Source organism: Petrotoga sp. 9T1HF07.CasAA.8.2 (genome assembly GCF_002895585.1).
In the GTDB taxonomy this organism is placed as follows: domain Bacteria; phylum Thermotogota; class Thermotogae; order Petrotogales; family Petrotogaceae; genus Petrotoga; species Petrotoga mobilis.
Window position 1 is genome coordinate 1 of sequence record NZ_AZRI01000004.1, and the last position, 57,671, is coordinate 57,671.

Consider the following 57,671-nt stretch of genomic DNA (forward strand, 5'->3'; position numbering starts at 1 on the left):
TCTGTTAGCGCCCCTTCGCCCCGCTCCCCACCCATAAGGAAGGAAGAAGAAGGGGTTCCCCCTTCATCTATAAGGATAGAGGAGGAAGCGTTTTCTTCATCCATAAGGAAGGAAGAAGAAGTTCCATATTCACCCAAAAGAGGTGAAGAAGAAGTTCCCTCTTCATCCAAAAAGAGGGAGGAGGGAGCCTCCTCTCCATCGATAATTATTTCTACATTATCATAGTCAAAATTTGTTTTTATCGTTAACGGGATATTTGGGGAAATTTTTGTTGGAATTTCGATTTCAAAATTAATGTTTGACTTACCATCATATTGACAGCCAAAGAGTAATGTTATTAACATCGAGAATAATACAATCTCAGAAACTAGCTTCAAGACTATTCCACCTCATAGAAAAGTTCAAGTAAAGGTGAATCGTTGGGTATTAATAATACGCTGTTGTTGAATGAGTCTTTGTAAATGTCTGTTATTTTTTGTAGTTCGAAGAAATCTTGATCCAAGGAATAAGCTTCTGAGTAAATGTTTATTGCGCTTGCCTCACCTGTTCCTCTTATGATATCAGCTTCTCTTTGGGCATCTGATCTGATTCTACTTGCTTCTCTATCTGCTTCGGCTTTCATTCTTTGGGCTTCTTTTTCTCCTTCAGCCCTTAATTGAGCAGCCATAGCATACCTTTCACTTTTCATTCTTTCGTATACAGCTTCGGTGTTCTCCTGAGGTAGGTCGGTTCTTTTGAGTCTTACATCCACAACATTTATTCCAAAATCTTCAAGTGATGCTTCACTGCGATTTTTTATTTCTTCCAGGATAGTTTGTCTTTGGAGTGAAAGGACCTCAGGGAATGTGTAATTTCCTATAACATCTCTTGCATGCGAATAAACGATGTCATCGATTCTTGTCATTGCAACTTCTACGGTCCTGAGTGTTTCAATGAACTTTTGAGGATCTTCTATCCTCCATATTGCATATGTATCGGCTAAAATAGTTCTTCTGTCGGAAGTTATTACCCTTTCTACGGGTATGTCATAGATCATGATCCTTTTCTCGAGTTTAACTACGTTGTCTATAAAGGGAGTTTTTACATAAATTCCTGGTTCCGTTTTTATGCTTATAATATTTCCAAATCTAAGTACTATTGCCTGTTGAGTTTGATCAACGATGTAGAAAGCCGTAAAACTAAATAGAATTACAAAAAAAGCTACGATTATAACTACTGCCCATAACGTCGTATTTTTCATTGCGCATCACCACCGATAATTTCGCTTAGATCCAAAAAGTTCAAGGTGTTTCCTTGTTCAGATACTACTTGTATCTTTGAATTTTTGATCATTTGTTGTACAGAGTCTAATATTAATCTTTTTCTTGTAATATCTTCAGAGTTTTGGTATTCTTCCAGTAAAGCTTTGAATCTTTCTGCTTCTCCTGTTGCCTTCGCAACTTGTTCATAGGCGTAAGCTTGCGCATCGTTTAAGATTCTTTGAGCTTCTCCTTCAGCTCTTGGAATAATGTCGTTGCCGTACCTTTGTGCTTCGTTTATTGCTGTTTGTTGGTCTTGACGTGCGTTGTTCACATCATCGAAAGCAGGGACCACAGGTTCTGGTGGTGTTACTGCTTGGAGATAAACATTTTGTATTATAATACCAGAGTTGTAACTGTCCAGTATGGACTGAACTCTTTCAGCTGTTTCCATGGCAATTTGATCTCTCTCTGTAGTCAAGACGTTTTCTAAATTCGACAGAGCTACACGTTCCCTAAGTACGCTTTCAGAAGTCGATTTAACTAAGTCGTACCCCTGAATTACATTGAAGGCATACGCCACAGGATCGTTTACCCTATACTGAACTACTGCTTCAATACTAATTATATTTTGATCGCCAGTGATCATTTCTGCTTCATCAGTGTATGAGCTGTATGAGGGGGTTCTTCCTGTGCTGGTAGTTCTAAAACCTAGTTCAACCTTATTTATTGTTCTTACATCAACTATAACATGAGATTGAATAGGATAGGGAAGATGAATGTGTAAACCTGGTCCTGCGGTGGATTTGTATTCACCGAACGTTTTGACTAACGCTACTTCAGAAGGTCCTACCTGATAAACACCGGTTAAAAGGTAAATACCAATCGCTATGATAACGGCAATAATGATTATATTGCGCCATCTATGACCTTCATGATTGTTACCTTCGTCGTTAAATTCTTCGTTGGGATTGAAGATCTCATATTCAGCCAAAATTACTCACCTCTTTTAAAAGTATGGGATACTATGTGTTAGCGCCCTACCCCCGCAGCCCACCCTTCTGAGGAAGGACCTGCGGTCCTTAAATCAGCTGGGGGGAGGGCTTCGCCCTGTGACCCATTTGAAACTAAATTTTTTTGTAAATTAATTATTTGCGTAGTTCTTTTGTAAGCTTTGCTTGGTCTTTATTAGCGCCCTACCCCCGCAGCCCACCCATTAAGGAAAGGGATTTTCCCCCTTTCACCCCGCAGTCCGCCCTTCTGAGGAAGGACCTGCGGTCCTTAAACCAGCTGGAGGGGAGGGCTTCGCCCTGTGACCCCCAAACCCTAATTTTGCTTAATAAAAGCTTTTTTGCATAGAACAGCAAAAGGACTTAAAATTAATTATAACATAAAAGTCGCATATGTTTGCAGATTTTTTACTATAATCTATTTAAATTTCAAAAATACATTTGAGGTTATAGAGTGTTATAATAAATATAACACAAGGTCACAGGGCAAAGCCACCAACTTCTTTCCTTATGGGCGGGCTGCGGGGCGAAGGGGCGCTAAATCATTATCACTTTTGGAGGCAAAATATGGCTGATAAAAACAAATATCGAATCCTCGTTACTGGGGGTGCGGGTTTTATAGGTTCAAACTTAGTTGATAGATTGATGAAAGAAGGCAACTCGGTAGTTGTTATCGATAATCTTTCCACAGGAAATGTAGAATTTCTGTCACCTATGGCTCTTTTTTACCAACAAGATATTAGAGATTATAATGTTTTGGAGAAAATATTTGAAACCCATAAGTTCGATTATGTTTTTCATTTAGCGGCACAGATTTCTGTTCCCGATTCTGTTAAAGATCCAAACTGGGACGCCGAAATCAATGTGATGGGTACTTTGAATTTGTTGAAATTAGCTGTTAAGTATGGGATTAAAAAGTTCGTATTTTCTTCTACAGGAGGAGCTATTTACGGTGATAACGCGCCTATTCCCACATCAGAGGATTACTGTCCTCATCCTATTAGCCCATATGCTATTTCAAAGTTTGCTTGCGAAAAATACATCGAGTTTTATTCACGCCAACACGATCTGAATTACACCATATTGAGATATGCCAACGTATATGGTCCTAAACAAACCCCAAAAGGAGAAGCCGGGGTAGTGGCAATCTTTACTCAAAATATGCTTGAGAAAAAAGAAATAGTTATTTACGGTGATGGAGAACAGGTACGAGATTTTGTACATGTTTTTGATGTCGTTGAAGCCAACTTTTTATCAATGAATAAAGGGGATAAAGAGACGATAAATATCTCAACTAACAAGAAAACCACTATAAACGAGCTTTTTGAAGTGATGAAAAGAAAAACGGGATATGAAAATGACCCGGTTTATAAGCCAGAAAGAGACGGTGATGTGAAGATAAGTTTGCTTTCGAATGCGAAGGCAAAAAGTATTTTAGGATGGGAGCCTAAATACGATTTAGAAAAAGGGGTGGAAAACACTATTGAGTGGTACACAACCTCTTTATGAGATAATTAGACCTAAAAAGGTTGACGAGGTGCTGGGTAATGAAAAGTTGAAAGAAATACTTAAAACCTGGATAAAGAATAAAAAGGTTAGATCTTTCATTATATATGGTGAACCTGGTAGCGGTAAGTCTACTATTGTGAGGGCTTTAATAAACGAGATAAAAGATTATTACGATGTTTTTTCTATTTCAGGGGCAATAGAGGGAAAGAAAAAAATAAAGGATATAATAGAGCAAAAAAATAATCTTTTTACAAAACCCAAATTATTATTTGTCGATGAAATACATAGATTGAATAAAGCCGAACAAGATACTTTACTTTTAAGTGTTGAAACAGGAGAGTTAACTCTCATAGGGGCGACAACAGAAAATCCAGCTATTAGTGTCAATCCAGCTTTATTATCGAGGGTATTGGTTTTTAAAACTAAAGAATTAACTGCCGAAGATTATGAAAATTTATTCCAACAAATAGAAGATTATTACAAAGATTTAAAAATTACAAAAGAGGCACGCAAAGCACTGATAGAATATGCTGGAAATGATATCCGAAGGATAATGAATTTAATAGAAACAGCAAATGAAGCTGGGATCAATTCAATTGATTTAGAATTTCTTAAAGATTTCACCGGGTATCGACTAACTTACGATAAAAACGCAAAATACAGCTTAATTTCTGCATATATAAAAAGTATGAGGGGTAGCGATGTGGATGCTGCGTTGTTGTACCTTGCTTATATGCTTGAAAGCGGTGAGGATCCTATGTATATAGCAAGAAGGATGGTTATTTTATCTGCCGAAGATGTTGGTTTGGCTGATCCTAACGCCTTAAATATAGCTGTATCAGCTATGATAGCTACTGAACATGTTGGCTATCCTGAATGTTATCTTCCATTATCTGAAGCTACAATTTATCTGTGTTCATCACCAAAATCTAATTCAGCATACATTGCCTACGCTAAAGCCAAAGAGTTTATAAGTCAAAATAATTTTGAGATTCCACCTAAATTGATAAATCCTTTGAATAAAAGAATGGAAAAACAAGGCTTTGGCCAGGGATACAAGTACCCTCACGATTACGGAGGTTTCGTTAGAGAAAGTTACATGCCAGAAGGTTTTGAAAATACCCAATTTTACACACCCAAGGAAATTGGTATTGAAAAACGTATAAAAGAACGATTAAAAGATCTCTGGAAAGATAAGAAGAATTATTGAACAATGAGTCATGAAACTTTTTGCACAAAAATTTAGATTAGTTAGCATTATTGAAATTTTTTTCATTATTCGGGAATAATTGGCAATAAATCCTGTAGACTATTGTTAATTAGTTTTTTTCTACTTGACAATCAAGGTTAATATTTATTATAATATGAAATAGAATTAAAGAGATATTATTTTTATGAGGTGAAAATATTGAATGATATCATCTTAGACGTTAGAAACATGAGCACACACTTTCCCGTAGCTGAAGGAACGGTTAAAGCTGTCAATCAACTTTCTTTTACTTTGAGTAAAAATGAAACTTTAGGGATCGTTGGTGAAACAGGGTCTGGGAAAAGTGTAGCAATGAAATCTGTAATGGGGATGATAAAAAGTCCAGGTTATATTACCAAAGAGAGTCAGATATTATTTAAAACAAACGAATTCAGTAAAGACGGTAAGAAAGAGTTCGTTGATCTAGCAAAATTAAAACAGAAAGATTTTACAAGGATAAGAGGGAAACATATAGGAATGGTTTTTCAAGATCCAATGTCTTCTTTAAACCCAATGTTTACAATAGCCGATCAGATGATTGAAACCATTGTTTTTCACCAAAACGTATCTATACAAGAAGCAAGGGAAAGGGCTATAAAGCTTTTAGATGATGTAGGGATTGCCAACCCAGCCGAAAGGATCGATGACTATCCTTTCCAATTTTCAGGTGGTCAAAGGCAGAGGGTAGTAATAGCTATAGGGCTTTCTTGTAATCCAGAAATTTTGATTGCAGACGAACCTACCACCGCGTTGGATGTTACTATTCAAGCCCAAATTTTAGAGTTGATGAAAGATTTGCAAAAAGAGTATGATATGGGAATGATATACATAACTCATGACCTCTCTGTAATAGCCGAGGTAGCTGATAAGGTTATCGTAATGTACGGTGGGACACAGATGGAAATGACAGATATTTATACACTTTTTGAAAAACCTAGGCATCCATATACCCATGCTCTGCTTTCCTGTATACCAAGGCACGATATAAAGGTGGATCTATTGAACCCGATAAAAGGGCAACCTCCTGTTATGCTGGATCCTCCACCATTGTGTCCTTTTTTGCCAAGATGCCCCTATGCCACTGAAAAGTGTAGGAAAGAATGGCCCGAGTTAACAGAAGTTGAAGAAAATCATTACATAAGATGTTTTAATCCTATATCTGATACTACTCCTGTTCATTATGACGATGTGATAGATAAGAAGGAGGCTCTTTGATGCTTTTAAAAATCCGTAATCTGAAAAAATATTTTCCGATTAAACAGGGGTTTTTGATAGATAGAACGGTCGGGTACATAAAAGCAGTGGATGGGGTCAATTTGAACTTAGATATAAATGAAACTTATGGATTGGTTGGAGAGTCTGGTTGTGGAAAGACCACGATCGGTAAAACGATTTTGAGATTGGAAGATCCTACTTCGGGTAAGATTTTTTTAAACGGAGAAGAAACTTCTCATTATTTTATGAGTAAAAGAGCTGGAGCAAAGTATTTGGAAAGGGAATACATCGAGTACGCTCATGAATTAGAAAAAGAGTTGGGGAGCAAAGAGAAAGTACTTGAAACCCTCGAAGAAGAAGAGAGAAAGTATATCCAATATTACTACGATAATGGAAAAGAAAAATTTTTGGATTATATGTTTAAAGATTTAGATAGAAAAAGAGCGGATTTTAGAAGAAATGTTCAAATAGTGTTTCAGGATCCTACATCTTCTTTGAATCCAAGAATGACTGTAGGTCAAACGTTGATTGAACCACTTTTGTTTCACAAGATGGCAAAAAATAAAATAGAAGCAAAAAATATCGCACTTGATATGTTGAAAAAAGTCGGTTTGAAACCTTACCACGCCGACAGATATCCTCATCAATTTTCTGGTGGGCAAAGACAGAGGATTGCCGTAGCACGTGCGATTATTTTAGATCCAAAGTTGATCATCTTAGATGAACCTACTTCTGCGTTAGATGTTTCAGTACAGGCACAGATAATTAATCTTTTAAAGACTTTACAGAGTGAGTTCAACGTTGGATATCTCTTTATTTCTCATGATTTAGGGGTTGTTAGATTCATTTCAAACCATGTGGGCGTTATGTACCTTGGAAGATTAGTTGAGTTTGGAGACGGTTCAGAAATATTTGATAGAACTTTACATCCGTATTCACAAGCTTTACTAAATGCCGCACCTCTTCCAGATCCAAGAAAACGAAGAGATAGAAAAAAGTTTTTAGTTAAAGGTCAAGTACCAAGTCCAGTTAATAGACCCAAAGGATGTTTTTTCAACCCAAGATGTCCCTACGCTATGGACATATGTAAAAAAGATTACCCTGAATACTATAAAATAAACGAAAACCATTATGTTGCTTGTTTCTTATACAAAGAGGATAGAGATAGAGGTTTATCACAAGAAAAAGAGGGTAAGTTGGTAAAATAACTTAAAGGAGGGATTCACATGAGAAAGTTGTTGGTACTATTAGTAGTGGCTTTAAGCGCTTTGACGATTTTTGCGCAAGAAGCTTACAACCCCGAGTGGCTTATCGCCGATGTAGAAGGTGGTCAAAAGGGTGGAACCTTATACCTTGCAACAACTTCTGGCCCAAAAACTCTAAATACTTACTGGGCTCAGGAAACATCATCTTCTATCATCATCAATCAAGGTGGTGTATCGTTACTCAGCAGCGATTTTTATGGGCAGCCAACACAACCATCTCTTGCAAAGGATTGGGGTGTTGAGCGTACAGCAGATGGAGGCACACTTTACTGGTTTGAAATGAGAGAAGGGGTTAAATGGTCAGATGGTCACCCATTAACCGTCGACGATGTAGTATTCACATGGGAGAAGATAATAGTCCCAGATTTAACAGCAGATGGTAACGATGTTTATATGGACGCTGAAGGTAATCTTCCAGAATTGACTGTTGAAGGTAATAGAATCATGTTCAAATATCCTACAGTCTTCAGATTTGGGCTTGAAACCGTCGGTGGATTCGCCATAATGCCGAAACACGTATTGGAGGATAAAGTAACGGATGCAGAAACCTTCCAGTCCACTTGGACGGTAGAACAAGTTGATCAAATAGTAGTTGGTGGACCTTTTAAAGTTACAGAGTACACCGAAGGAGTCAGGGTAGTTTTGGAAAGAAACCCATACTACTTTGAAAAGTCAAAAGACGGGGTACAACTTCCTTACTTAGATAGAATTGTCTTCGAAATAGTGACAGATACTAATGTTGAAAGATTAAGATTCGAGGCAGGAGAAATAGATATGCACGGTCCTCAAGCTAAGGATTTCCCAGCTTTGAGAGCTCAAGCCGAGGAAAAAGGTTGGAATGTAATAGTAGGTCCAGCTACTGCCGGGTCAAACTTTATAGCTTTCAATTTCAACGCAGCCGATCCTGTTCATAGGGCATGGTTCAGAAACGATAATTTCAGAAAAGCTGTAGCGTATGCCTTTGATAAACAAACTCTTATAGAAACACTTTACAACGGATTAGGGGTACCTTGCTATGGTCCAAGAACTAATTCTTCAGCTTTCTACAATCCTGAAATCGAAGAATTGGGATTCAGATATTCACTTGTTACAGCCCAGAGACTTTTAAGAGAAGCAGGTTTTAGTTGGAATGATAGGGGCGAGTTAGTCGATTGGGATGGAAACGTTGTTGAGTTTGAATTGAACACCAATGGTGAAAACGTGATGAGAAACGAAATTGCTGTTATTTTAGTTGATTCCTTAGGTAAACTTGGAATCAAAGTTAATTACAGGCCAATGCAATTCAACGCAGTGGTTCAAAAAATGTACTCAGCTAACTGGGATGCAATTATCATTGGATTAGTTGGAGGAGACGATCCTGGATGGGGTACAAACGTTTGGTTGTTAGATGGTGGGTTACATTTCTGGAACTGGTCTCCTGAAGTTATGGAATGGGTTGATCCAGATGAATATTGGGCACACCCTGCTGAGCAAAGAATTGATGAGATTATGAGAGTTCAACGTTCGATTTTGGATAAAGATGAGCTCCAAGAGCTTTGGGACGAATGGCAAATGTTGGTTGCGGAAAATCAGATCTTAGTTTACACAATTTCACAGAATTACTTGAACATACATAAAAATACGTTGCATTTGTATCCTGTAGAAAAATATGGAACGATCAACCCTTACGGTTATTCCTACTCACCAGGTCTGTGGAAAATTGAGTACGCCTGGAAAGAACAGTAATTTTTAGGTTTATTAAAAAAGGGCGGAAGGGAAACCTTCTGCCTTTTTAAAATCATAGTAGGGAGGCTTCGTGATCTTGCTCAAATATATAATTAGAAGGCTTATTCTTGCTATACCTGTGTTGTTAGGAGTATCGGTTATCTCGTTTTTTGTAATGCAGTTGGCACCTGGTGATTTTTTGGATACATATAGAGTAAATCCCAATATCAGTCGCGAACAGATTCAAGAATTAGAGAGATTGTATGGATTGGATAAAAATCCTGTAACCCAGTATTTCTTGTGGTTAGGAAACATTATGAAGGGAGATTGGGGTTACTCTTTTGTTTATAAAATAGATGTTTGGCAAGTGATGCTGAGAAGACTTGAAGCCACACTTTTGTTGGGAGTGACAACTTTTATCTTTACCTGGGGAATTGGTATACCTTTAGGAATAACTGCAGCGCTTCACCAATACAAATTTACAGACCAAGCCCTTTCTACTCTTGGGTTGATAGGTCTTTCTATTCCAAACTTCTTTTTCGCGTTATTATGGTTAATGTGGTCTGCAAATACTGGAATATTTCCAATCGGGGGGATGTTATCACGAGAATTTGCTAATTTCCCCTGGTACAAACAGATAGGTGATTTCTTCTGGCATGTTGCTGGCCCTGTAGTTACATTGGGAACGGCATCTCTTGCTGGAACTATGCGCGTTATGAGAGGGCAGATCTTAGATGAGATGAACCAAGATTATGCAGAGTTTGCAAGAGCAAAGGGGATGCCTTCAGACGTTGTCATATACAAGCATACGTTGAGAAACGCTATCAATCCTGTAATTACCTCATTGGGATTCAGTTTATCTTCGATATTGGGTGGTGCGTTGATAACGGAATATGTGTTTTCATGGCCAGGTTTAGGAACTTTGATGAGAGATGCGATCTTCCAGCAAGATATTTACTTGGTAATGGCAAATTTGTTTTTGCAAGGTATTCTATTAATTACTGGTAATTTGATCGCTGATATCTTACTTGCTGCATCTGATCCTCGTGTCAGATTAAGAATGAGTGCTTAAATTGGAGGGATTTTTAAGTGAGAAAAAAGCAGAAGGATAATTTGAAGAACACACCCCAAAACACACAAAACGATGAAGAACTTTTTGAGCGAGAATTCATGTCAACGCCTGCACTTATTTGGAGGGCATTAAGAAGGCACAAATTGGGAATGATATCACTTGTGGTGTTGATCATTTTATATTTACTTGCTATATTTGCAGATTTTGTCTCTCCAATGAATCCATTTAATAACCATATTCAGTATAGATTTGCCCCTCCTTCTACGATTTATAGAAAGGATTTATTCACAGGTGAAAGAGTCGGACCTCACACTTACCTGTATATGAGTGAGAGAGATCCAATAACATACCAAAGTAATTACGTGGAAGCAACCCATTTGGATGTAATTAAGGCGAGGGATCCCGAAACGGGTGAGTTAATTACCTTTGAATTGGGTGAATACAATCCAACCTACAATGCAACAGTTTCAGATATTACTTATACATTTAAGAATACTATCATGGCGAAAACTGCAGATGGAGAATATATTGAATTATCAACCAATCGTAAATATGATCAGACTTTGATTCCTTTATCTTATTTTACAAAAGAAGAGAACTTAAATGGTCCAGTTTCATTTGAAGATGGCCTTTATGACGTTAATTTTTCAAAACTTCTGAGTGGAGAGACGATTGTTGTTAACGAAGATAACAGAAGTATGGCAATTAATACTTACAAAAGTGATTATAGATACGCTCCTAAAATAAGAAATCAAGAAATTATCAGTGTAGATACTTTTGCAACTTTGGAAGAGATATATGTCTATTTTGATTTTTTACCTGTTGTATTGACCCCTTCAGATTTGCAAGCGGTTAATTTAAAAAATTATCCTATTGAATTTTTTATTCATTCTTGGGATTACAAGCTTTTAGGGCTTTTCCCAACCAATTTACATTTATTTGGAGTTGAAAAACCAAAATTACCTTCGTTATCAGATTATTTTTCAAACGATGGGATACTGTATGTATGGGGATCAGACCAATATGGAAGGGATATTTTCAGTAGGATATTCTTTGCTTCCCGTATCTCTCTTTCTATAGGGTTGATTGGAATATTATTAACATTTACAATCGGTATTTTTTTAGGCGGTTTGGCAGGATACTTTGGAGGATGGGTGGACGAAGTGACTATGAGGTTCACTGAAATATTGATGTCAATCCCTAGCCTTTATTTGATATTAACTTTAAGTGCTGTATTGCCTACAGGTATCTCACCAGAGATTCGGTATCTTCTGATAGTTGTAATCTTGTCTTTTATTGGCTGGCCTGGTATGACAAGGGTTATAAGAGGAATGACTATGGGTTTGAAACAAACAGAGTTTGTTCAAGCGGCTATAGCTTTAGGATATCCTCCAAGAAAAGTGATATGGAACCATTTGTTACCAAATACCTATACCTACGTAATCGTTTCTGCGACGTTATCTATACCGGGATATATTTTAGGTGAGGCTAGTCTCAGTTTCTTAGGTGTGGGAGTAACCGAACCTGGAGCCTCGTGGGGATTGATGCTTTCCCAGGCTCAAGATATACAAGTTTTAACCAGTTACCCTTGGGTACTTTTACCAGGATTGTTTATCATTATAACGGTTCTAGCCTTCAATTTGTTTGGAGATGCTATAAGGGATGCATTGGATCCACGAGCCTTGGGCTTGTAATTCTATAATTAATATAAACCCCACGTATTTTGTGGGGCTTTTTATTATGGTATTTGGTTTATATTTTTGTAAAAGCCAAGAAATTTAGTGAAAATTTGAAAAAGTTAGCATTAATGAAATTTTTTTCATTATTCGGGAATAATCGGCAATAAATACCTTAGATTATTGTTAATTAGTTTTTTCTAACTTGACAAACTCTGTAAACTTGACTATAATTATATATGCTAAAGAAAATATTGTTAAGTAGTAATAATATTATTTTAAGTTTTTGTTTTGTGGTGGGTTAAGTTGGTTTCAATTAAGATTTTACAAATCTTAAAGGAGGGATATTATGAAGAAAGTAGCGACTTTTTTGTTGGTTACGTTTGTTTTGATTTCTGCTTTTGCATTAGCAGAACAGGGACCTATGCCGGATAAGGTTTATTTCGGTGTGAGAATGCAACAAGATGTCGCAATTCAAGATGTCGCAGCTGGTAACGTAGATGTGTTTTTTACGGGTGTTGGGGCTCCAACGATTAATTCTTTGCCCCAATCGGTACTTCAAAACTTAGATATTTACAACATTCCATCGGGTTCTTGGTCTTTATTATTTAACCCCATACCAAACGAACCTCCGTATACGGTAAATGTTGACGGTGTTGAGTATTTTAACCCGTTGGCGATTCAAGAAGTAAGGTATGCTATGAATTACCTAATTAACAGACAGTATTTAGTCGACGAGATTCTTCAAGGTGCAGGTGGAGTAATGTATACGATGGCAACCCCTGGACAACCTGGGACCCAACCTTACATTGATATTACTGCAAATATGGGTTTTACTCCAGAAGGTAACCAAGATCTAGCTTTTGAAATGATAGAAAACGCTATGAATGAGGCTGCCAATCTGCCTGAAAATAGAGGAAGATTGGTAAAACAAGGTCAATGGTGGACATTCGATGGACAACCAGTAACCTTGAAGTTCATAATTCGCGTAGATGACCCTAACGGAAGGTTACCAGCAGGCAGATACATAGCTGATCAAATCGAAAGAGCTGGTATAATGGTTGAAAGAGTAGAAATAGACAGATATGCAGCAGTTGATCTTGCTTATTACTCAAACCCTGCAGATCTTCAATGGCATATATACACAGAAGGTTGGGGCGCAGGTGCTACGAGAAAGTACTGGCACCACATTGTCTCCCAAATGTATGCACCTTGGTATGCTAATATGCCAGGAGGTCAAGAGCCAACATTTTGGAACTATGAACAAGATGAGATTGATGAGCTAACTCAAAAGGTTTATGCCGGTAATTTTGCAACAGAAGAAGAGTATTGGGATATGATTCTAAGAGCAACTGAATTGGGTATAAGAGATTCCGTTAGAATATACCTGACCTACCAAGAAGACTTCTATGTCGCTAACAAAGATCGATTCAACAGACGAATGGTATATGGGCTAGGAGATGGATTAAATCAATGGTCCATTATCACTGGAGATACGGTTGATCGAACCTTGAACGTTGTTCAATTCTCTGCTCAAGGATCTTTGTTCATGGGTGCTTGGGATCCTGTAGGAACGGATGGATTCAACGATAGCTATTCCATAAACATTGCATCGAATATGTACGACTACGGTATGTTTGAAAGTCCGGCTTCAGCAGATCATACACCTGCAAAAGTTGTTCCAAGGATGGAAACGTTGGACACCAAATTTGTAGTTGACGAAAACGGTGAGATGGTTGGTTTAATAGAGGTCCCCGCAGATGCTATTAGAGTTGATCCTGATAGTAAAAAATGGGTCCCTGTAGGACCAGGCGTTACATCTGTTAGTGTTGCTACTTACGATATAATATACGGTGTTTGGCATCATGGAATTTCTGAAAGTTTAGTAGATTATATGTATCAGCCTCTATATGTATGGGACCTTTCAGTTGATTCCGGACCCACTGACTCAAGGTACGATGCGACTTATTCTGCTTCAGCAATGCCCGGACTAGAAGTTGAGGTTGCAAGAAAAATAAATTCAGACGGTTCGATAACCGTATGGTTTGATTACAACTTCCCGATTGATGATATGTACTTAGCTACTTGGGGAGCACCTGGATGGTCAGTTTCTCAATCAGGACAACCAATAGGTGTTTCTTGGGAAATAGTTGAAGCTTTAACGAGGTTGGTTGAAAATGGAGGAGCTTCAGGAAGAGAGTACACATTCTCAGCAACAGCTGCTGGTGGAAACATTTACGAAGTGGATGTACTTGAGCCTGTATCGGTTAACGATATTAAAGTAGAACTTCAAAAGATGATAAATGAAAGATACGTGCCTATTTACATTGAAGACATGGTTACACCTGACGAGGCTGTCGAAAGGTACCGAGCGGCACTTGATTTTGTTAATGAATACAACCATGCTTATATAGGGAATGGTCCTTTCATGATGACCAGATATGATCCCAGTGCACGTTTTGTTGAATTAACGGCTGTTAGGGATGAGAGGTACCCATTCGAACGTGGATATTGGAACGAGTACTTTGAAACGGTTAGGTTGAACGTTGATAGTATAGAACTTGCTTTTGCTGCTATAAGAGGGTTAGACTTACCTGTTACGGTTAATGTATCAGAGGTTCTTTACCCATACGATACATATTCTCCGGCTCCTGAAGGGGATGTAGAGGTTTCTTTGATCACACCAGAAGGGCCAGTGAGTTTCAAGGCGCAAGTAGAAACAGCTGGAACATTTGTTGCAACTATACCTGGAGACGTGCTTAATACATTAGACCCCGGTACTTATGCAGTTGTAGTTACTGCAAGATCGGAAGGAGCTATTCCATCTACTTATTCAACAACTATCGTTGTGTATTAATGTTCTAAAAAGCCTTTTTAGGGTTTAAGGGCTCCCTCACGGGAGCCTATTTTTCAGAAAGTTGAATTATATACAGAGGTGATTAACTGTATGTATTGGAGATATGCAGTAAGAAGAATATTGATGGGTGTTTTAATCTACGTTGTCATCATTTTTATATATTCGGCTTTATTTAACACGGTAATGGATCAGACGTTAAATAGTCAAATAGTCGAACAAGTAAACGGTGAAATGATGAAGATGTCACAGGTAGGAACAGATCCTCAATATTTGTTAGAATACAGGCAGAGAAGGATCAGCGAACTTCGTCAGTTATACCACTTAGATGATCCGGTGCTTTCCAGAATTTTTTGGAGGGCTATCGATACGTTGACTTTCAATTATGGGAATTCAACTGTAATGAGGTCTTTTGAGGGTGAAACAGACGTACTTAAAATAGTTTTAGAAAGAATTCCCAATACCTTGATGTTGTTTACCACTGCGATAATTATCGATATTTTGATTGGTGTATGGTTGGGGATAAAAAAAGCCCAGAAAGCTGGAAGAACAATGGATAAGACTACTTCTATAATAACTATGGGGGTATACGGTCTGCCATCTTGGTGGTTTGGGATGGTCATGATAATGTTGTTTGCATTTGCAATACCTATTTTCCCATCTGGAGGTATGAACAGTGTCCCACCTCCAACAACCTTTTTTGGAAGGCTGTTTGATACGTTGTATCATATGGCTTTGCCTGTAATTACTTTGGTGTTCATAGGTTTTTGGGGAAGGGCTTATTTAACTAGAAATATAGTTTTAGGAAATTTGCAAGAGGATTTCATAATGTCTGCAAGGGCAAGGGGTATTCCGGAAAGAACAGTTTTATACGGTCATGCCTTAAGAACCTCTGCACCCCCTATTTTAACCATGTCCCTTTTATCCTTGTTAGCTTCTTTTTCTGGAGCACTGGTGTTTGAAGGTATATTCAGTTGGCCTGGAATGGGGAACCTTTATTGGTCAGCGGTTCAGATGAATGATATCCCCGTTCTTTTAGGTAACCTTTCAATAACAACGCTCATATATATTTCTGGTATCGTCGTTTTGGATTTGATATACGGTTTCTTAGACCCTAGAATAAAAGTTGGTGGGAAAGCGTGAATAAAATAAAGACAAACAATAAAACAAAACGCTATACTAAACAGTTAAAAGATTTTTGGAATGAGTTCAAGCAAGTTAAATTTGGTATAGCTGGAATAATTCTTTTACTTCTTTTTATATTTTTAGTCATTTTTGAACCGTTTTTAACCCCTTTCCCCGAAGCTTCTACAAGGTGGAGAGATATAACATATTGGGAAGATAATCCTAGAAGCGTTCCTCCCGTTTGGATAAATTGGTTTTCTCAAAAGGATTATACTCCAACTGAATATATTGAAGATTTAGAATATACAGAACAAAATATTTCTGGTCCAATAAGTATTTTAAATACAGTTATAGAGTATGATTACGATTATGATATTCCTCCTGTTGATCTAATCTATAGAGGGACTTTTAAAGGTAACTTTAGTTTGAATATGGTGCTTGAACGGCCAGATGGTAATACAATCAATTTAGTGAATAAAAGTTTTACTTCGAACACTGAAAGAGATTTTAGAGTATCACTTGTTAATGAATCAAGTAACAACGTTAGAAGCTTTGCAAGGAGATATGTGCAAAACCTCCCCCCGAGAGTTGACGTAAATACTGTGCTTTTTTCACAAGCAGATGGTGAACTTTTTTCAAATCCAACTCCGTTAAAGGGAACTTACAAGCTAAATATTAATCTAATGAAAATGACAGAAGAAACTGTTATTGAAGACACAAGGTTAGTTGTTTCAGGAAGCGTTTCTGGTTTGCTTGGTACAGATAACGCTAAAAGGGATGTTTGGAGTGGTTTGTTGGCAGGCATTAAATGGGCATTGTTCATAGGGCTTATGACATCTGCTATTTCAGTGTCAGTAGGAGTTATTTACGGAGTTGTTTCTGCGTATTATGGTGGTATAGTTGATTCTATAATGCAAAGAATTTGGGAAATTTTCATCAACATACCTCTCCTTCCTGTTTTAATTGTTTTATCAGCAATATTTAGCCCTTCTATTTGGAGCCTGATTCTTATGATGAGTTTGTTTTTTTGGGTAGGTCCTGTTAAAACAGTGAGGAGCATGGCTTTACAAATAAAAGAAGAAACATATGTTGAAGCGGCAAAAGCTTTAGGTGCTTCACACAGAAGAATTATTTTCAAACATATGGTTCCAATCTTGATTCCATACTCCTTTGCGAGTATGGCTTTGAATGTTCCTAGTGCCATTCTTTACGAGGCAACTGTTAGTTTGCTTGGTTTGGGGGATGCGACCATAGTAACATGGGGACAAATTCTCCACGATGCTATGAACGGTGGTGCCGTAACGAATGGTCTTTGGTGGTGGGTTGTGTCTCCTGGAATTGCTATTGCTTTAGTAGGTATGACTTTTGCCTTTTTAGGCTTTGCAATGGACACCATCTTAAATCCAAAATTGAGAACGAGGTAGATATGAATGAATGATATTTTAAATGTTAAAAATTTAAAAGTGTACTATTATACAAGAAAAGGTGTTGTAAAAGGTTTAGACGATGTAAGCTTTTCTCTGAGAGAAGGTGAAACATTAGGTCTTGTTGGAGAGTCAGGATGTGGTAAAACGACTTTGGGCATGGGTCTTTTGAGAATGCCAAACCCTCCAGGCAAGATTGTAAGTGGTGAGATTAATATAGATGGAGAAAATATAGTTCCTTTAAAAGAATCAGTTTTGCGTAAAAGAGTTAGGTGGGAGAAGATTTCCATGGTGTTTCAAGGGGCCATGAATAGTTTGACCCCTGTTTATACCATTAAAAAACAGATGCTGGAAACCCTTCAAACTCACAGGGAGATGGAAGAAGAAAAGGCTCTGGCTATAATTAAAAAATATTTAAACCAGGTGGGTTTATCAGAGGATATTTTGAAGAGATATCCTCATGAATTATCTGGAGGTATGAAACAACGTGTTGTAATCGCAACGGCGTTGTTTTTAGAGCCTAAAGTCGTTATTGCCGATGAGCCTACTACGGCGTTAGATGTTATCGTTCAAGCTCAAATAATAAATCTTCTGAAAAGGCTAAAAAAGGATCTTAATTTGTCTTTTATCTTTATAACCCATGATTTAGCTACTGAAGCGGAAGTAGCGGACAGGATAATGGTGATGTATGCAGGTAAGATAGCTGAAATAGGAGAAAATCATCATATTTATGGTCCCCAGGGACCAGCACATCCGTATACAAAAGGTTTGCTGGGAGCTACACCTCGTTTACATAAAAAAGTTGAAGAATTAGCCTTTATACCTGGTGTACCACCTGATTTGCTCAATCCACCCAGTGGATGTCGATTCCATGAGCGTTGTCCGGTTGCTTTCGATAGATGTGCAGTAGAAGAACCACCTTTAAAAGAAATTGAACCCGGACATTTTGCAGCTTGTTGGAGGTGTTTCGATGAATGATGAAATCATATTGAGCATTAAAAATTTAAAAAAGTGGTTTCCCTTGCGAAGAACCGTTTCAGAAGTGTTTCAAGGGAAACGAAGATGGGTTAGAGCGGTGGATAATGTAAGTTTTGATATAAGAAAGGGAGAGATATTTGGCTTAATTGGAGAATCTGGTTGTGGAAAATCAACGACGGGTAGATTATTGATGAAATTAGAAGAACCCACAGAGGGCCAAATAATATTTAAGGGTGAAGATGTTACTTTTTTGTCTTCCACTGAGGAAATTAAGAAGTATAAAGAAGATGTACAAATGATTTTTCAGGATCCTTACTCTTCGATGAATCCAAGGTTTAGAGTTAGAGATGTTTTGGCAGAACCTTTGATCATTCATAACAAAACCAAAGATCCTAATGAAATTGAAGAGATAGCAAAGAATGTTCTAAATGAAGTTAAATTGACGCCTCCTGAAGAGTTTATGGATAGATATCCTCACATGCTCAGCGGAGGGCAAAGGCAAAGAGTTGCAACGGCAAGGACCTTAGTTCTTTCTCCGGATTTCATAATAGCGGATGAACCCGTTTCTATGATCGATTTATCAACTAGGGCAGAAATTCTCCACATGATGAAAGATGTTCAGCAAGATTTAGGGCTTACGTATCTATACATAACTCATGACTTATCAACCGCGAGATATTTTTGCGACAGGATTGCTGTTATGTATCTTGGAAGAATAGTTGAGTTAGGCGATGCTGACGAAATAATTGAAAGACCTCTACATCCATACACCAAAGCTTTGATAGAAGCAGTACCAGAACCTTTACCTGGAAAAGAAAACGTAATAAAAGAATTACCAATAAAAGGAGAGATCCCATCTGCAGCAAATATACCAAAAGGATGTAGATTCCATCCAAGGTGTATTTATGCACAGCCCGAATGTTTTGAGAATGTGGATGATCCAGAGTTGGTAGAAGATTCAAACGGTCACTACGTTGCTTGTTATAGGTACAAAGAGATAGATCAGGAAGTAGAAAAGGTTTGAAAAATCCCCACAAATGTGGGGTTTTTTAATTTTGATGAAAATAGATATTAAGGTGGTTACGTCGATGTATTGGAGATATGCTTTTAAAAGGGTGTTAATGGGTGTTATGATTTATTTTGTTATTATTTTTGTGTATGCTGTACTTTTCAACGTCATGTTTAAACTTCACTATAGCTACCTTTTGGAAGGACCAATATTACCCGAGATTTTCTCTGATTGGTTCGATACGATCACTTTTAATTATGGTCAATCTATGTATATAAGATCTTTTAAAGGAGAAACTGACGTCATTAAAATTATCTTAGAAAGAGTACCTAATACCATGCTTCTTTTTACTATGGCTATTATCATAGATATTTTCTTGGGGGTATACCTGGGCATAAAAAAGGCTCAAAAAGCAGGAGGATTCATGGACAAAACAACTTCGATACTTACAATGATTTTTTACGGCCTTCCAACATGGTGGGTTGGACTGGTAATGATCATGTTTTTTTCTTTCAAAATGCCTTTATTTCCTTCTGGTGGTATATTTAGCATCCCGCCTCCTGTGGGGTTTATAAAAAGATTTGCCGATATTGTGTATCATTTAATTCTACCTTTAACTACGCTTGTTTTTTTTCGTTTTTGGGGTAGAGCATATTTATCAAGAAATATCGTGTTAACAAATCTCCAGAATGATTTCATAATTTCCGCAAGGGCTAGGGGTATTCCTGAAAGAAAAGTTTTGTTTGGGCATGCTTTAAGAGCTTCTGCTCCTCCAATCTTAACAATGTCGGTTTTATCTGTGCTCGATTCTTTTTCTGGGGCATTGATCATCGAAGGTATTTTTAATTGGCCTGGAATGGGGAACCTTTTTTGGGCTGCTATTCAACAAGATGATATTCCAGTTCTTTTGGGTAATTTGTCTTTTACAACTCTTTTATACATCTGCGGTATTGTAATTTTAGATTTAATTTACGGGGTGCTTGACCCTAGAATAAAAGTTGGCGGGAAAGAGTGAATAAAATCCCGCATATAATTCTGAAGTGGAAATTATTGGCAATTTTTAATTGAAAAAACGCCCATTTAGGGCGTATTTTCGGAAATTATTTTATTACTTTCATCCATTCCACACCCCAACTTAGTTGGGGTGGAGAGGGTTTAGCTTTTGACAGAAGCTATATTTTTTTGTGATGTTTTTGGTTCTTTAATTGGTTTTTTTAAATCGATTCCCAAAAATTGACTCATATAGAGATTGTAGTAAAAGCCTTCATTTTTCATGAGTTCTTCGTGATTTCCAGTTTCGACAATGGAACCATGATCCATTACTAAGATCGTGTCGGCATTCCTGATTGTAGATAATCTATGAGCAATTACAAAGCTTGTTCGCCCTTCCATCAATTTTTCCATAGCTTGTTGTATTAATGTTTCTGTACGCGTGTCCACAGAGCTTGTTGCCTCATCCAAGATCAAAATTTTGGGGTCTGCAAGGAAAGCCCTTGCGATGGTTATCAATTGTCTTTGACCTTGTGATAGGTTCGAAGCTTCTTCATCTATTATTGTGTCGTAACCATGGGGTAATGTTCTCACGAAATGATCTACATACGCCGCTTTAGCAGCTTGTATGATCTCTTCATCAGAGGCATCTTCTTTACCGTATGCGATGTTTTCTTTTATCGTGCCTCCAAAAAGCCAGGTATCTTGAAGGACCATACCAAAGTTTTTTCTGAGATCTGATCTTCTCATTTGCCTAATGTCAACACCGTCTAAGGTGATTCTTCCATCTGTAACATCGTAGAATCTCATTAGAAGGTTTACAAGTGTTGTTTTTCCTGCACCTGTTGGTCCAACTATCGCTACATTTTCCCCAGGATGAACAACTAAGTTTAAGCCTTCTATCAAAGGTTTGTTAGGGTCATAACTGAAAGATACATTTTCAAACGCTATTCTTCCTTCTACTTCAGGTAATTCTACAGGATCGACTGGATCAGGAACTTCGTCCTCTTCATCTAAGAATTCAAATACTCTTTCGGCAGAAGCGATAGTTGATTGTAAAATATTTATAATATTAGCAGTTTGAACTATCGGTTGGGTAAACATTCTTGAATACTGGATGAACGCCTGTACATCTCCAAGTGTCATCAGACCGTTTGCTACTCTGAGTCCTCCGATAACACTGACAGCAACGTAGTTAAGATTGTTTAGAAAGGCTATTGCTGGTCTTATTATGCCTGATATGAATTGAGATTTGAAACTTGCTTGGTATAACCTGGTGTTTTCTTTGTCGAATGTTTCTTTAGCTTCTTTTTGTTTGTTGAAAACTTTTACAATGTTATGACCTGAATATGTTTCTTCTACATGACCGTTGAGTTTTCCCGTGCTGTCCCACTGCGTTTCAAATTGTTTCTGAGATTTTTTTACGATGAACATTGTTACAATTAGAGATAAAGGAATCAGCGTCAAGGCTATTAAGGTGAGCAAAGGACTTATCGTTAGCATCATAACGATGACACCGATTATAGTCACAGTAGCTGTTATGATCTGTATTAACGTTTGTTGAAGCGTTCTTCCTATGTTATCAATATCGTTGGTCACTCTACTGAGAATATCACCGTGGGAATGACTGTCAAAATATTTAAGTGGAAGTTTTGCTAGTTTGTTGTCAACTTCTTTTCTGAGCCGATAGATGGATTTTTGAGAGACACCAGCCATCATATATTGCTGTAGCCAATTAAAAAGGGCTGATAATCCATAAATTACCAAGAGGGTTAATAAGATTTGTACGAGTTTGTTATAATCCACTCCCTGGCCTGGAATTATGTTCATTGGCCCAATCATTTCAGCAATTTGATCATTGCCTGAGAGTTTAAGCATTTGTATAGCTTCTTCTTTTGTCATATTTTCAGGCATATTTTTACTTATTATACCTTCGAATAACACATTGGTGGCGTTCCCTATTATCTTAGGGGCTGTTATCATAAAGATTGTAGCAAGAACGGCAAAAGAAACAACGAACAAAATAGGTACTAATTGAGGTTTTAAATATCCAAGTAATCTTTTTAAGGAACCCCAAAAATTTTTTGGTTTTTCCCCAGGAGTTGCTCCTCCTGGCCTTCCCATTCCCATCCCCATAGGTCGATTGGTTGAACTTTTAGAAGTTTTTGTGTTATTGGGACTCATGCGGTTTCCTCCTCTGGTAACTGGGATTTTACAAGCTCTCTATAGACTTCACATGATTGCATAAGTTCTGAATGTTTTCCTTGTCCTTCTATCGTTCCATCGTCGTTTAGAACGATTATTAAGTCTGCATTAAGTATGGTACTTACCCTTTGAGCTACTATTATAACTGTGGAGTTTTTAGTCTCTTCCTTTAGGGCTTCTCGAAGGTTGGCATCGGTTCGATTATCCAAAGCTGAGAAACTATCGTCGAATATATAGATCTTTGGTTTTTTGACAATTGCCCGTGCAATCGATAAACGTTGCCTTTGACCACCGGAGAAGTTCGTTCCTCCTTGATCAACTGGAGCTTGTAGTTTGTCAGGTAATTCTTCTACAAAATCTTTCGCTTGGGCTATTTCTAAAGCATGCCACATTTCTTCTTCCGTTGCATCTTTCTTACCATATGCTAGATTGGAAGCTATCGTTCCACTGAATAGATAAGCTTTTTGAGGTACAAAACCTAGGGAGTCTCTAAGATTTTCCATCGACAGTTCTCTAATATCTACACCGTCGATTTCTATCTTCCCATCGGTAACTTCGTAAAAGCGTGGGATCAAGTTTATAAGAGTGCTTTTACCGCTTCCGGTACTACCTACAATTGCCGTAGTTTTGCCTGGTTTAGCCTCAAAAGAAATGTTTCTTAATACGGGTTTCTCAGCACCTTCGTATTTGAATGTCACATTTTTAAAAGATACAGTACCTTCTTTACTTTTTAAAAGAACAGGATTGTCTGGTTCATTAATTGTAGGTTCAGTTTCTAATACCTCTTTGATACGATCGGCAGATGCTTCTGCACGAGGCCACATGACAAACATCATCATCGCCATCATTATTGATATGAGTATTTCCATTATATAGGTTAAGAAGGCTGTCAAGTTGCCTATTGGCATTGCCCCACTGTCTATTCGCATTGAACCGAACCAGAGAATGCTAACGGTTGAAAGGTTCATGATGAGCATTAGAAGAGGCATACCTAATGCTAATAATCTATTTACTTTTATGGAGGTTTGCGTTAAGTCGTCATTAACTTTATCGAATCTTTTTTCTTCACTTTTTTCTTTCACGAAAGCTCTGATGACGCGTACGCCCATTAATTTTTCTCGCAGAACACGGTTGACGTTATCGAGCTTTACTTGCATGCTTCTAAAAAGTGGGATTGCCTTACGCATTAAGAAGAATACAACCATTCCCATCACTGGAATTATCACTAAAAGGGAAGTAGAAAGGACAACGTCTTGGCGAATAGCCATAATAGCGCCACCTATTGAAATTATAGGTGCAAGGATCATCACATTCAACATTATTAATACCAACATCTGAATTTGGTATACATCATTCGTGTTTCTTGTTATCAACGAGGCGGTTCCAAACTTGTCTATATCGTTTTGAGAGAAACTCATTACCTTATAATAAAGATCTCTGCGTAAGTCCTGGGCAAATTTTGCAGAGATTCTTGAGGCAAAAAATGTCGCCCCTACAGCAGCACCAACGAGTAATAGGGAAAATAACAACATCTTTCCTCCGGCTTGCATGATGTAATTGAGGTCTCCTTTGGCAACACCGTTGTTGATAATGTCTGCATTTAAGTTTGGTAGGTATAAGTTTGAGACAGCTTGGACGGTGAGTAAAACCAATGTCAAAATTACTTCTTTATAATACTGTTTTAAATATTTGCTTAGTATGGTTCTCATCCTTGATCTTCTCCTTTTTGTAAATGTTTTGATAGGTTGTTGGATATTTTTTTTAGTAACTCGTTAAATGTGTTGAGTTCTTCATCTGATAACCCTTCAAAGCTGTATCTCACCATCTTTGAAAAGGATGTTTTTAAATTTTTTATTTCTTCTTCTCCGGCTTCAGTTAAGTAGATTTGAAGAGTACGCATGTCATTTGGATCGGATTGGCGGAGTATGAGCCCCATTTTTTCCAACCTTTTGAGAATCAACGAAACGGTTGGAGGAGCAACATTCATGAGCTTTGCAAGATGTATTTGACTTATTCCAGGATTTTTCGAAATATGCCATAAGCAAACTCCTTGCCCTGGATAGACATCTTTTTCTGCCATGATCTTAAAATTTAACTGTCTTTGTAGGTTCATCACTTGAAAGAATTGTTGGACAACGTTGATCGTTGATGGATTGAGTTCATCAAAAGGGAAATCTTCTGTGCAAAGTGTTTGGTCTTTCATTTCTTTTCTCCTCTTCTTTTCTCTTATAGTTAGATTGCAGCTTTTAGAAATTCTAAAACTTGGTGTTAGCGCCGGACGTTAAGGGGTAAACCCCTTAAGATCCCCAAATTCGCGTAACATCATTTGCATACGTCATTTGCGAAGCAAATGAGGGTATGGAAATTATTCTAAAACAATTACAAAAAGACGTTTTGCACGAAGCAGCAAAAAACTTTTTGCATAAGGCTGCAAAAATACATCGTTTGCACAATCCAGCAAACGCTTCCCACCCGTGAGGAAAAGAGTTTTTATTAGCGCCCTTTCACCCCGCTCCCCACCCATTTAAGGAAAAGATCTGTAGTTTCAAAGACTGCGTCTATCTTCTATTAGTATGCTAATAATTAACTCACTAACTATTAGCATACTAATAATTAGTATACTATCTTTTTTTGAAATATCAAGGTTTTATTTGAAATTTTGATTAATAGTTTATATCTTTTGAATACATCTCTTAATCTTTTGAGTGAGTTACCTGGCGAAAGGGCGCTAAAAACATTATGAGAAGTGTTGACGAGAAGATAAATTTATAATACTAAACAAATGTATCATAAGATCAATTAATCCTTAAATAATTCAGATACCATTTTATCAGGAGTTAGAAGAAACAAGTCGTCAGTTTGAAATTTGAGTAACTCTGGTGTAAAACCAGATTTGGAAAAGAGGATGTATTTTGTTTTCTTGTTTCCAAAGTTTACATAGTTACTTCTCAGTTTCAGTGTCTCCAAATCTTTTATTCCCATCTTTTTATTAGTCCACTTGCATTCACCAAAGAGGATGTTGTCGTCGTTATATGCTACTATGTCTATATCATACGACAAGTGTTTTGAATAAGGAACCTTTCCCCAGCTTTTTCCTATATTATTAATGAGAAAACCGGGATAATTGGGTTTTTCTTTTAAAAATTGTATGCAGATATTTTCAAACTGATGGCCAATATGAGTGGGCAATTGTTGGTATATTTTTTCTAATGCGCTTTTAGGATTGAATTCTATTTCTGAAAGGTATCTACCCAAGAGGTTAAAGTAAAAGTCAAAAAATTCATCGTTTATAGAATACCTTGCGTTTCTTCTTTTTCTGTCTAATATGCTGTTTTCTTTTTTTAAAATCTCATAATTATTCACTAGTTCGTTTAAATATTTTGAAAGGGAAGTAGAAGGGATTTTTGAAATGTCTTCTATCTCCTTGAGAGTTTTATTGCCTCCCCCGATTGCTTCCAATATTGAAAAATAGGATCTATGTTCAGAACCAAATTCTAAAATTAAAATGTTTTTAGACTCTTCTTTGAAAGGTGAAAAATCGGCGATGAATAACTCGTATATCTTATTTTTTAAATTTTCTTTGTCTTTAAAGCCCCACAAATATTTGGGAACACCACCTACAAGGCTATAGATTTCTAAAGCTTCTTCAGTATCGTAACCAAAGTCGAATAACATCTCTAGTCCGCTTTTTAAGTTGAACTTTTTGAGATTAATAAAGTTATTTACTCTTCCAAATAATGGCATTTTTTCTTCCATAAATATTTTTTTGATGAGTCCTGTGTATGAACCCAAAACCGTAAGCTTTGTGTTGTATTTTGTTTCATCCCAAGCATGTTGCAAAGAATAAAGTATATCGCTATTTACCAAAAAGAAATTTTGGAATTCATCAAAAATTATGTGATCAAATCTTTCAAAAAGATCTGTAAAAAGGTCGTACCAATTTGTGTAAATTGCCTTAGAAAAAAGACTACTCAGTTCTTTTAACAGTGCCTCTTCTCTTTTTACTTCAACAAAAAAATATAAAAAATTCTCACGATTTTCATAGGCTTTTTTAATGAGAGAAGTCTTGCCTATTCTTCTTCTTCCGTATAAAACAGTGAATCTTTTTTCTTCAGAGTTAAGGATTTTGTTAAGAGCTTCTAATTCTTTGTCTCTATCATAAAAATTCATTTATAGCGCCCCTTTGCCCCGCTCCCCACCCGTGAGGAAAAGGGTCTTTGTTAGTGGCCTTTGGCCAGCTTTCAATTCATCTGATTTTTTTATCATAAAAGTTCAGGATATACCACCTTTATATACTGATCAGTAATATACTGGTGAGTATATTACTGATCAGTATATTACTCGTCAGTATATTATATCACAATATAATGATCTATATTCAAATCTATTATATCGAATGCTTTTTTTATTTTGTTGGACCAGTTTAGGTTTATGGGGTGTTCTATTCTTGTGGAGATGACTGTTTCCAAGTTGAGGGTATTGGCTAAGTCATAGTGTTTTTTTAAGTTGGTTAATCCACCAACTTTGGTGATGTCTAAGACGACCCCTGAAGCAATATTTGATACTCTGATTATATCTTCTGGCTGTTCGATGGATTCATCCCAAAATATTGGGTAGTTTATTTGTAGGTTGCTTAAAGTATTTTCTTTATACTTTGGTGTTGGCTGCTCTAAAGCCATTATTTCCGAGCTTTTTAGAAGTTTTAGAATGAGTCTGATTTCATGTTGGGAAAATAAACCTCTCAGGTCGATCCATAGTTTTTTATTTTTGAAGAGTTTCAATATTTTTTCAAACTCTGAGAGCAACGGTTTTTCTAAGAACTCTATCTTTACAATTTCTTCATCTTTTTGAATTTCAGGAAGTAAATCAAAGATATTGGTGTCTTTTTTCCAAAAAATCCTAAAGAGAGATTCTTGTGAGATACCTTTTTTAGTGGGGAAGAGTAAGTTTATAGGGTCGTAATTGTATTTGTTTGTTAGGTAGTCAAAAATGGCTAAAAAAACAGCGGTTTTTGAAGAGTTGTCTCTTTTTATCTTTTCATTGAATTTTTCTTCGATATTGGGGATATTTTCAATATCATCTTCCATTTCAAATAGGTCTCTAATCAATTCCAATATCGCCATAGTAGTTTTAAATGTTTCGCCAAAATAGTAATTGGGGGTGGCTGCCCCAACCCCCTGAATTCCTTGTTTGTCTATGAATTTAAATATCGCATGCTCTTGCCATTCCATATTTAAATTTTTTAAGATTGTTCTTTCTTGCCAGTAATATACGTCTCTTTTTCTTTCTTTCATGAATTTTCAGCCTTCTTAGTATATATTTTCCATGAGTAAAAACCAAAATAAGGAAACTAATATTGCATAGGTTGGCGATAAGATTAGCTCTTTTATATTCTTTTCTTTTACAAAGATAAGTTTGTATGCCAACCCAGCACCTAGTGCTATAATAGACCAAAGATAGTTTTGAGCCATTATAAAAATGAATATCGCTAACCTTTCCGATGCACCGATTGTGTCTTTTCTTTCTTTTTCGAATAAGTTGAAAGTTCTGAATAAGAAGCTTCCAAAACTTGTTGCTACGATCATTCCTACAATATAGAATTGAAAAATATTGGATAAGAAGGAATCTTGAAAAAAGTTTCTGAATAGGTATGACCAAAGAAAAAAAGCCCCTAAAAATATGATTTCGAAGTAAATGTTGGTGTTTTTGTTTTGTATTCTTAATAAGTCTATACCTATGTGAAGAAGGACAGAAAGTGAAACTATTAAAAGCATCCATCCTGTTAACATATCAAAATTGAAAGCCAAAAAGACCAATAAGACCCAGATTAGATGTTTATAATAACTGGATTTGTCCAAGAATTTATCAGAATAAACGTTGGTAAAGGCAAAATCAGATACAAAATGACTTAGAAAGAGTGTCATTGAAAACATAGTATACCTCCATTAGTATTCCCAATAATTTTTTTCGACGACTTTTAATCGTGAGAAGTCTCCTTTTTTTCTTCCTACTTTCGCACAAGGCCTACCATCGACTTCTACTATATCGGCTGTGAAGTCAACTTTTTGTTTCAGTAACGATGATCCAACACCGTAGAGATCTACGGGAACTTCAAGGGTTTCAAATAAATCAATTTTTTCTTGGTTGAATCCCCCTGAGACCATTATTTTTAAATTGTTCATTCCTAGTTCATCGAATTTTCTCCTCGCCCGCCAGACCATCTCCGGGTTAACTCCTAAAGATGATTTGTCTTTTGGAATAACGGATTTGTCCCTTAAGGATCCGGATGTGTCGAATCTAACTGCCCAAATTTTGTCTTTTCCTTCACCAATTATCTTAGACAAGTCTCCCCTGTCAATATTGGGTTTTTCACCGTATATGTGTTCGTAAAAGTCTTTTGCTACTTTGATGGTGGTTCCGATAACGTCGTTGTCCCAGTCTACTAACACCATTCTATTTACGTGACCATCTATGTATTTGTTGAAAGCTATAGCTGCGTCTGAGGTGTTACCATTGTAAGCGGCAATTAAGGCATGAGGTATTGTTCCTAGAGATTCAACCCCCCAATAATCAGCGTTTGCATCGGTAGATACCCCAAAGGCTCCAGCTTTCAAAGCTGCATAACCGTCGGTTGTTTGAACCCAAAAATGGTCGAATCTTGCACTGAAAAATAAAATCGGTTTTCCTTTGGCAGCATTGACAACTTTCTTTACAGCGGTAGCCGTACTAGAAGCCCTTGCCATTACCCCTAAAAGAAGCGTTTCCAAATACCCAAAATAAACAGGATTACCCTCGATTACGAAAACAGGTTCCATACTCTTCGCTTCGTCTCCATCGTTTAAAGCTAATACTTCTATTTCGTCCCATTTATCTACCCATAAACTGTTTAATAACATTCTTAGGTCCCATTTTTTATTTGTGCAATTTAGAAGTTCTTCTTTGTCCATTCGTGTAGAGGCGTCTTGTATTGCTCTTTCTATGGTTAAAATTTCATCAAAGATCTCTTTTGCCTTTTCTTCATCTTTGTAGTAACCTGTTCCGTAAGTTAAAAGAGCTAGCGCTTCGTCTAGTCCAACTACTACACAGTCTGCCCTTGGGAAGAATTGATAGGTTACATTTACTTTTCTTTTGTCTTTTTTTAGGACTTCTACATACCTTGTGAAATATTTGTCGGTGTAATAGCCCATTCTTATTTTGTCGATGGGTACTTTAAAGAGTTTTGGATGTAATCTTTTATTAGTATCGTTTAAATCCATTTTTTCCACCTTCTGATAAATTTTTTAGCCGTTTTTATATATTCTAAAACTTTGTGTTAGCGCCCCTTCGCCCCGCAGCCCGCCCATAAGGAAAAGGAGCTTTACCCTTCACCCATTTCTCATCTTTCTAAATCAAGTAGATATTTTTTCCACTTGATAGTTGGACTGAATTTTCCTATACTGCCATCACTTTTTATTACCCTGTGGCACGGGATAATTATGGGTAAAGGGTTTTTCTTCATCAAATTTCCTACAGTTCTGTACGCTTTTGGATTTCCGGCCTTTGATGCCAATTCTTTGTAGGTAATTACACTTCCCTTTTTTGTGTTATACAGAGTTTCATAAACCCTTTTTGCAAAAGCTGTTTCACCTGGGAAGTCAAATATTTCTTTTGGGATTTTTTGGAGATCTCCATATAGATATGCATATATTATATCAAAATGTTTCTTTGTTTTCGAGTTGTAATAATTCTCATTTTTATTAGCGCCCCTTCGCCCCGCAGCCCACCCGTCTAAGGAAGGAAAATCTTTATTCTTTTGTCTTGCAGCCGACCCGTTTAAGGAAGGAAAATCTTTATTCTTTTGTCTGGCGGACCACCCGTCTAAGGAAGGAAAATCTTTATTCTTTTGTCTTGCAGCCCACCCTTCTTTTTGAAAGGTTAGCCTTATCTTAGTTATTTTGTCATTTTTGACATAGATTATCACACTACCGATAGGAGTTCCTATTACGGCTTTCATCTTTCCAACTCCTTGAAATCAACGGGAACTATGTACGTAGTTCCTTCCCTCATGGTTATTCCGTAAAAAAGCTCGGCAATTTCCATCACTATTTTATTGTGGGTTATTATCAAAAATTGAGACTTTTTAGAGTTCTCTAATATTAAGTCTGATATTTTGGCAGCGTTTAGGTCATCCAAAGGGGCATCGATTTCATCTAGTATATAAAAAGGACTCGGGTTTAGATTCATGAGTGAGAAGAGAAAAGCTATAGCTATGAGAGCTTTTTCTCCTCCTGAAAAGAGAGAGAGCTTTTGAAAGTTCATCCCAGATTTTTTTACAGATATTTGGATCCCTTTTTCAAACTCTTTGCCCTCACCAATTAACCTGAGTTCACCGTATCCATTTGGAAAAAGTTTTGAGATGAAGAATGAGAATTCTTTGTTCAGATTGTTAAAAAATGTGTTGAATTGTCGTTGAGCTTCTTCGTCTAGATTTTTTATACTTTGTTTAAGAGAATTTATGGATTTCATTATGTCTTCTTTGTTTTTTAGATTTTCTTGGTATTCTTTTTCTACTTCTTCGTATTCGTCTAAAACAGTTAAATCAACCGAACCTAGCTTTTTTAATGAACTTTCCAATTCTTTTTGTTTGTTCCCAAGTGCCTGGATGTCTTTTTCGGGTAATTCTTTTAGCTCGAACTCTTCTTCGTTAATTTCTAAGTTTTGGGCTTTTTCGTTTAGGAATTGTATGTTGTGGTTGGCTTCTTTTATTTCAAATTCAATCTCTTGATTTTTTTGTTTTATTGTATTTATTTCAGTTTTTAACTTGTCTATACGATTTTCATAATTTTCCAAGTCTTTGGCCTTGTCGTATTTGCCTGTCCTACTTTGTTTCATCAGTTCAAATAATTTTGAAATTTCGTTGTTGAGAGAGTCTTTTTCTTTATTGAGTTCGTTTATGGCTTGGTTTATTTTATCGTTCTTTTCTTTTAAGCTATCAAAGGATTCTTTTGTTTTTTGCTGTTTAATTTTTATTTCTTTTAATTCATTTTCAATTGCTGACTTTTGATTTTTGTAGTATTCATACTTTTCTTTTATGCTTTTTAACTCCATTTCTTGGCCTATAAGCTCTTTTTCTATTTGATTGAGTTGGGCTTTTTTGTCTTTGATGGTTTCTTCGATTTGTTGCATTTTCTTAGTCGTTTGAGTAGTATTTTGATGGTTATTTTCGATTTCCATTTTTAATGATTGTATCTCTTGATCAAGGGTTTTGGTTTTTTCTTCATAGTTTGCTAATCTTTCGTTGTAGAAAGTTATACTTTCTTGCAGATTTTTAATTTCTTCCTTTATTTTTTTGTAGTCAAGGTCATGTGCGTTTTTTGTTACTGTTGCTTGCCTTAACTCGTCTTTTGTTGATTCTAATTCTTCTTTTTGAAGATTAAGTTTTTCTTTTACTTTGTTGTATAGGGTTTGTTTGTTTGCAAGGTCGTTTCTGATTTTGTTAAGATCTTCTTCTATTTCAGAGATCTCTCTTTTTCTTTTAAGAACCGTAGAAGAATGATCGTATTTAGATTTTCCTCCGGTTATGGCACCAGAAGAGTAGACTAACTCGCCGCTGAGAGTGACAATATTTCCAGGATACTTCATTTTCGATATTTTTATAGCTGTTTCGATATTATCGACTAACAGTGAGTTAGAGAAAACGTACTCCATAACCTTTCGATATTCTTGAGTGTAGTTTACTAAATTGATTACAAAGTCTATGGTGCCGGGTTCTTTTAAGAAGTTTTTTGGTAATCGTACTTCAGTCCTTAATAGATCAAGTGGAAGAAGGGTGATTTTTCCATTATTGCCTTTTTTCACAAGATCCAAATACTCTTTTGCCTTTGACGAATTTTTTATTACTATGTTTTGTATTCTTGAACTGGCTATTGTCGAGACCGCTTCTTCATATTTTTCTTCTGTGTTAATTAAATTGGCAACGACATCCACTACGTTATCGTCATCTTTAAAGACTTTGAAAAATTCTTTTATCGTTGTTGAGAATCCTTCGTATTCGTTGATCTGCCTGGTTAAAGATTGATATGTGTAAAACAGATTCTTTTCATTTTGTTGAAGAGAGTCAATTTCTGATAAAAGGGTATTGTAAGAGTTTTCCGTGTGTTTTAACTCGTCGAATTTCTTTTTTAATCTTTGTTCTAATTGAATTTCAGTGCCTTTTGTATGAGAGAGTAGTTCTTCTATTTCTTTCATTTTTTGTAAATTGTTTTCTAATTTTGTTTTCAAGGTATTTATTTGATCTTTTAGTAAGTTAATTCTTTCTTGGTTACTGCTGTATGTTGTTTGGAGGTTTTTTAGTTCTGTTTCTTTCCTTTCTTTTTCTTGAGATGCCTTTGATAATTCGGATTCTAAGGTTTTGAGCGATTCTTCTTGTTTTTCTATTTCCTGTATAATACTATTCTTTTTTTCGTTTATAAGGTTTGTTTTGTTTTGGGTTTTTTCTTCTATTTCTCTAAAATCTCTTTCGTTTTTAGAGAGTTCTTTTAACTGTTGTTCAAGCTTGTTCATTTTTTCTTCTAAAGAGTTTAATTCCCACTCTTTGCTTATTATTGAAGAGTTGTTCTCATTCAGTTCTTCTGTTAAATGGTTTTTTTCATTTTCTATCGTTTGAACCCTTTGCCTGTAGTTTTCTACCATGTCTCCGTTGATGGATAGTTGTTTGTCAGTATCTTCTATTTCGCTTTTTAAATTTCTATAGCTTCTTTCTACTTCAAAAAGCTCTGATAGCAGAGATTTCATTCTTTGAGAATTTTCTTGTATCTCCTTTTGATATGTTTCTATCTTTTTTAGGAAAGATATTTTAGAAGCACCAAAGTACATCTTTCCTATTCTTTTGATTTCATTACGATATTCAAGGTATTTTTTTGCCCTACCAGCCCTAATGGATAAAGATTTTAATCTTTTATCTACAACGAATAGTAAATCGTTGATTCTGTCTAAATTTTCAGTTGTCTTATTCAATAGATTGATCGATATTTCTTTTTTTTCTAAGTACGTGGCTATGTTTGAAGCATCCAACACGATATCTCTAATATTTTCAGGCGAGGAGTTAACTATTTCACCAATTTGGCCTTGTCCAATAATCGAGTAAAAGCTTTTCCCGGTTCCTTTGTTGAATACATTTTGCACTTCTTTAAGTGTGGCGACTTTGTTGTTTACATAGTACTTGTTGGATTCGTCTTTCTCCAATATTTTTGAGATTTTAATTTTTTCATTGTTGTCGTTTTGTACTACTAGCGAAACTTTTGCATAGTTGGAAGAGTCACTTCCATTGCTTCCTATGTGCAATACATCGTTTTTTTCTGATATTCTCATCTGTTTTTGAGATTGCTCTCCTAATAACCATCTAATCGCGTCTACAATGTTTGATTTCCCCGATCCGTTTGGACCGATTATCGCGATAATATTTTTATCCAAATTAAAATATGTTCTTCTGCCAAAACTTTTAAAACCCTCTATCTCTAGGGATAAGAGTTTCAAGTTTGACTCCCTCCAGCATTTTCAAGGCTTTTAATCTTTTCTTCAACTGTTTTAGTAACCTCTTCAACATCCTTGCCTTGTTTTAATGCTCTGTACATGATCCCGATTATCCTCATATCCAGGTACGCGTACCATTTTGGAGATCCTTTAGTAGAACTTTGGTTTCTTAAGAGGTAACTTGGATGAAAAGTTGGGAAGATTTTAATGTCTCCATACCAGTTGAAGAAACGTCCACGCGATTGAGTTATCTTAGATTCACCCGTAAAATAATACAGCGGTGTATTGCCAAGGGTTACGATTATTTTTGGTTTGATAACAATTATTTGCCCATCAAGATAGGATTGACAACTTTTAACCTCTTCTTGTGTGGGAACCCTATTTTGAGGAGGACGACATTTAACTATGTTTGTGATGAAAACATCGTTTCTTTCCAATTTTGCATACTCTTTGAGCATCTTTTCTAAAAGTTGCCCCGCTCTTCCAACGAAAGGTTCTCCCAAAGCATCTTCGTCTGCACCAGGACCTTCACCTACAAACATTATTGGTGAATCAACGTTTCCGGAACCGGGCACAGTATTAGTTCTTGTAAGATTCAAGGGACACTTTTCACATACCTCTATCCTTTTGGCGATCATTTCCATATTCTTTTGTTTTTCCTCGTTGCCGTATAGGAACATTAATATTCCTCCTCACATTAATCCAAATTCAAACCCATCATCACCATATGAGATATTTTTATCGGGTATATAATTGATAAAAAAAGATATTCTGAACGAGGCTAAATCAAACTGGGGTAGTAAGGAAAATTTAGTCTGTACGTTCAACGTCCAGCACACAATTTTTTTCTGTATTTCAAACTCTGTGAAATCCCAGCTTTGATCCTCTATGTCATAATCAAAGGTAATTTTTGCAAATTCACTTTTATCCCTGTTGTTTATGTCGAAGCCTGTTTCAAGAGACTCTGAAATGCGGTAGGTTGTTTCGATTCCAAAAGAGTAATTTGAACTTTTTTCCAAGAAATTTAGGTCTAAGTCGTAGACAGTGTACTCTTCCTTCATGTCAAAATCCCCGTAAATTTTGTTACCTTCATAATAAAAAAGAAAATACGTTAAAACCTCTGGGATCTTTTTGGTGAATGTTTGTTCATGAATATAATACCTATAATCCAATTGTAGCCGATTTCTATTGTACCTCAAAATTTCTCTGTTTTCAATATAATCTACCTTAATCTCTTCTTGATGGCCATAATCAAACTCACTTCTATGGGTTAAAGGGCCAATGACGTTGGTTAGTTTGATGTTTGTTGTATCCGGCTGGATCGTATTGGGATCAGTAGTATCAAACTTGGTCTGTGTTTGTAAGGTATTTTTAGTGTTTAATAGATTTATGTTGGTTTGAGTTTGAAGTTCCATTTCTTGCAAATCTGGGGAATTTTCAGCGTTTCTTAGATCAAAACTTCTGTTTAACTTTGCAGAGTTCGTAAAATTTTTTTCAAAAAGAGAGAAAGAATACCCTACGTAATCGTTGTAATTCAATTCGTCTGTGGCAGAGGGAGTGAGGGAGTTTTCTAAGACCTTTACGTATTCTAATGAGTTACCAAATTCGAAAACACCTAAATCAATTTCTAAGCCCGGTTCTAAAGAGTAATCAAAGAGCGTTTTCCCAGAAGAGTATTCTTCACCGGGTATAAAATCGTTGTTATAGTTGAAGTGAATTGAATCCTCCATGTTGAATTTTAAATCAAAATTATTTCTATCAATCTCATAAAGGGTATCTTTGTAAGAGAAAGTATTTTTAGTTTCTAATCGATTTTTGGTGGTTTCTGTTGCGACGGTGGTGTAAGCGTAATCAAAATCGCCGTACATTCTGGCGAATGTTTCATAGAAGTTGTACTTTCCTTCAATATCTATTTCACTTTCTTTCGTATCCCATATCTGATCCATAGAAAGGTTGGATATGTCCCCATATGAATGAGAGTTGAGCTTGAGCTTTGATAAAGAGATCAAAGATCTCCCATATTTCTTTTGAAAGGCTTGAGATTCAACGTTTAAAAATAGAATATCATCAAATCCCTTAGAATCCCAATAAATGTGTGAATGTATGTTTTTAAGGTCTCCCAAATTCGTTTCCAATTTTGGGATATTTAACGACAGGGATTTTTCTTTTGTTGCTGGTTGAACTTTTAACTCCAATTTTGCAATTTCACTGACTTCGTTATCTTCGAAAAATTGGTAAGAAACTCCTAAGTTGTTATCGTTGGTATCTGGAGAATTCAGACCTGTAGATAGATACAAGCTTCCATATAGAAAAGGGACACCGTATTTTAGTGTCACTTCTTGATCTGTTTCTTGTGTGATTAGATCGTTGGCCGTGTTGTAAGATAAGTGGACTTTCGATCCGTTTTCAAACTTATAATTAATTTCTGTTAGTAGGGAAAATTCGTTGTTATCGTATCCAAACGTGAGAGACATGGGTTCTTCTTCATCTTCTGATAAACTTTGAAAATAGAAAGGTAGGTATAGAACGGGGACCCCGAAAAAACTAAGTACCACATCTCTGGCTATTAAAAAATATCCTGGAAATATGTCGACTTTCCTGGCTGAGAAGTAATAAGTTATACAGTCCTCGCATGTTGTTAATTTCGTCTGGTTTGTTTCTATTATATTTTCTTGCATCGGCTTTTCCATGCTTTCAGACCATATGCGGACTTCTATTTCTTTCTCTGCCTTATACTTTTGTATGGTATATGAATTTACAAAGACTGCGGAATCTTCCTCGAAGTTTACGGTTATCTCTGAGGCTTGTATAGAGATATCTTCATATAGATAAGTTATATCTCCAAAGAAAGTCGCTGCTTTAATCGTTCCATCTTCGTTTAATTCACCTTGAGCTGAATCGGCTTTTATCGTGGAACCTTCATACTCTACATAGACGTTACCTTCTAAAAATAACAGATCATCTTTCAAATAAAAATCTTCACTCGTTATATTTACAGGTGCAGAAAAAAAGGAAGAACCAACAAGAATAAACAATATTACAGAGAAAATTCTTTTCAAAGGCTCGAGAAGTTTGTAAGATACTCTTGTATCCAGCATTAAGAATAGAAAAGTACCAATAATACCAAATATTATGTTGGGGATCCAAACGGATATCGTTGGATTTATTATATGCTCTTTTCCCAAAGCAGACAACCAAGCGCCAGAACCTTGATAAATTATTACCAGCACAAAAGTCGTAATTACACTCCAAGATTTACTTGTTAAATTTAAAAACAAGGACAAGGCAATTCCTAAAATACAAATTACTAAGGGAGCCAACGAGTTAGCAAATTTTGACTGGTAAGAAACTATTAGACCGGAGACATCCAAACCAAGTTTGGAAAAAGTAGTTATTTTTTCTTTTAGTTCCTTTGAGGTCATTTCATTAGCACTTTTAGAGAAGTTCAGAAATTCTTCGACATCTTCTTGAATATCGAGTTGCAATTGATCAAAAGTTATGTCTAAGTCGAGAAATCCATCTTCGTTGGTTCTGAACATCCTTCCGTTTTTCATGTACCAACCGTCAGGACCTTTTTGAGCTTGTTGAGCGTTAAAAACAGCGGTGTAATCATTTTTAACCTCGTATAAGAGCACGTCGTATAAAATTCCACTTTCTCTATCTATCTGTTTTACAAAGAGGTATCTTCCATCACCAACATCCACAAATTGGTTTTCTTCGATCTGTGCTTGAGGCCTTTGATAGACGTACAATGCCATAGCTTCTTTTGCCTTGTAGTTTGATACGGGTACGATGGTGTTGAAGAGTGCAAATGTGAAAAAAGATAACAAGAGAGAAATCGTCATGAAAGGTATGATTAATTTTTTCATCGGTATTCCCAACGTTTGTAGAGCAATTATTTCGTTTGCAGAGGAGAGTTTTGAAATAACCCAAAATATACCAAAAAGCACTCCCACAGGAATGCCCATGGAGATAAAATATGGTAGGTGATACCAAATCAATATCAGTAGTTTTGAAAATCCCACATTGTTTCTAACGATTATTTCAGATAGTTGGTAAAGTAACTCCAAGCTCACAAAGACTATAAAAGCAATTAAGCCCATAAAAAATGGCGGTATGAATTCTTTTGAAACGTATTTGAAGAGCTTCTTCATGGGTTTTCTTCTCCCAAGAAATAGAAGAGTTCTAAATCGTTATTTCTACATTTGTACAGTTCTCCTGTCAACGCCCAAATGATATTTTCAGAGATGTTTGTGATAAAATCTGAAAAGTTTGCTAAATTGTTTAAGACTTCTATATGAAGAGAAGCGGATTTAATAGATTCTTTGGACTTGTACAAGTACGATTTGTAGGCTTCGATCAGTCCTTTCACTTCTTCGTTGAGAATACAACTTTTCTTGGCTTTTTCAAAAAAACTTTCTTTTACCTGATCTGTCATCAATTTGGCGGCTTTGATATTGATCAAATCTGATAGTGAGGATAAAACAAGTGAAAGGTTCTCTTTGGTTAATTCCAAACTGTCTTCAAAATTTGTAGCGTTTACAGTAGAAGGGGTTTTGAGTATTTCAATTATCAATTTGGCATTTTTTTCGCATATGTCTCCCATGTTTTCAAATATTTGGACTAATTTTGAGCTCATGAAACAAGCTTTTAAGTAAATGCCTGTGTAATTACCAGAGGACAATAAGATAACGCTTTCATAATTTAGGCTTGCTTCGATGAAATCTAATCTGTCGTCTTGATTTATTATTTCTTTTGCTAATTTATCGTTTCTTTCGAGATAAGCATCCCCAAATTTATAGTACATTTCTTGAACTATTCTACCCATTCTCAAGACATTATTCAAATATCGTGTCAATCGATTTAAACTGATGCTGTTGATTTGGCTGACATTCTCTTTTTTGAACAAATTATATGCCTCCTAAAATTATTCAAACCTTCTGCCAAACCCCAATTTTTTATCCAACGCATTGAGATAATTGTTGCCATTTCTTTGGGCAAGTTTTATCGTCATCTCACTGGAAGTCACAAATATTGACATCCCTGGTTCCATCCTATGAATGATATCTCCATCCCCGGTTACATATACAAAGCCTTTGCTCATGTTTTTCAAAATGATCTCTATCTTTTGCGTTGGAGGAGCTATGAAGGGCCTAATGTTGAGGGCATGGGCGGCTAATGGGATGAGCTGAACAACATTCAATTCGGGGTGGATTATGGGACCTCCAGCAGATAAGGCATACGCAGTGGATCCTGTCGGCGTTGATACAATTAATCCGTCTCCAGCGAATGAGAATAAAGTGTGTTCCTCAATTTTTACATCAACGTTCATAGTACCTAATGGTTGGCTTTTCAATAAGACGATATCGTTTAAAACAACGACTTTTTTGGTGCCTACATGACATTCTAAAAGGTGTCTAAACGAAAAAGAAATGTTATCTTTTTGTATATCCTCGATCAGCTCTTTTATCTCAGAACTGGAATAAGAACTCAAGAACCCTAAATTCCCAGTATTAACAGCTATTACCGGTTTTGAATATATTGCGGCAATTTCAGCTATTTTCAATACCGTCCCATCGCCCCCAAAAATCACGAAAAAATCGGCTGCTTGGGCTTGTTTTTCCTCCACAGTAGAACCCGCCGCAGCGTAACCAAGAACCTCTATATTGCTTTCATTAAAAGGTTTTAATATGTTTTCTTCAAGGTCATCGTTAGAAAGCTTAAGTGGATTGTAAAAGATAAAGATCTTCATAAAAACTACACTCCAATCCTATAACCTAACTCCAATAGAGATTGTACCAAAAATCTATCTAAAAACATCAATATCAAAAAGGCAATCATTGGAGATAGATCTATGTTGCCTATAACTGTGGGTATAAATCTTCTTATTGGATTCAAAATTATATTGGCAACTGAATCAATAAAACCTCGAAGTCTGTTGTATTGGAAGGGCATGATGAAACTTAATAAAGCGGATACAATTATACAAAATTCAAAAAATACTATTGCTATTCTTAATATACTTGCTAATGCTATTAAAAGATTTGCTATTACAAACATTTTTTCCTCCTTGTGTTATCGTTAAAAACTCTAAAACTTTGTGTCAGCGCCCCTTCGCCCCGCTCCCCACCCTTCTAAGGAAGGTATATGAGTTTTGCTTATTAACCTTATACCCTATTCTGGAAGATAACGGTTTCCAAAGATTCTTGTTCCTATTCTTAAAAGAGTGGCACCTTCTTCTATGGCTATTTTGTAATCGTTAGTCATTCCCATAGATAGTTCCTTTATCGAAGGGTATTTTTTATTTAGGTTGTCTCTGAGTTCTCGTAAGCTTCGAAAGACGTTTCTTATAACGTCAACTTTCTCAGTGTAAGGAGCCATTGTCATTAAACCGATTATTTTTATATTTTTAAAAGATGTTGCATCTTGCAAAAATGCCTCTACTTCGTTTGGAATGAGTCCGGCTTTGGAGTTTTCACCAGATATGTTTATTTCTAGAAGAACTTTTTGTGTTTTATTTATTTCTTCGGCTTTTTTTTGAATTTCCTCTATTTCTTTCATTCTCCAAACTGAATGTATATATTCTGCGATAGGAACGATGTATTTTATTTTGTTGGTTTGTATCCTGCCTATGAAATGCCATACAATGTCAAGGTTTTTGAGATCTTCATATTTTTCTCTTAATTCCTGAGCCTTATTTTCTCCAAAATCTTTATGACCTTCTTCGTATAATGTTTTTATGTTATCACTTGGAAAATTCTTTGAAACAGCAACTAATTTTATAGAGTTCAGATCTCTACCTGATTTTTCTGTAACTTGTTGGATCTCATTTAACAAGGTGTGATAATTTTCTATTAGAAAATTATTCATTAAGCTCCCCCCATAAACTGATATTGTGATTGGAAGTTTTATAGGTGTAATTTAGTTTTTGGTAGGCTTTTTCAGTTGCCACCCTACCTCGAGGGGTCCTGATAATGAAACCTGCTTGTAGTAGAAATGGTTCATAGACCTCGCTGATTGAATCGGGTTCTATCCCAATCGATGAAGCTAAGGCATTTATACCCACCGGCCCACCTTCATAGTTTTCTATTATTGTTTTAAGAATTTTTCGATCCATTTTATCTAAGCCATCTTCATCCATTTCTAATAATTTCATTGTGTTGTCCACATCTTCAGCTTCTATGATGTTTTTTCCAGAAACTTGGACAAAATCCCTAACTCTTCTCAAGAGTCTGTTGGCGATCCTGGGGGTTCCCCGAGATCTTTGAGCTAGAATGAGAGATGCATCTTCTTTTATTTTTATATTGAGTATGTCTGCACTCCTTTTTATGATTAAGTTGAGGTCTTTTGGAGAGTAGAAATCGACTTCCAAAATTATGCCAAACCTACTTCTCAGTGGTGGGGCTATAAGGCCTAATCGGGTAGTGGCACCTACCAACGTGAAAGGTTGTAAGTCAATCCTTATAGAACGAGCAGAAGGTCCTTTCCCAATAACAATGTCAAGTTGAAAATCCTCCATAGCTGAGTATAAGATTTCTTCCACGGTTCTATTCAGCCTGTGGATCTCGTCTATGAATAGTACGTCGCCATTTTCTAAGTTGGTTAAGATGGCGGCGAGGTCTCCTGCTTTTTCGATTACAGGACCGCTTGTAATTTGCAAATTAGCCCCTAGCTCATTTGAAATTACATAAGCTAGGGTTGTTTTACCTAAACCAGGAGGACCTGCTAAAACTACATGATCCATCGCTTCTTTTCTTATTTTAGCAGCTTCTATCGCGACCTTTAACTTTTTTTTTATGTTGTCCTGGCCTATAAATTCATTCAAGTAATTTGGTCTTAATTTCTTTGATCCTGTATCCTCTCCAATAAAAGAGGGATCCAGTAACCTCTTTGGGTTTGTATTTTCTTTTTCGATCATTTTAAAAACTCCTTAGGATCTTATGGGTAAACTCTGTAAAGTGTTCTTGCAAAAGGGATAGCTTCCCTAATGTGTTCTAAACCGCATATCCAAGCAACCGTTCTTTCAACGCCTAAACCGAAACCACTGTGTGGAACGCTACCAAACTTTCTTAAATCTATGTACCATTGGTATTGATCTAAAGGAAGATTGAATTCTTTTAATCTGTCTATTAGGACTGATTCTTCCCATATTCTTTCGGAAGCCCCTATTATTTCTCCATAACCTTCGGGGGCAAGTAAGTCGTCACAGAGTACAACATCAGGGTTGTTTTCATCAGGTTGCATATAGAAAGCCTTAACTTTCCTAGGATACTTTTCCACAAAGAGTGGTTTTTCAAATTGAGAAGCCAGTACACTTTCTTCATCTGCGCCGAAATCTTCTCCCCATTCTACTTCAAACCCTTTTTTCTTAAGAAAATCAATTGCTTGCGTGTAAGTCATTCTTTCAAAGGGGGGCTGAATTTTTTGTAGTTTATTTGTATCCCTACCAATTTCTTTTAGATCATCAGAAGCATTTTCTAATACCCTTTTGATTATGAAAGAAACCAAGCTTTCTTGTAATTTGATGTTGTCTTCATGTTTATAAAAAGCTACTTCGGCTTCATTCATCCAAAATTCGATTAGATGTCTTCTTGTTTTTGATTTTTCGGATCTGAATGTAGGGCCTAGATTGTACACCTTTCCAAAGGACATCGCCGCAGCTTCTAAGTAAAGTTGACCTGTTTGTGCTAGATATACCTCTCCATAATCGAAATAGTCTAATTTGAATGTGTTACCAGCAGATTCCCCTATAGAACCAGTAAATATAGGGGTGTCTATCAAGGTAAAATTATTTTGATTATAAAAATCTCTAATTGCCTTTAAAATTTCGTTTCTAATATTTAAGATATGAAACTGTCTTCTTGATCTGATCCATAAATGCCTATTTTCCATTAAAAAGTCTATGCCATGCTCTTTTTTAGAAATGGGATAGTCTTCAATGGGTTCTTGTATTTTTTTGAAAGAAGTTATATGTAATTCAACGTTTTCAGGAGATCTTTCGTCTTTTTTTATGGTTCCTTGTAAGATTATGCTGCTTTCCATTTTTATTTTTCTTATGTTTTCAAAGGTTTCATCATCAAAATCCTTTTTTTCAGCTATTCCTTGAATGAAACCAGTTCCATCCCTTAACTGTAAGAAAGCAATTTTACCGCTGCTTCTTTTGTTCCATACCCATCCCCGAAATTCTACTGTTTCATTGATGTGTTTTTTGAAGTCTTTTATATATACCCAATTTGGAATCATGCCTCCACCTCCAAGCGTTAAGGGGCTTTGCCCCTTAAGATCCCCAGAATCAAAATCATATTTTTGTTTTAAAATATTTTTTTGCACAAAGTAGCAAAAGGGCTTTGCCCCTTAATCTTCTGTTTTAGCGCCCTTTCACCCCGCTCCCCACCCATAAGGATGAAAAGGGTAAACTCCACTACCCCCCATTAGGATGAATGTGGCTTCGCCCCGATCAACCTTCTTTGAGTGTTTCATACTCTTTGGCAACTTGCATAAAAAAGGTATCCAGTTCTTCGTTAACAATGAGAGCTACTTTTTGTGGCGGGAGATACATTTCTGATATTTCTCCTTTGTTCACAACTATTATCTTGCCTTTAGTTAAGGATGGCAACATTGCTGCTGGTATAACCGCAAGAGAAGATCCTAAAACCAAGACAAGTTCCGAATTTTTCATCAAAACTTCCGATTCAGTTAAGTATTTTACAGGTTCTCCAAAAAATACTATGTCTGGTTTTATTATTCCACCACAGTTATCACACCTTGGTACTGTTTCGTTGTTGACCTTTTCTAATATTTCTTCTTGAGAATACTCTCTATTACATTTTGTGCAGTAATTTTTCCAGCATCCTCCATGGATTTCATAGACTTTTTTTGAACCGGCTTTTTGGTGTAAAGAGTCTATGTTTTGAGTTACTATCCCTTTTAATTTTCCTTCCTTTTCAAGTTGAACTAAAAATTTGTGAGTAAAGGTTGGTTCTGCTTTCGTTATGTACTCCAAAAATTTTTTGTGAAACTTATAGAACAAAGAAGGATCCAGATAGAAATAATCTAAATCGAAAATTCTCTCAGGATTTTCTATATTTGCCTTCGTGTAGATCCCGTTAGGGCCTCTGAAATCGGGGATACCTGCGTTAGTAGACATCCCCGCACCACTTAAGACCGCAATGGAATTTGAATTATAAATTAATTCGGCAAATTTTTTTGCAACTTCAGACATCTTTTTCTCCTTTTAAAAACTTCAAAAGTTCTTGGGCGGCTATTAATGGACCTTGGTCTTCATAGCCTTCTACACCAAGTTGTGTCCGAAGTGTCCCGACTTTGACGTTACTTTTCATTAGAGTTTCCATGTATTTTCTAGCAATTTTTTCGTGTTTTTCTCTTCTTTGGATTGCACCAAAGGGATTGGCAAAGTAACTATAGGTTAGACCTTTCTCTGAAGTAGTACCTTTTGCCATTCTTGCACCTTTGGAGAATATATCTAAAGCCTTATCTACGTCATTAAAAAATTCGATTGGTGGTTTGTTGTCGTCTATTTTTTCATAGTTGTTGGCGTAAAAGAAATAATCAATTTTAGTAGGTCTTATGATATCTTCGTAATTGGAGTATGGTACTATAACTCTGGCGTTGGTTATGTTTGGATTCAAAAAGATACTTCTATCCATAGCGGAGTAGGCATAACCTGGTTGTAAGTCATCTAGTCTAACAAAAGCACCAGTTTCTGTCCCATACGCAACCACGGTTCCATCTTCTAAAATATCTAATGATCCCATATCATCTATCAATATATTTACTTCGGATACTTGTTTTCTTATTCTATTTAAGGCATCCAATGTTTCAGATTTTCCCGCTCCACTATCTCCCATTATCATTACGTTGAAACTTTTTCCATCCCTTAACTTTATTTCAGCTAAAGCCCCGTGAATTGGTAGTCTATCTTCGTCTATTACTATTAAGTTGTGAATCGTCAATACCATTTTCTTCATATAACCAAAGTAGTCTATAGAAGGATCATCTCCGACAAGCCCTACGTAAGTTCCATCATCTTCTTTATAGATAATACCATTGTAATCGTCTTCATCCTCAAAAAAACTTTTATTCATACCGAAAATGTATATGCCATCAGGTCTTCTGTTTTCTAAACTTTCAAAATCTGCAAACTCGTACAAATTTGCCAAACCTGCTGCCATCGCAAAGTATTCCTTGTAAACAACAACGAATATCAATTTGTCGTTAACGTATATAGGGAACACCAGCCAATCCTGTGGATTTTCAATATTAATTTTGTTTAATATAGGGCGATCGACAACTTTGAATACCCCTCTTCTTTTATTTGAGTATGTATAAAAGATAACAGGTGGTTCCAATACTACGCTCCAAACATATTCCATGTTGTATAAAAAATCAGCGTCGGCTATTTGAGCTTCTGGTTTTGTTCTAGGTCGATCAACTATAAATCCAGCTTGAGCTCCACTGGGAAGTTGCCTGAGCACTTTTACCCTTCTGGCTGATATATTAACAAGGATTTGTCTATATACTCCCAAGACTAAGCTTTTTAAATCAGAGTTGTTTTTAACTAAGGATATTTGTTTGTGAATTCTCGTTCTTGAGTTGTGACTAAATGGATCCGCTTTTTTCATGAATCTGTGTTTTGAACGCCATAGATTGAAAGTATCTTCAACAAAGAGAGCCAACGTTTCTCTGTATGAAGATAATTTTGGGAAACTAAAGTAAGAGGATTCATCCAAATGGTCTAAGCTGTTTAAAGATAATGCTAAGAGTAGTTGTCGGATTTGTTCTAAATCGTACCTTTCATGAACTTTTTGTTTGGTTTCATCTACTAGAAATAATTGAAAAAAAGGATACAACGTATTGCGTGTCTCTTCGGCATCCTCGATTAATTCTGAAATTATTTCTAGTAGATAACTTGAGTTTAGTATTTGAGATATGTTACTATAAGATACCTCCCCGGGAATCAATACAGTTCTTTCATAACTCATTTTTTAACCCTCCCTTTTAACGGTCTTTAGAAATTAATCAACTTCGCCTAATATTTCGCCGATGGTTTTCAAAACCTCTTTTAACCCTTCTTTTGTTTTTGAGGAAAAAGGCATATATATATATTCACCATAAGTTGAAAAACTTCTTTTGATATCTTCAAAAAGTTTAGCTTTTTCAGATTTCGTTAATTTATCAGATTTTGTTAAGATAAACAAAAAAGGTGTTCCTAGATCTTTGAGCCATTCTACCATAGCATAATCCAATTTTTGAGGCATATGTCTATGATCGATAAGCAAAGAAACGGCACTCAAAGAAAATCTGGTTTTAAAGTACTCGTTCATCAGTACGTTCCATCTTTCTTTTTCCTGTTTTGAAACACTTGCAAAACCGTATCCCGGTAAATCAACAAAGTAATATTTATCATTCACCAAGTAATAATTGATGGATCTGGTTTTTCCTGGAGTAGAACTTACTTTTGCTATTTTAATGCCTAAAATGGCATTCAAAAAGCTTGACTTTCCAACATTGGACCTCCCTGCAAAGGCGATTTCTTTTTTATCTGGTGGTGGGAGATCTTCAATTTTGTAGACGGTTTTTATTAATTGAGCTTTGTATACTTTCAAAATGTCGATGGTCCTCCTCTACAGTTCTTTGATTTCAACTTTTGCTTCATTAGGATCTATTATACCATAAGTTGCCTTCCCAGTTAGCCATCCAGAAAATTCTCCTGGGTTTAGTACAACGGTTTTACCGGTTTTCCTATTTACTATTTCATGGGTATGACCAAAAAATACATAATCATAAATCCCTGAATTTTCAGCGGCTTCTAAGGAATATGGTTCATGCATCAGAAATATTTTTTTACCATCTTTTTCTATGGTAATGGGTCCGTTTTTTATCTTTTTATTTGATCTTTCATAAAGTAGTAACTTTTCTCCGTCGTTGTTACCGAAGACACCATAAAAATCGATATCGTCATAGATTAGATATGGTAAAGTAAAAGGTGCTACAAAGTCTCCACAATGGAAAATGGTATCGACATTGTACCTTTGGATTATATCTGGGATCTTTTTAAGTTTATCCATGTTGTCGTGAGAATCTGATAATACTAACCACATTAGATCGCCTCCTGCTTACCATTTTTTGTCGATCCATCTGATATAAACGACCATGCCACTTTCAACGGATATTTCTATTTTGTTTTCTTTAGCTTCGTTGCTGATTCCTAGGGATTTGAAATCAAAGATATCTTTTTTATTTAATGGATATTTGAACCCTTTAAGAGTAAGCCCCCTAACGGGTTCTCCTATTCTTAAAATGGACCAACTTTCACCGATCCGGGCTTCTTCTTCCACTTTTTTATTTACTATACCAATTTTTACGTCTTCTTCTAGGATAACGGGATTTAGATCTATGTATTCGGCTAGGAGAAATACACTTGCCATTTCTTGATCGATGCGATTACCCAAAACCCCTGATAATATAACGTTTTTATAGTGATTTTCTTTCAGAAATATTAAAGCCAATTCCGTGTCGATTTCATCTTTTTCTTTTGGATATTTCAATATTTCTGTGTTGTTATCTTCAGCCCACTGAAGGTCTTCAATAGAAGCAGAATCAAAATCTCCTATTAAATAGTTAGGTGGTAAGTTTAACTTTTTGAAGATTTTGATTCCAGCATCACAGGCGATTGTCAAGGATGCCTTTTGTATCATTTTCTCGTAAAATTCCAAAGAGCTTCTTTGTTCTGCTCCAGATATTATATAGATTATAATTTGATCGCCTCCTAATTGGATTATAGGTTCATGAGTTTAATAAATGGATTGTCTTATATAGATTGTCAGCAATTATTTTTGGTGTTAAACAGTAGTTTGTGTACTCTAAAGATAAATCTCTTGCAGTTTTATATACTACATAGCTTCCAATTAGGCAAGCTTGCATCGTTGTTAAACCTTGAGCAATATACGATCCGATAACTCCTGATAGTAAATCTCCCGATCCTCCCTTGGCTAGACTTGAATTCCCTGTTATGTTGAAATATGTTTTTTCGCCGTTTGTTATCAAGGTAGTTGATGATTTGAATACGATGGTGCAGTTCAACTCTTTTGCGTACTCTTCCAAGCCGAAGACGTCGTTTTTTAAGTTTTTATAAACCTTTGATAGTTCTCCTACATGAGGGGTTATAACAAAATTTCTGTTTAATTTTACATCTTTATCTTTTAAAATGGATAGAGCATCTGCATCTAAAACGAATAATTTGTTATCTTTGTAGGTTTCAACTAATTTTTTAACAAAGCCTTTTGCATTTTCAGTTATACCGGGACCTAAAACTATAACGTTGGATTTTTCGATTTCTTCCTTTAAATTTTCAACGTCTTTTTCTTCAAAGTGTTCTTTTTTTAAAGACTTATAGATTATGGATGGTTCAAGAGTTAAAACGTTTGATGAATCACCTGGTGTAATCAGTTTAACCATACCAGCTCCAGTTCTTTGAGCTCCAATAGCTGAAAGGATAGGGGCACCAGGGTATTTTTCACTGCCTGCGAGTATTAGAACCGTTCCAAATTTGTATTTGTAAGAGTCTTCAGGCCTGTTTGGAAGTAAGTTCTTAACGGTATCTTCTAGTATGAGTTCTCGATTGATTGAGTTTACCAGCGAGTTGTCGAAAGATAGAGGAGCAACTTTTATTTCTCCACAATATTCTCTTGCAGGATAGAGTAGATGGCCAATTTTTAAAAAGCCGAATGTAACCGTTTGATCGGCTTTAACTGCCGTTCCTAGAACTTCACCTGTGTCAGATGATATTCCCGATGGAACGTCAACTGATAATACTTTTGATCCTGAAGAGTTTATTTGTGTTATCGCTTCAGCAACCTCCCCCTTGACTTCTCCTGTCAAGCCTATACCTATTAACCCGTCTATTATGAGATCGTATTGCGAATAATTAATTTTGTCAACGTTGAAGCGATAAATATTAATTTCGTATTTTTTGGCGATCTCAAGTTGCTTTTTAAAGCCAGGACTCCCTTGAGTTGGATCGCCTACTATAAGTATTTCAACGTTGTAGCCTCTATTTTTTAGGATCCTACCCGCTGCAATACCATCACCTGCGTTGTTACCCTTTCCTACTACACATAGAATGGAATTTGGTTCAAAGGTTTCCGCTATGTCAGCTACAGAAAAAGCCGCTTGCTCCATCAGCGTTTCTGGGGCTATTCCTTTCTCTATAGTCAATTTGTCTATTAATTTTGCCTGGGAAGAAGTGAGTATTTTCAATTTTTTCACCTCTAAACTTTTTATTTGTTTTCCATGTTCAAGATCAAATCATTTTTTGAACACATTTCTTCGGTTTTTGGTCCGTAAGAAATGTAGTCAATATCAACACCGATTTGTTCTTCAATATACGATAAATATTTTAAGAAATTAATATCGTTGGTATCTTTCCAACCGTTCAATTCAGTGTAAATAGGTTTGGCAACAAAAAAGTCGTACGAGGAGGATGGAGTATCTTTTGTTTTTCCGTTGACCTCATAATGTGTACAAACTTTTATCTTATCTAACCCGTTTAAAACGTCCGCCTTGGTGATTACAAGCCCTGTTAAACCAGATCTTATTTTTGCGTATCTCAAAGCAGGGAGATCTAACCAACCAACCCTTCTTGGCCTTCCTGTTGTCGCACCGTATTCTTTTCCCAATTCCCTAATTTTGTGAGCTTCTTCTCCAAAGATTTCTGTTGGGAAAGGTCCCGATCCTACCCGTGTTGTGTAGGCTTTGAGTACCCCATACACCTCATCTAATTCAAACGTTGAAAATCCAACTGAAGAAACTCCATGAGCCATACACGAAGATGAGGTGACAAAAGGATAGGTGCCAAAATCTAAATCTAACAAAACGCCTTGAGCTCCTTCAAACAGTACCGATGTACTTCTGAAAACATTCCCCATCTCTACCGCACTAGCGTAATTTATCTTCAATTTTTCCAATTCATTTTTGGTTTTCATCAAGTATTCAAACACATCATCTTTTGAAGTTTTTAATTTGTTCCCATACAGACTATTTTTTAGGTAATATATGTCTTCTAAACGTTCTTTAAGCATTTTTTCATCAAACAGGTAGTAGAGTTTTATACCTTCCCTTGATACCTTATCGGTATAGGCAGGTCCGATTCCTCTTTTTGTTGTTCCAATTGGCTTTTTTCTCATACTTTCTATAATTTCGTCTTCTTCTTTATGCCACGGGAGGACCAAAAAGGCTTCTAAATCAATGTAAAATTTAGAGGACATTCCAGGAAAATCAGCTTCTAGTATATTTAGTTCCTCTACAAGTTTTTCTAAATCTAAAACCATTCCTGCACCTAAAAAACCTTTAGATTGAGAATTGGGCATAATAGAAGGAAGCATATGATTCACATATTTTTTGTCTTTGTAATAGATAGTGTGACCTGCGTTCGCCCCTCCAGAAAAACGTACGATCCATTCAAACTTTTCTGAAAAATAGTTGACAACCTTACCTTTACCTTCATCGCCCCATTGGGCACCTACAATCGACATTTTTTTCATGATTTTTGTACGATGATACCGTACCTTCCTCCCTTCCTGTGATAAAAAATATTGTAATTTTTTTAATAATGATAGGTTTCATTGTGCAATATCTTGTTAACTCTAAACAATTGCTCTAAAAGAATCAAAACCGCAAATTCGTGGGTAAAAGTCATTTTAGATAACGATAAAATATAATCAGCTTTATTGGAAATTTTATCAGAATGTCCTAAAGGACCACCAACAATGAAGTTTATATGTTTCCCTTGCGAAGAGGTTTTTGTGCGGTCATAAAATTCAGAAAATTTTACAGAATCCATTTGTTCTCCTCTCTCATCCAATAAAACGTTGAAAGAATCCGGGAAATATTTTTCAAACTTTTTGAAATCTTTATCTTTGTAAATTGAAGGTGGTGTCTTGTTTAAATCTCCGGACAAAGGAAGTTGTATTAGTTCAATTCGTTCAAATTTCTTTATCCACTTTAAATATTGCTTGACTCCATCTATTATATAGGGACTTTTTAAAGGTCCTACGACTATGATTCTAGTCATTTTTCCTCGTTTGAAATATGTTTTGTTTTGGTGATCTGTGATTCGGTTAGCAATTTTTCTTCTATTGTAAATAATTCTCCATCCAAGTTACCGATTAAGTTTTTAAACGAATGTAAAAACAATTTTCCCGTTAAAGGAGATGGGAGAGTTACTTTTTCTATTTCGCTGCCAAAATGTTCTATTATCGTTTTAACTTTGCTGTAGAGCAAATAGAGTGATACATCCCCTTCTTTTGCATTTAGAGTGAGACTGAATTTACCGTTTTGTTTTCTTTCTAAAAATACACTGGCGGGTAAATTCAAACTTATTTCTTGTTTTATTTGTTCTGCTAGCCATCTGTCTGAGGTGTTAATATGGAATTCCAAAGATATTAGAAAATCTCTAACCCCCATAATAGTTGCTCCTGCAGTGGGATGAGGATGATTTGGACCAAAGTCTGGTTCCCATTCAGGGAAAGACATTTTTTTTGCTAAGAATTCAAATTCACCTTTTCTTAAGGTGTTAATATTTCTACGATAATCGTTTCTGGCTGATTTTTCGTATAGATATATAGGCAATTCAAAACTTTCAGAGATTTTTTTTGCTAATCTTTTTACAAGATTATCCGCCTCATCAAAGGTTGTAGATATTAGCGGTACAATCGGGATGACATCTACGGCACCTATTCTTGGATGATACCCACTATGATTTCTGAGATCTATATTTGCCACGCATATTTTCACCATTTCGAATAAGAAAGTCTCTATTTCGTTTAATTCACCTACAACACTGATGAAGCTTCTATTGAAGTACTCATCACTTTTACAAGAAATAAACCAAATCTTATCAAAATTCTCAGAAAGGTCTTTGATTCGGTTGATTAATTCTTTGTTTTTCCCTTCACTGATGTTTGGTAGAGTTTCTACGATTTTCATTTTTGAATCACCTCGTGATGTTTTTTTCTATCATTAAACCTTTTGTTGCAACCCCTAGTATTATAGAAAAAGTAACAAAAGAAGAGCCACCATTTGATAATAAAGGCAGAGGGATGCCTGTAACTGGCAACATGCCAAGATTCATTCCAATATTTTGAAAAATATGGAAAAAGATCAAAAATGCAGATCCAACATAAAAATACTTCCAAAATAGGTCATCGCTTTTTTTGTATCCTTCGTATAGTCTCCAAAGTATTGCCGAATAAAGTATTAGAATAAAACTTACCCCCAAAAATCCAAACTCTTCTCCAATAACGGAAAGTATAAAATCTGTATGACTTTCAGGTACGAATCCACTCAAATTCATGTATCCATTCATGTATCCTTCCCCTAGCAAACCTCCAGAACCTATAGCTTTTATCGCTTGAGCGGTGTTATAATAATAACTTAGAGAGTAGGTTTGAGGAAAGAGAAACCCTATTATCCTACCTTTTTGGTATTCTTGGAGGTTATAAAAAATTATAGGACTGCCAATCAAAGCTAATCCTAAGGAATACTGCCATAATTTTTCGAACCTTCCTGAAACAAAAACTAGTACAAACCAGGTGAATAGTACTATAATAGAAGTGCTAAAATCCGGTTCTTGGTATATCAACCCTGCAGATAAAAAAATCATTATTGATGCAAAATAAAACTTTTTATTATCATTTTGAGAAAGAACATAACTAAGATATAATAACAATGCCAGCTTAAATATTTCAGATGGTTGGAAACCCACAGGTCCCAGCCTTATCCATCTTTTAGCCCCACTAATTGGTGTGGTGAATAGTACTAAAACCAAGGCAAGAATTACTAAATAAAATAGAATAGGGGTATATTTCTTAATAAACCTTTCTGGAATAAAAATGCTAATGGCAAAAAAAGCGATCCCTAGAATGATCCACATTAATTGTTGATTTTCTATGCCTTCTAAAGGACTGTTGATTACAGCACTCTTAACAGATAAAAATCCAAAAATTGCCAATGAAACGTAAGCGATAACGAGGATAAATTCTATTTTTTTAATACGTTCTTTTCTTTCACCTATTAAATTTGTAATAAAAAAAGAATTCACTGAAAGTATCTCCCTTTACAAATTTTGATAAGAGTTTGCCTTTGATCAACCATATATTATATCATATTGATATATTAAAGTTTTTAAGAGGAGGAAAAGTCTGCTAAAATGATAGGTGATAATTTGATTCTTCTAGATAAAATTGATTCAACGAACAACTATATCAAAAAACACTGGCGTGAACTACCATCAGAAACTGTTGTTTGGGCTTTAGAACAAACAGAAGGTTACGGGAGGAATAACAAAAGGTGGTATTCTCCTTTGGGAGGTTTATGGTTTTCTGTGTTATTCAAGCCCCGTAAAAGGCCTTTGATTCCTTATTTTTACTTGAGAATGTATTCTTTGGTGATTTATAATGTCTTGAAAAAAAAATATAAGTTGGATCCCATCATTAAATGGCCTAACGATATTTTGCTTAATTCTAAAAAGGTGTGCGGAATTTTGGGAGAGAGCGTTTATGAGGATGGTACACCAAGTTGCGTTATAGTGGGAGTAGGAATAAACGTTAACAATGAATTACCTGAAAAAGTTTCCAACAACTCAATTGCTTTAAAAGATGTTATTGGGAAAGAAATTCCTTTGAGGAAACTTTTAAATGAACTAAACCATGTTGCTTATCATAGGTATTATCTAAAATATTTCAAACCTAAAGCAATTTCATCCATTACAAAAATGTGGTTGAATCATTTGAATGTGAAAGTAGGGGATAAGGTCCAAGTATCAGTTGAAAATAATGGAAATATTTACGGCACAGTAAACGAAATTCAGTCAGATTATTTGGAAATAATAGACAATAACGGTGAGATAAGAAAAATAAACTCTGGCGAATTAATTGTGTTATAATCTTTAAGTAAGGGAGCAAATGGTCTTTACTTATGATACAATATATTTGTTGGACTTAGATCCACAAAATAACTCATAATAACTTATAATATTTCTTAGAATGAATTTTTTGGGGGAAGTTTTGGTTTTTAAAAGAATAAGATATAAAGAGAGTAATTTTTTATTTCTATGGGGAGGTATATAATGTCATTAAAAGTCCTTATTTCAGAGGAGGAAATTCAAAAAAAGGTCGAAGATTTGGCTAAGCAAATAGATGATTATTATAAAAATATAACGGATGAAATTGTCGCGGTATGTGTCTTAAAAGGATCCGTCAATTTCTTTAGTGATTTGGTAAAAAAGATACATTTGAACGTTAATTATAATTTTATACAGGTATCTAGTTATTCTGGGGATATAACCACGGGAAAAGTAAAGGTAAAAAGTTGGCTTGATGAGCCCCTTGAAAATAAACATGTTTTAATAGTCGAAGACATCGTGGATACTGGGAATACATTAAAATATATAGTAAAATATTTAGAGATGCAAAATCCTTCCTCTTTAGAAATTACATCTATTGTTTTAAAAACAATTCACGAGCATGGAATTCAAGTAAGATTTCCTGGTTTTGAAATTGGAGATAAATTTATAGTAGGGTACGGATTGGATTACAATGAAAAATATAGAAATTTACCTTACATTGGATATATAGAATAAGGAGGCTAATATTACATGGATATTGAACAGTACGTATCAAAAGTGAGAGAAGCAGCTAAGTATATTCAAGAAAAAACCACGAAAAAGCCCAGAATTGCGATCGTTTTAGGGTCTGGATTAGGGAAAATTTCACAAAATTTAGAAGATGCCCTAGCAATCCCTTATTCTGATATTCCTAACTTCCCCCGCTCTACCGCTCCAGGCCATAAAGGCGAATTAATGATAGGGAGTTTAAAGGGTAAAGATACGTTACTTATGAATGGAAGATTTCATTACTACGAAGGGTACACTATGAAAGAGGTTACCTTTCCAATACGTGTAATGCAAGAATTAGGTATTGAAACTCTTGTATTGACTAACGCAGCAGGAACATTAAATCCTGATTTTGAAGTGGGTGTACCGTGTATAATCACGGATCACATCAACTTTTTTGGTGACAACCCCTTGATTGGACCAAATTTCGATGATTGGGGTCCTAGATTTCCAGATATGACGGAAGTTTACTCGAAATCTTTGGTGCAAGAAGCCTTTAAATCTGCTAAAAAACTTAATATTAGAGTATATTCTGGTGTATATTTAGGTTTAAGCGGTCCTACATTTGAAACACCTGCTGAAATGGCTATGATGAGAAATTTTGGCGCCGATTTGGTCGGGATGTCGACTGTACCAGAGGCTATAGTTGCAAAACATGCTGGTATGGAGATTTTGGGTATCACCGCTATAACTGATAAAGCTGTTCCTGAGCAATTGAAAGAAGTTAGTGCAGAAGAAGTTTTGAAGATTGCAGAAAAAACAGGCGAAAATATAGCTGAGATCATCATGGACCTAGTAGATATCTTTTAGAAGGTGATCTTTTGAAGTCTTTTGTTTTGTTGGCAATTTTTATATTTTTGCCAATTTTGTTCTTTTCTTATTATGAAGTTTACGATTACTTTTTTATGAAACCGAATACCTATTTTGAATACAATTCTAATTCCAACGGAGAATTTGGGATTGAGTTTTATTCGATTAACAAATATCCGATAATGGATTCTAATAAATTGCTAGAAAGTGTGTGGTCTCAGCCGCGGACTTTGATAGGTGGCCAAATGGTTGTAGAATCATCTAATTATACCCATGCTATTTCATCTTCTAAAGCGATGGGGCTACTTCAATTGAAAAATCCAACTGGGGTAGATTTACACGTTTATAATTTATTTGATCCGTATGACAATTTAAAAGGCGCTTTAGAATACCATGGGTATCTTCGACGGCTTTTTGATGACGAAAGGTTGCAGATTATAGCATACCATGATGGACCTACCGCTGTTATGGCAGGGAAAGTGTCTCCTGGTGGTGAAGCATACTACGAGAAGGTAAAAAGAGCCCAACAAAATTATTCTAACTCAAAAATATATTCACCTTATTTTATAGGAGGTAGAGTATTTTATTTTCCAGAAGGTGAAGAAGACAGAATAAATACGGATTTTGAAGCCGGCCTTGCATATAGAAAATTTGAAATATACGGAAATGTTGGTTTAGAACTTCCACTAAAACAAATCCAAGAATCTGATTTTACAAATATAAAAACAGATTACGGATATACCTTTTTGTATGTGCCTAGAACGAATTTTGGCTTTGGCATAGAAGGTAAAACCGTTCCCGACGACGTTGTTTTCCGGATAGGTTTGCCGTGGCAAAACTTTATTCTTAAAGGGCCTGAAAATCCTGAGTTAATTTACAAACACGAATTAACTGATAATTGGACCACAAAAATATTAATTAATGCTGATACTTTATTGCTTTCCAGTTATTTTTCAATTTACAACTTAGACCTGTTTATGGGTTACGAAATTTACCAAACTTCTATAAATCTAGGTTTTAGATTAGCCTTTTAAAAAATGCCTCAGGAAGGGATGCCCCTATGGAAAAGTATTTGCAACAAATAAGAGACTGGTGGAAAAATCTAGAAGATAGAAAAAAACGAAACTATATAGTTTTGTTAATTACTGTCGTTGCGTTGATAGTATTCTTTTCAATATTGCTTTCAAGGAAAAATTATGAATTTTTTATTGGAGGTTTAGATCAAGCAAATGCGGGTAATATTGTAACAAAGTTGGAAGAAATGGGTGTAGAATACAAAGTAGATGATTTTGGGAATATTTACGTTGCGAATCAGAATGTGTCAGAGTTGAGAATGAGATTAGCCAGTGAGGGTTCGTTAGGTTATAATCTTCAAGGTTATGAACTTCTTCAAAATCAAGGTTTTGGAGCCACCAGTTACGATAAGCAGGTCAACTATCAGATCGCTTTGGAAGGTGAGCTGTCTAGGAGTATAGCTTCTATGGACTCGGTACAAAGTGCTCGTGTTCATTTGGTTATTCCTCCTAGAACTTACTATCAAGTTGGTGAAAGTCCAAAACCTTCTGCATCTGTTTTGTTAGTGTTGAATCCTGGGGCGAGTGTAACTTCAAGCCAAATTAAAGGGATAATTAATTTAGTTGCTGGAGCAGTTGCTGGGTTGCAACCTGAGAACATAAAAGTAGTGGACAATTTTTCGAACGATTTGAGCGCTCAGATTGCTTTGGGAGAAGATATTGGAAGTGCCGATACTAAATTTAAGTTAAAAGCTGAGATTGAGAGATATTATAAAGAAAAAGTAGAAAGCGGTTTACAATCAGTCTTTGGTTTGGGGAATGTTGTTGTGGTTCCCGAGATAGAGTTAAATTGGCAAAAAATAGAAGAAGAGCAAAGAATGGTCGAACCGGTTGTAGATGAAAATGGAATAATTTTAAGTCAACAGACTAAGACTGAACAGAGTAGTTCTTCTCCAACCTCTGGTGGTGTACCTGGTGTTGATTCCAACATCCCCCCGTATACTTATCAAACGCCTACGAGTACAGGAAATTATTACAGCAGCTCAGATGTGATAACCAACTACGATGTAAATGAGATTTATACAAGAACTATTGAAGATAAAAATGGAGAAATTTCTAATA

General features: G+C 35.8%; 48 protein-coding genes (1 of these 48 running past the window's edge). 18 read left to right on the top strand and 30 right to left on the bottom strand.

Features of this window, described 5'->3' with window-relative positions:
- The 3 genes from X925_RS00235 to hflK all read right to left on the bottom strand — a co-directional run.
- Positions 1–377 (bottom strand): hypothetical protein (locus tag X925_RS00235; RefSeq protein ID WP_146026667.1); only part of this gene is annotated, 377 nt, incomplete at its 3' end.
- A gap of 2 nt (positions 378–379) precedes the next feature.
- Positions 380–1,240 (bottom strand): protease modulator HflC, encoded by an 861-nt coding sequence (gene hflC, locus X925_RS00240; protein WP_103065669.1) that lies wholly within the window; start codon positions 1,238–1,240, stop codon positions 380–382.
- The gene (gene hflK, locus X925_RS00245; protein WP_121515156.1) at positions 1,237–2,232 is read right to left on the bottom strand and encodes an FtsH protease activity modulator HflK; all 996 of its coding nucleotides are present in this window, start codon (positions 2,230–2,232) and stop codon (positions 1,237–1,239) included. The genes hflC and hflK overlap by 4 nt, the downstream gene beginning before the upstream one ends.
- 583 nt (positions 2,233–2,815) lie before the next feature.
- Between hflK and X925_RS00250 the strand changes: the two genes are divergently transcribed.
- From X925_RS00250 to X925_RS00310, 13 genes are all read left to right on the top strand, one after another.
- Positions 2,816–3,757 carry an SDR family NAD(P)-dependent oxidoreductase gene (locus X925_RS00250; protein WP_121958803.1) on the top strand — a complete coding sequence of 314 codons (942 nt, stop codon included), beginning with the start codon at positions 2,816–2,818 and terminating at the stop codon, positions 3,755–3,757.
- Positions 3,732–4,967 carry a replication-associated recombination protein A gene (locus tag X925_RS00255; RefSeq protein WP_121958804.1) on the top strand — a complete coding sequence of 412 codons (1,236 nt, stop codon included), beginning with the start codon at positions 3,732–3,734 and terminating at the stop codon, positions 4,965–4,967. Before X925_RS00250 ends, X925_RS00255 begins: the two co-directional genes overlap by 26 nt.
- A gap of 228 nt (positions 4,968–5,195) precedes the next feature.
- Positions 5,196–6,221 (top strand): ABC transporter ATP-binding protein, encoded by a 1,026-nt coding sequence (locus X925_RS00260; RefSeq protein ID WP_369973987.1) that lies wholly within the window; start codon positions 5,196–5,198, stop codon positions 6,219–6,221.
- Positions 6,221–7,429, top strand: a complete 1,209-nt coding sequence (locus X925_RS00265; RefSeq protein WP_121958806.1) for an ABC transporter ATP-binding protein — start codon at positions 6,221–6,223, stop codon at positions 7,427–7,429. Before X925_RS00260 ends, X925_RS00265 begins: the two co-directional genes overlap by 1 nt.
- Positions 7,430–7,447: 18 nt before the next feature.
- Positions 7,448–9,211, top strand: coding sequence for an ABC transporter substrate-binding protein (locus tag X925_RS00270; RefSeq protein ID WP_121958807.1), 1,764 nt, complete (start codon positions 7,448–7,450; stop codon positions 9,209–9,211).
- Positions 9,212–9,287: 76 nt separating this feature from the next.
- Positions 9,288–10,262 (top strand): ABC transporter permease, encoded by a 975-nt coding sequence (locus X925_RS00275; RefSeq protein WP_121958808.1) that lies wholly within the window; start codon positions 9,288–9,290, stop codon positions 10,260–10,262.
- Between the two features lie 17 nt (positions 10,263–10,279).
- Positions 10,280–11,956 carry an ABC transporter permease gene (locus tag X925_RS00280; RefSeq protein ID WP_121958809.1) on the top strand — a complete coding sequence of 559 codons (1,677 nt, stop codon included), beginning with the start codon at positions 10,280–10,282 and terminating at the stop codon, positions 11,954–11,956.
- A gap of 331 nt (positions 11,957–12,287) precedes the next feature.
- Positions 12,288–14,795, top strand: a complete 2,508-nt coding sequence (locus X925_RS00285) for an ABC transporter substrate-binding protein (protein ID WP_121958810.1) — start codon at positions 12,288–12,290, stop codon at positions 14,793–14,795.
- 90 nt (positions 14,796–14,885) lie between these two features.
- The gene (locus tag X925_RS00290; protein WP_121958811.1) at positions 14,886–15,935 is read left to right on the top strand and encodes an ABC transporter permease; all 1,050 of its coding nucleotides are present in this window, start codon (positions 14,886–14,888) and stop codon (positions 15,933–15,935) included.
- Positions 15,932–17,341 (top strand): ABC transporter permease, encoded by a 1,410-nt coding sequence (locus tag X925_RS00295; protein ID WP_233187705.1) that lies wholly within the window; start codon positions 15,932–15,934, stop codon positions 17,339–17,341. The genes X925_RS00290 and X925_RS00295 overlap by 4 nt, the downstream gene beginning before the upstream one ends.
- Before the next feature lie 6 nt (positions 17,342–17,347).
- A complete protein-coding gene (locus X925_RS00300) occupies positions 17,348–18,319 on the top strand; it encodes an ABC transporter ATP-binding protein (protein ID WP_121958812.1) in 972 nt (323 codons plus the stop codon).
- A complete protein-coding gene (locus tag X925_RS00305) occupies positions 18,312–19,343 on the top strand; it encodes an ABC transporter ATP-binding protein (RefSeq protein ID WP_121515167.1) in 1,032 nt (343 codons plus the stop codon). The genes X925_RS00300 and X925_RS00305 overlap by 8 nt, the downstream gene beginning before the upstream one ends.
- 64 nt (positions 19,344–19,407) lie before the next feature.
- The gene (locus tag X925_RS00310; RefSeq protein WP_121958813.1) at positions 19,408–20,343 is read left to right on the top strand and encodes an ABC transporter permease; all 936 of its coding nucleotides are present in this window, start codon (positions 19,408–19,410) and stop codon (positions 20,341–20,343) included.
- Positions 20,344–20,483: 140 nt separating this feature from the next.
- Here the strand turns inward: X925_RS00310 and X925_RS00315 are convergent, their stop codons facing one another.
- The 27 genes from X925_RS00315 to X925_RS00445 all read right to left on the bottom strand — a co-directional run bounded on the left by X925_RS00315 (position 20,484) and on the right by X925_RS00445 (position 53,154).
- The gene (locus X925_RS00315; protein ID WP_121958814.1) at positions 20,484–22,502 is read right to left on the bottom strand and encodes an ABC transporter ATP-binding protein; all 2,019 of its coding nucleotides are present in this window, start codon (positions 22,500–22,502) and stop codon (positions 20,484–20,486) included.
- Positions 22,499–24,232 carry an ABC transporter ATP-binding protein gene (locus tag X925_RS00320; protein ID WP_121958815.1) on the bottom strand — a complete coding sequence of 578 codons (1,734 nt, stop codon included), beginning with the start codon at positions 24,230–24,232 and terminating at the stop codon, positions 22,499–22,501. The genes X925_RS00315 and X925_RS00320 overlap by 4 nt, the downstream gene beginning before the upstream one ends.
- Complete coding sequence (locus tag X925_RS00325) at positions 24,229–24,726, bottom strand: MarR family winged helix-turn-helix transcriptional regulator (protein ID WP_121958816.1); 498 nt, start codon at positions 24,724–24,726, stop codon at positions 24,229–24,231. The genes X925_RS00320 and X925_RS00325 overlap by 4 nt, the downstream gene beginning before the upstream one ends.
- Positions 24,727–25,322: 596 nt before the next feature.
- Positions 25,323–26,693: an ATP-binding protein gene (locus X925_RS00330; protein WP_121958817.1), complete on the bottom strand. Its 1,371-nt coding sequence runs from the start codon at positions 26,691–26,693 to the stop codon at positions 25,323–25,325.
- A gap of 182 nt (positions 26,694–26,875) precedes the next feature.
- Positions 26,876–27,817, bottom strand: a complete 942-nt coding sequence (locus X925_RS00335; protein ID WP_121958818.1) for an enolase C-terminal domain-like protein — start codon at positions 27,815–27,817, stop codon at positions 26,876–26,878.
- Positions 27,818–27,832: 15 nt separating this feature from the next.
- Positions 27,833–28,456, bottom strand: coding sequence for a hypothetical protein (locus X925_RS00340; protein WP_121958819.1), 624 nt, complete (start codon positions 28,454–28,456; stop codon positions 27,833–27,835).
- Positions 28,457–28,468: 12 nt separating this feature from the next.
- On the bottom strand, positions 28,469–29,779 hold the full coding sequence (locus tag X925_RS00345) for a nicotinate phosphoribosyltransferase (RefSeq protein ID WP_103065900.1): 1,311 nt from the start codon (positions 29,777–29,779) through the stop codon (positions 28,469–28,471).
- Positions 29,780–29,898: 119 nt separating this feature from the next.
- Positions 29,899–30,516: a methylated-DNA--[protein]-cysteine S-methyltransferase gene (locus tag X925_RS00350; protein WP_121567385.1), complete on the bottom strand. Its 618-nt coding sequence runs from the start codon at positions 30,514–30,516 to the stop codon at positions 29,899–29,901.
- Positions 30,513–34,037 (bottom strand): chromosome segregation protein SMC, encoded by a 3,525-nt coding sequence (gene smc, locus X925_RS00355; RefSeq protein WP_121958820.1) that lies wholly within the window; start codon positions 34,035–34,037, stop codon positions 30,513–30,515. Before smc ends, X925_RS00350 begins: the two co-directional genes overlap by 4 nt.
- Positions 34,034–34,714 (bottom strand): uracil-DNA glycosylase, encoded by a 681-nt coding sequence (locus tag X925_RS00360; protein WP_121958821.1) that lies wholly within the window; start codon positions 34,712–34,714, stop codon positions 34,034–34,036. The genes smc and X925_RS00360 overlap by 4 nt, the downstream gene beginning before the upstream one ends.
- Positions 34,715–34,726: 12 nt before the next feature.
- The gene (locus tag X925_RS00365; protein ID WP_121958822.1) at positions 34,727–38,188 is read right to left on the bottom strand and encodes an LptF/LptG family permease; all 3,462 of its coding nucleotides are present in this window, start codon (positions 38,186–38,188) and stop codon (positions 34,727–34,729) included.
- Positions 38,185–38,943, bottom strand: coding sequence for a PhoU domain-containing protein (locus tag X925_RS00370; RefSeq protein WP_121958823.1), 759 nt, complete (start codon positions 38,941–38,943; stop codon positions 38,185–38,187). The genes X925_RS00365 and X925_RS00370 overlap by 4 nt, the downstream gene beginning before the upstream one ends.
- A gap of 18 nt (positions 38,944–38,961) precedes the next feature.
- Positions 38,962–39,786, bottom strand: coding sequence for an NAD(+)/NADH kinase (locus X925_RS00375; protein ID WP_121958824.1), 825 nt, complete (start codon positions 39,784–39,786; stop codon positions 38,962–38,964).
- A 5-nt stretch (positions 39,787–39,791) separates the two neighbouring features.
- Entirely contained in the window at positions 39,792–40,094 is a 303-nt protein-coding gene (locus tag X925_RS00380) for a YggT family protein (RefSeq protein WP_012209158.1), read from the bottom strand.
- 114 nt (positions 40,095–40,208) lie between these two features.
- Positions 40,209–40,904: a YggS family pyridoxal phosphate-dependent enzyme gene (locus tag X925_RS00385; protein ID WP_121958825.1), complete on the bottom strand. Its 696-nt coding sequence runs from the start codon at positions 40,902–40,904 to the stop codon at positions 40,209–40,211.
- Positions 40,897–41,952, bottom strand: coding sequence for a Holliday junction branch migration DNA helicase RuvB (gene ruvB / locus X925_RS00390; protein WP_012209160.1), 1,056 nt, complete (start codon positions 41,950–41,952; stop codon positions 40,897–40,899). Before ruvB ends, X925_RS00385 begins: the two co-directional genes overlap by 8 nt.
- A gap of 20 nt (positions 41,953–41,972) precedes the next feature.
- On the bottom strand, positions 41,973–43,277 hold the full coding sequence (gene asnS / locus X925_RS00395; RefSeq protein ID WP_012209161.1) for an asparagine--tRNA ligase: 1,305 nt from the start codon (positions 43,275–43,277) through the stop codon (positions 41,973–41,975).
- A 214-nt stretch (positions 43,278–43,491) separates the two neighbouring features.
- Positions 43,492–44,256, bottom strand: a complete 765-nt coding sequence (locus tag X925_RS00400; protein WP_121958826.1) for a Sir2 family NAD-dependent protein deacetylase — start codon at positions 44,254–44,256, stop codon at positions 43,492–43,494.
- A complete protein-coding gene (locus X925_RS00405) occupies positions 44,249–46,036 on the bottom strand; it encodes an ATPase (protein ID WP_121958827.1) in 1,788 nt (595 codons plus the stop codon). Before X925_RS00405 ends, X925_RS00400 begins: the two co-directional genes overlap by 8 nt.
- A gap of 33 nt (positions 46,037–46,069) precedes the next feature.
- The gene (gene yihA, locus X925_RS00410) at positions 46,070–46,660 is read right to left on the bottom strand and encodes a ribosome biogenesis GTP-binding protein YihA/YsxC (protein ID WP_121958828.1); all 591 of its coding nucleotides are present in this window, start codon (positions 46,658–46,660) and stop codon (positions 46,070–46,072) included.
- An 18-nt stretch (positions 46,661–46,678) separates the two neighbouring features.
- Positions 46,679–47,155: a metallophosphoesterase gene (locus tag X925_RS00415; protein ID WP_103065911.1), complete on the bottom strand. Its 477-nt coding sequence runs from the start codon at positions 47,153–47,155 to the stop codon at positions 46,679–46,681.
- Positions 47,156–47,170: 15 nt separating this feature from the next.
- A complete protein-coding gene (locus X925_RS00420; protein WP_121958829.1) occupies positions 47,171–47,770 on the bottom strand; it encodes a thiamine diphosphokinase in 600 nt (199 codons plus the stop codon).
- A gap of 70 nt (positions 47,771–47,840) precedes the next feature.
- A complete protein-coding gene (locus X925_RS00425; RefSeq protein ID WP_146026668.1) occupies positions 47,841–49,313 on the bottom strand; it encodes an NAD(P)H-hydrate dehydratase in 1,473 nt (490 codons plus the stop codon).
- Positions 49,314–49,333: 20 nt separating this feature from the next.
- Positions 49,334–50,596 (bottom strand): adenylosuccinate synthase, encoded by a 1,263-nt coding sequence (locus X925_RS00430; protein ID WP_121958831.1) that lies wholly within the window; start codon positions 50,594–50,596, stop codon positions 49,334–49,336.
- A 62-nt stretch (positions 50,597–50,658) separates the two neighbouring features.
- Positions 50,659–51,126 carry a 23S rRNA (pseudouridine(1915)-N(3))-methyltransferase RlmH gene (locus X925_RS00435; protein ID WP_103065915.1) on the bottom strand — a complete coding sequence of 156 codons (468 nt, stop codon included), beginning with the start codon at positions 51,124–51,126 and terminating at the stop codon, positions 50,659–50,661.
- A complete protein-coding gene (locus X925_RS00440; protein WP_012209170.1) occupies positions 51,123–52,040 on the bottom strand; it encodes a glutamate formimidoyltransferase in 918 nt (305 codons plus the stop codon). The genes X925_RS00435 and X925_RS00440 overlap by 4 nt, the downstream gene beginning before the upstream one ends.
- A gap of 7 nt (positions 52,041–52,047) precedes the next feature.
- Complete coding sequence (locus X925_RS00445; protein ID WP_012209171.1) at positions 52,048–53,154, bottom strand: FtsW/RodA/SpoVE family cell cycle protein; 1,107 nt, start codon at positions 53,152–53,154, stop codon at positions 52,048–52,050.
- Between the two features lie 108 nt (positions 53,155–53,262).
- Here X925_RS00445 and X925_RS00450 point away from each other — a divergent pair, with 108 nt between their 5' ends.
- The 5 genes from X925_RS00450 to fliF all read left to right on the top strand — a co-directional run.
- Complete coding sequence (locus X925_RS00450; protein ID WP_041534111.1) at positions 53,263–53,997, top strand: biotin--[acetyl-CoA-carboxylase] ligase; 735 nt, start codon at positions 53,263–53,265, stop codon at positions 53,995–53,997.
- Between the two features lie 183 nt (positions 53,998–54,180).
- Positions 54,181–54,693: a hypoxanthine phosphoribosyltransferase gene (hpt, locus tag X925_RS00455; RefSeq protein WP_012209173.1), complete on the top strand. Its 513-nt coding sequence runs from the start codon at positions 54,181–54,183 to the stop codon at positions 54,691–54,693.
- Between the two features lie 15 nt (positions 54,694–54,708).
- Entirely contained in the window at positions 54,709–55,536 is an 828-nt protein-coding gene (locus X925_RS00460; protein ID WP_012209174.1) for a purine-nucleoside phosphorylase, read from the top strand.
- Between the two features lie 11 nt (positions 55,537–55,547).
- Positions 55,548–56,570, top strand: a complete 1,023-nt coding sequence (locus tag X925_RS00465) for a lytic transglycosylase domain-containing protein (protein WP_012209175.1) — start codon at positions 55,548–55,550, stop codon at positions 56,568–56,570.
- A gap of 26 nt (positions 56,571–56,596) precedes the next feature.
- Positions 56,597–57,671, top strand: the 5' portion of a protein-coding gene (gene fliF, locus X925_RS00470; RefSeq protein WP_121515196.1) for a flagellar basal-body MS-ring/collar protein FliF. Its footprint extends 476 nt past the window's final position; the window shows 1,075 of its 1,551 coding nt (coding positions 1–1,075); it begins with the start codon at positions 56,597–56,599; the stop codon falls past the right edge of the window.

Coding starts and splice junctions, on each gene's coding strand:
- hflC (WP_103065669.1), bottom strand. CDS start 1,240: ATGAAAAATACGACGTTATGGGCAGTAGTTATAATCGTAGCTTTTTTT.
- X925_RS00250 (WP_121958803.1), top strand. CDS start 2,816: ATGGCTGATAAAAACAAATATCGAATCCTCGTTACTGGGGGTGCGGGT.
- X925_RS00260 (WP_369973987.1), top strand. CDS start 5,196: ATGAGCACACACTTTCCCGTAGCTGAAGGAACGGTTAAAGCTGTCAAT.
- X925_RS00265 (WP_121958806.1), top strand. CDS start 6,221: ATGCTTTTAAAAATCCGTAATCTGAAAAAATATTTTCCGATTAAACAG.
- X925_RS00270 (WP_121958807.1), top strand. CDS start 7,448: ATGAGAAAGTTGTTGGTACTATTAGTAGTGGCTTTAAGCGCTTTGACG.
- X925_RS00285 (WP_121958810.1), top strand. CDS start 12,288: ATGAAGAAAGTAGCGACTTTTTTGTTGGTTACGTTTGTTTTGATTTCT.
- X925_RS00290 (WP_121958811.1), top strand. CDS start 14,886: ATGTATTGGAGATATGCAGTAAGAAGAATATTGATGGGTGTTTTAATC.
- X925_RS00300 (WP_121958812.1), top strand. CDS start 17,348: ATGAATGATATTTTAAATGTTAAAAATTTAAAAGTGTACTATTATACA.
- X925_RS00305 (WP_121515167.1), top strand. CDS start 18,312: ATGAATGATGAAATCATATTGAGCATTAAAAATTTAAAAAAGTGGTTT.
- X925_RS00310 (WP_121958813.1), top strand. CDS start 19,408: ATGTATTGGAGATATGCTTTTAAAAGGGTGTTAATGGGTGTTATGATT.
- X925_RS00315 (WP_121958814.1), bottom strand. CDS start 22,502: ATGAGTCCCAATAACACAAAAACTTCTAAAAGTTCAACCAATCGACCT.
- X925_RS00320 (WP_121958815.1), bottom strand. CDS start 24,232: ATGAGAACCATACTAAGCAAATATTTAAAACAGTATTATAAAGAAGTA.
- X925_RS00325 (WP_121958816.1), bottom strand. CDS start 24,726: ATGAAAGACCAAACACTTTGCACAGAAGATTTCCCTTTTGATGAACTC.
- X925_RS00330 (WP_121958817.1), bottom strand. CDS start 26,693: ATGAATTTTTATGATAGAGACAAAGAATTAGAAGCTCTTAACAAAATC.
- X925_RS00335 (WP_121958818.1), bottom strand. CDS start 27,817: ATGAAAGAAAGAAAAAGAGACGTATATTACTGGCAAGAAAGAACAATC.
- X925_RS00340 (WP_121958819.1), bottom strand. CDS start 28,456: ATGTTTTCAATGACACTCTTTCTAAGTCATTTTGTATCTGATTTTGCC.
- X925_RS00345 (WP_103065900.1), bottom strand. CDS start 29,779: ATGGATTTAAACGATACTAATAAAAGATTACATCCAAAACTCTTTAAA.
- X925_RS00350 (WP_121567385.1), bottom strand. CDS start 30,516: ATGAAAGCCGTAATAGGAACTCCTATCGGTAGTGTGATAATCTATGTC.
- X925_RS00360 (WP_121958821.1), bottom strand. CDS start 34,714: ATGTTCCTATACGGCAACGAGGAAAAACAAAAGAATATGGAAATGATC.
- X925_RS00365 (WP_121958822.1), bottom strand. CDS start 38,188: ATGAAGAAGCTCTTCAAATACGTTTCAAAAGAATTCATACCGCCATTT.
- X925_RS00375 (WP_121958824.1), bottom strand. CDS start 39,786: ATGAAGATCTTTATCTTTTACAATCCACTTAAGCTTTCTAACGATGAC.
- X925_RS00380 (WP_012209158.1), bottom strand. CDS start 40,094: ATGTTTGTAATAGCAAATCTTTTAATAGCATTAGCAAGTATATTAAGA.
- X925_RS00385 (WP_121958825.1), bottom strand. CDS start 40,904: ATGAATAATTTTCTAATAGAAAATTATCACACCTTGTTAAATGAGATC.
- ruvB (WP_012209160.1), bottom strand. CDS start 41,952: ATGATCGAAAAAGAAAATACAAACCCAAAGAGGTTACTGGATCCCTCT.
- asnS (WP_012209161.1), bottom strand. CDS start 43,277: ATGATTCCAAATTGGGTATATATAAAAGACTTCAAAAAACACATCAAT.
- X925_RS00400 (WP_121958826.1), bottom strand. CDS start 44,256: ATGTCTGAAGTTGCAAAAAAATTTGCCGAATTAATTTATAATTCAAAT.
- X925_RS00405 (WP_121958827.1), bottom strand. CDS start 46,036: ATGAGTTATGAAAGAACTGTATTGATTCCCGGGGAGGTATCTTATAGT.
- X925_RS00415 (WP_103065911.1), bottom strand. CDS start 47,155: ATGTGGTTAGTATTATCAGATTCTCACGACAACATGGATAAACTTAAA.
- X925_RS00430 (WP_121958831.1), bottom strand. CDS start 50,596: ATGAAAAAAATGTCGATTGTAGGTGCCCAATGGGGCGATGAAGGTAAA.
- X925_RS00435 (WP_103065915.1), bottom strand. CDS start 51,126: ATGACTAGAATCATAGTCGTAGGACCTTTAAAAAGTCCCTATATAATA.
- X925_RS00440 (WP_012209170.1), bottom strand. CDS start 52,040: ATGAAAATCGTAGAAACTCTACCAAACATCAGTGAAGGGAAAAACAAA.
- X925_RS00450 (WP_041534111.1), top strand. CDS start 53,263: ATGATAGGTGATAATTTGATTCTTCTAGATAAAATTGATTCAACGAAC.
- hpt (WP_012209173.1), top strand. CDS start 54,181: ATGTCATTAAAAGTCCTTATTTCAGAGGAGGAAATTCAAAAAAAGGTC.
- X925_RS00460 (WP_012209174.1), top strand. CDS start 54,709: ATGGATATTGAACAGTACGTATCAAAAGTGAGAGAAGCAGCTAAGTAT.